This is a genomic window from Pseudomonas sp. TH39(2020) (assembly GCF_016650715.1).
GTDB lineage: Bacteria > Pseudomonadota > Gammaproteobacteria > Pseudomonadales > Pseudomonadaceae > Aquipseudomonas > Aquipseudomonas mandelii_C.
This window is the reverse complement of record NZ_JAEKFF010000005.1, coordinates 456,832-512,117: the sequence shown is the minus strand read 5'-3', so window position 1 is coordinate 512,117 and position 55,286 is coordinate 456,832. Positions and strand designations below refer to the sequence as shown.

Here is a 55,286-nt window from a genome sequence, read left to right as displayed (position 1 = left end):
CGGCGGATCTGCTGAGGACGTTTGCTCATGAAGATTAAGGTCGGTGTGTTGCTGTTGGCGTTATTGAGCGGCTGCGATAACCCGGCGCCGGTTGAGAAAGGCTTCGCGGGGCTGGGTCATCAGGCCGCCGCGTTTACGCCGGTGGTGCCCGGTCGGGAGTTCAGCTTTCCGGCGGATCACGGTCCTCATGACGGTTTTCGCATCGAATGGTGGTACGTCACTGCCAACCTCAAGGACGATCAGGGGCGCGAGTTCGGCGCGCAATGGACGCTCTTTCGTAGCGCCTTGAAAGCGACGCCCGAAGTGGCCGGCTGGGGCAATCAAATTATCTGGCTTGGCCACGCGGCCGTGACGTCAGCGACGGTGCATCACGCCGCTGAACGTTACGCCCGTGGCGGCGTTGGTCAGGCCGGTGTGAGTCTCGCGCCGTTCAACGCGTGGATCGATGATTGGCGTTTCAGCAGTCAGGGTTCCGACCCTATGGCGGATCTTCAACTCAGCGCCCGGGACAAGGATTTTGGCTATCAACTGCGGCTGACCTCCACGCGTCCCCTGGTGCTTCAAGGCGACAAAGGCTTCAGCCAGAAATCTGAACAAGGGCAGGCGTCGTATTACTACAGTCAGCCGTTTTTTCAGGCCCGCGGCACGCTGGAAATCGACGGCAAAACCCATCAAGTCAGTGGTCCTGCCTGGCTCGACCGCGAGTGGAGCAGCCAGCCCCTGACCGCCAACCAGACAGGCTGGGACTGGTTTTCCCTGCACATGGACAGCGGCGAGCAGGTGATGCTGTACCGCATGCGGCAGAAGGACGGCGCGCCTTACCTCACCGGCACCTGGATCGACGCTCAGGGCCAGACGCAGCTACTGCATGCCGCCGACATCAGCCTCACACCGCAAGACACCGCCAACGTCGCCGGACGCTCTATGCCGGTGCGCTGGTCAATCAAAATCCCCGACAAACACCTCGACATCACGATCAGCGCGCTCAATCCCAATGCGTGGATGGCTTTGCGCATTCCCTATTGGGAAGGGCCGGTGCAATTGAGCGGCAGCCATGGTGGGCAGGGTTATCTGGAAATGACCGGGTATTGAGTCGGAACTCTCGGCAGAGCGATGGCCTCCTAATTTTAGGAAGCCCATTCACAGGAGCCCGCCATGAGTGAAGACCTGAAACCGCCTGACCTTGATTCGTGGCAGCGGCTGTTCGAAGACAAGGCCTACTGGCAGCAGTCCCCCGACGCCCATTACGCCGAACTGCTGCGGGTGGCCGACGACTTGCTGGGGCAGGGCGCCATCGACCTCGAACAATGGCAAGCCTTGAAGGCCAAGGCCGATCAATCCCATAAAGATTCGCCTGCCGTGAACGTCGCCCAAGAGGTCGACGATCCCGAGGCTTGAGGAGAACCCACATGAAACCGATCACCCCCACTGAACACCCTGACGAACCGCGGCCACCGGGTGAAGTCGAGCGCGACAACGACGCGCTGCGCCCGACCGATCCGACCCGGCGCAAGGAAAGCGGCAAGGGCACCGACAGCGGCGAATCCACCGCACAAGAAACTGCGAAGACTCCCTGATCAGCGTCTATGCTCATCTGCGCAGAGGGCGCTGGACGGTGGTTCAGCGCTCGTTGCTGCCTCCAATTCACAGGGAATGTACCGCTTATGAAACTTCACGCACTGACCAAAGCCATCACCCTTGCGACCCTGCTGTCTGCCGCCAGCCTTAGCGCCATGGCTGCGGACATCCCGCTGTCCGCCGTTGTGGAGGCGGATCAGGTCACCACCAAAGTTGTCTCGGTCGATGCTGCCAACCATCAGGTTGTACTTGAAGGGCCGGAAGGTCGTCAGGTCCATGTGCAATTGACCGACAAGGCCAAAAACCTCGGTAATTTGAAAGTCGGCGACCAAGTCGATGTCACGGTCACTAGCTCTGTCGCCGCCTACCTCGACACCGATGTCGACAAAGGCCTTCCAGGCACCGTCGAACGCGCTGGCGAAGTTCGCGCAGCTCCTGGCAGCGACAACCCTGGCGGCGAAGCCTACCGTCAGGTGCAGGTCCAACTGAAAATCACCAAAATCGACGTGAAGAAAAACCAGGTCACCTTCGAAAACCCCGCCGGCCAGTCCAAGACTGTTGACGTCGTAAGACCCGAAGTTCAAGCGAAATTGAAAGATCTGAAAGTTGGACAGAGTGTCGTTGTGACCTATACCGACATATTGACAGTGACCAGCAAGCACTGAGGTTGAGTATTAGCTCTATAGGTTGATTGTTCTTGTACAACTTTTCTGTATAAGAACAATCAGTTTTAATGGTCTAACTGGTGAGTTTTGGCGGTCTTTAAATAGTATTTAAGCCGACATTTAATCAATGTTGTTTCGATAAATTTCATGTTCATATACGCGGACATATTCGAAACTTTCTATTAAAATACTTCCCGTTCGCCCAGTGTCAGGGCTCTTTACCGGTGCATGGATTGCCAGGCCATTACACTGGGCGAACACCTTATCGACGTGCGATACACACTTGCAGCAATACGTTGTTCCCCTGAACACCGCCTCCCGTTTGCCACTCCGCTACCTCAAGCACACCTCCAAACTGATCCGCAAACTCGGCAACTCCGATCTCGCCCTGCAACACAACAAAGTCATCAACCTGAAACTGACCGTCGCTTCGATGGACGGCGTCGTCATCGGCCATGGCGAGTATTTTTGCAAACGTGGTTATGTCGAAGGCATGGAGCTGTCATTTGGTGAAACCCGTAGCGGCATTGGCGGCGGGATCTGCCAACTGAGCAACCTGATTCACAGGATGGCGATTCACTCGCCATTGGTCGTGGTTGAATGGTCGAACCACAGCTTCGAGCCCTTTCCTGACGAGGGGCACAGTTGGAAGGGGAGTTGTTGAGCGATCAGGTGAGAGAGATTCGGTATCACGTTTATCAACTTGGGCATCGGTTTGTGCGAGACGGTGGGCGGGTTTTTCGGGAGAACGAGATATGGCGGGAAGTCAGGAGCAAGGGGCAGGAGAGTCAGGTGTTGAAGAGTGAGCGGCTTTATACGAATCGGGTGGTGGTTAAGTATGAGGTTGAGGAGAGTTTGCTGACTTGAAATGCATAAAACGGGCGATCATTAGATCGCCCATTTTTTTGGGGGCGTCGGGTGGAAAAATTTTCATGGTGAAGCTCTTGAATCAACGGAACCGCAAAGCGGCGTTTGCATGCCTTGATCGTGTTCGGTCTGTCAAAACTGCTCGCTGAGATTGCAGCGGCAGTATTGCAACAATATTGACGATTCAGTTCCTGAAATAAAGCTCATCCAGTTGTCGTCTCCGAATCAGCAGGTATTCCTCCCAGACCTCGGGGAAATCCTCATCCTTGGTGAATGGGAACGTCAGATAAATATGCTTGCCTGTCACGCTTATATACTGGCGCGCGCGTTTGAAGGCAGGTTGTTCGTACATCGAGATGCTTTCATCGTAACCGTCGTGGCGGTGAGAGATCGTTACGCGATGCGGAGCGATCATGCCTCGCGCAAAGTCAATCACCCAGCCGTGATCCAGTCCCGTGGTCAAATAGCCGTAAACGCCGTCGCTTGAAAGGCGGATACACGATTTGGCCTGAACGCCGTCGTCGTCATTTACGACGACGATCTTGTCTTTGAAATATTGGATACTTTTTTGATTCGGTCCTTGCAAAACCAGATTCCAGCCTTCGGCCGACATTCTGAATTCGCCTTGGTTTTCAAATTCGGCTATCCAGCCGTTTGAAAGGGTGATTGTGTGTTTGTTCACATGGTGTCCTGATTGTTGAATATCCAAAGCCGCTCAGTGTAAGTCATCCATTTTTTTGGGGTTTTTATGAGGGTGTTCCACGATCTGTTCCCGGTTTGAAAAAGAGTAACTTGTCTAACTCGCGATTCCTGCAACGCTTAACAAACTCCAGCGCGGCGGTTGAGTTGGTTAGGTACAAATTATAAGAGGCTCTATCTGTCTGATAGTGCTCATCGTAGTCCACCATACGATTGCTCACGGGTATCGAAACATAATGTTTTCCTGATACCTCTTCGATGCCGATCGTGAAGCGCTCATCTGTATTGATTTGTGTGTCGTTGAATATCTTTTTCAAAAAGGGCTCCAGTCAATATTCGGCTAATGGGTGTCCCCTATTTTTCTCTATTTTTCTAAATATCAACTACAAGCTTTTCTAGGAACTCCGAGAGCGAGTTAGCTAAAAAAACATGTGATCTGATAGGGTTGTCGTAGTATTCGGATTCATAGAAATAAATATTGCCATATTCATTTTCTTTGATGCAGAAACAAAAATAGTCCCCTCCCGCATCAGCAGCGAAGGGAACAAGGTTTTTCGGCATTAATGAGTTGTCAACGAATGTCTCTTTGTAGGTCGACTCGATAGTGTCGCCCCCATATTTCAAAGGTAGGAATTCGTTTATCTTATATCCGTTACCTTTAAGCTCAAACAAATTTACCTCAGAGTGGCCTCCGTTGTTTATTTTGTAGAACTCCTTGAATTCTTTTGGAAATTTTATATTTAGTTGTTGTTCTGAGTTTTTTATGTCTGAGTCTGTTACTGGTGGCTTTTGGTCCTGTAAATTCATTTGCAAATTCTCCTAGCGTTTATATTCTACGTCGTGATGCGCTTCATATTGGCTTACGGAGCCCTTGTGAGGGTAAAGTACCAAAAGGGGACAGATTTATTTTTGTGATTGCGTGAAAAATAAATCTGTCCCCTTGTTCTAATGCACTGCCAATAACGACGGCAAGAGATACATAGAAACCAAACAATCGATTGTTTAAACTTAAGACTTCAATTTTATAAACCTGTCATTCTCGAAGTAAAAAATAAATGCTTTGTAGGCCATATCCAAATCATACGAGGCGCTCTGCTCATGTAAGTTTTTTTATAATAGATGATAGGTCGTCGCAAAGTAATACATGCCTGTAATTGATTTTCGAAATATCTACTGGATTGTTATTCGCATCATGATCTTCGAAATTGTCCGGATTTTCGATAATCGCTTCGCAATTCAGATCCCATTCTTCTTTGTTTTTTGGTAAATAAAGTGCGTCTTCCCAGTCTAGGTTCTCAGCATTAGAAAAAACATCAGCAAATTTTATTTTTTTCATTTGGTTTGCCATTTATTTTCGACCGCCTCCTCAAAGCTCCATCCCACCTTTTTGTCCTGGATGTAGCACATCAGCAACCACTCCCCGAATCTGTGCTGAACCGTTGGGATGGGTTGCAAAACCCCCTCACGACAGGCGTCATGAAGCCAAGTTAAAAGAGGGTGTGGTTTTGACCTTGCATGGGCGCCTTTCGAGAAAAAAGGGGACTGATTTATTATCTATGAAAATAAATCAGTCCCCTTTTTAAAGGCCAGCAAGGTGTTTAAGTATGAAGAAAGGGCTCGGTTATTCGTAAAGTCCTTTAGATGAGTCCAGAGCGTTTAGCAGTTCCTCTTCAGATATTGAATGCTGACTAAGGTTGTCTATATCTAAATCCCCCCATTCCTGTTCGTCTTCGATTTCCAGGAGCAGCAGTGGAAGTTTCTTTTTATTGAAGAAGGTAATTATGTCGCGAATATCCTTGTCGCGCTCAACATGATCATTTTGATAGAGGTCACACGTGTAAAAAAAACCTTTATCCCCCATGGCGAGCTTTTTTTGTGAACCAATCAGCGACATTTTAAATCGTTGGTGCAGGAATTTGGCCACTTCAAGGTCGCTAGTGGGGGCTGCAGAAGCAATACTTATCTTAGTCATGGCTCAAAAATCCTCGGGTACCAATGGGTTAAGTGGTTTTCCTTTGGTCTCGTTTTGGAAGCTACCACCGTGCAATCAAAAGGGGACGGATTTACTTTTGTGATTGTGTGGGAAATAAGTCTGTCCCCTTTGTTTCTAAGATTACAAGGGGTAGTCGCATCGCCATGGCGGTGTAAAAAGTTCCGGAGAAATGTGATTTTTTTTGAGGAAAATATTTATGTCTTCTTCCGAATTCATTGTTTCAAGTTTGATGGCTGTGATGTCTCGGTCATCAATGCCGTCACTTATTTCTATTGTGTTAATCGGTATTGAAAACTCAATTACTGCGTAGCGTGAGTTCTTTGAGTCGCTTATGAAGTCGTAATATTGAAAGGGGTCATCTGGTGAAAATTCAAACTTATAGATTGCATATATGGCAACCCATTTACGCAGTGAAGGGTCTTCAGATTTTACTTCTTGTGCGATTTTGTCGTAGCCTGTACCTTCGAGCCCGTACCATACGCTTCGCGGAATAATTTTTTGGTCGTTCATTTTTGCCCCGCAAATTGATTTGGCCAATAGATACGAATCACTTTGCTGTCTTTTGGATGTAGTTGCAAATGTGGTAATGCAGCGTGAGGGTCGCTAGGGCTATGGTTTGCCATGTAAACTTTTCTGCTATCTATGTCCGAAACAGGAGTGTCATCCCAGTGATAGTATGACTCTTTTCCTGTGGGTGTTTCAAAATAGTCTTTTGCCGTCACGGAATTAAACTCTTCAGCATTTCTATAACCTTTGCCGACATATTTCCCCCTGAAAAGCTCTTCGGCCTCCGCCCGGCTATTGACCGTTACATCTCGGGCTCCTTGGTCGAGTTGATCTGAAGCACGCTTTACGGAAGGGCTTGACCATGGAACATCGGGTACTGGCGGTTCTTTTGTCTCAACCTTGGCTTTACCTGCGGGGTTTACCGAGGGATCTGCCTTATCTCCTGCCCCAGGGCATCCATTCAACCCTAACGGATCCACCCACCCCGTAGGGTTAGGCACGTACTGGTAGTTATTCAACCCACCCGCAAGCTTGATCGGATCCGGCGTCAAAAACCGTCCAGTGCCTGGATTGTAGTAGCGATGCCGATTGTAGTGTAAGCCCGTTTCCGCATCGAAATACTGACCCTGAAAGCGCAGCGGGTTTTCGATTTCGGCGATCTCGAGGGTGGCGAGGTTGCCGTAGGCGCGGTATTTCGCCGACCACATGATCTCGCCGCTGTAGTCGGTGAGTTCCTGTGGCGTGCCGAGGTGGTCGAGTTGGTAGTAGAACGGGGTGGCTTTCAGTGGGCCTTCGCCATCGAGCATGGCCAGCGGGCGGAAGCTGCCGGGTTCGTAGATGTAACTGCGATAGCGATTGTCGCCGCTTTCTGCGATGAGGCGTTCGCCTTGCCACAGGAATTCGGTGGTGTGGCCATCGACGGTTTTGGCGATGCGACGGCCAAAGGCGTCGTACTGGTAGCTTGCACTGCTACCGCCGGGTAGGCTGACGCCGATCAGGCGATGTTGGCAGTCGTAACGGTACTCGGTAACGAGTTTCTGCCCGGTGCCACGGCGTTCGCGGATCAGGTTGCCGTGGGCGTCGTAGTCATAGTGACGGTCGCCCTGCATGAGCAGGCGGTTGCCTTTGACGTTGGCCAGGTTCGCGGTTGGCTGGTCGCCTTGGCCGAGGAGGTTGCCCGCCGGGTCATGGGCGAAGCTTTCCGGGGTGGTGCCACGGACATTGATCAAGCGATCGAGTGGATCGTAGTGATAGCTGCGATTGCCTTTGCGGCTGTCGTCGATGCCCGCGAGGTTGCCATTGGCATCGTAGGCGTAGCGGCGGTGGAACAGGTTGCGTTCCTGCTGGCTGACGGTGTGGGCTTGCAACCGACCCTGTTCGTCGTACTGGTATTGGCTGAGCAGCAAACCTTGTTGGCGCTGCTGTTCGCGACCGGCGTTGAACTGGTGCGTGGTCAGGCGCGAGCCGTTGAGGTCGATGCTGCTCAGGCGGCCACCGGATTGGTGACGGTAGTCGAGTTTGCTGCCGTCGGGGAGACGGCAGTGGCTCAGTTGGCCGAGGTTGTCGTACTCGTAACGCAAGGTGCCCCAGCCTTGGTGTTCGGTGGTGAGGCGGTCTTGCAGATCGTATTCGTAAGCGAGGGGCCAGTGGCCGTCGTCGACGTTCACGAGGCGGCCGAGGGCGTCGTAGCTGTAGTGGATTTCCTCGCCATCGGCCAGGGTCTTCACCAGCAAGCGGCCAGCGGCATCACGTTGATATTCGGTGACCAACTCACTGCCGTCGTCGCCGAATTCGGTTTTCTTCAGCAACTGGCCATTGAGGTCGTACTCGTAGGCGGTACGACGACCGTCGAAGCCAGTTTCCTGTTGGATCAGGCCGTTGGGATAGTAATCGAGGTGGTAATGCTCGCCACGTTCGTTTTCGATCTCAGTGAGCAGCAAGCGCGAGTTGTCGTAGCGGTAGCGAAGCTGACTGCCGTCCGGGTTGAGGCGACGGCTAACCAGGTGCAGGCCATCGGCGTACTCGTAGCGGGTAACGCGGCCTAATTCATCGCGTTCGGCAGTGACTTTGCCGTAGGCGTTGTAAGTGAAAGCGCGGGTCGCACCGCCGGGCAGGGTGATTTGTGCGAGGCGGTTGGCGGCGTCCCATTGGTAGTGGGTGATGGCGCCGGTTTCTTCCTGACGGGTGATCTGCCGGCCCAAGGCGTCGTAACGGTACTTGCGCTGGCCGCTGTCGGGCAGGCGCTCTTCCAGCAGTTGGCCGAGGTTGTTCCATCCCAATTGATGGCGGCTGCCATCCGGGTGACGGATTTCCAGCAGGCGGCCTTGGTGGTCGTAGCTATAGAGGGTGGCATTACCATCCGGGTCAATCTGTTGGGTGATGTCGCCCTGATTGTTTCGTTGATACTTCCAGGTGGCTTTGCCGCGGCGCACATCGCTGACGAACCCGTTGCTGTATTCATACGAAACGGGTTCATCTTTCGGGGGGATGACGGCGGTCATCAAGCCGTCTTCGTCGTACCGATATTCGGTCACGGCGCCTAATGGATCTTTTTCTGCGATCAACTGACCTTTTTCGTCATAGGCCTTCAGGTGTTCGGCACCGTCGGGATCGATCTTGCTGACAAGTCGCGCTTTATCGTCGTGGGTGTAAACCTCTTCGCTGCCATCGGCGTTGGTAACGGTGACACTGCCTTTATCGTCCCAGACGTAATGCGCTTCCATCTGCGAGAAACTCGCCCAGTGATGAACACAGCGCGACAATTTGCCTTCGTTTTCCCACTCCCAAAAGAAACTCGCACCACCCGCCAGTTGCCGTTCAAGAATCACGTGCTGATCGTTGTAGCGATAGTGTTCGGCTTCACCGGCAGCATTCTTCGCTTCAATCAGGCGGTGCTGCGCGTCATAGCTGTACGTGACCAGCGTCTGGAGGGTGTTCCAGGCGTCTTCCAGATTGTCTGCGGGAATAAACTGTTGATAGTCGACGGCGATGATGTGCTTGCGATCGTATCGCAAGAGCAGGGCGCGACCGGCGCCATTGTCGAGGCGTTTGATCCTGCCGTGGATGTCACGGGTGATGTGCAACCGATTGCCATAGCTGTCGCTGATGGCGATCAGGGTTGCGCCTTTGCTGTTGTAACGGAAGTGGTAGAAGGAAGGTCGGCTCCCGGCTTGAGCCAGGACAAGTTCCGACGGGTCGTCACCGATGAAAATCGCTGCCCGTGACAGGCTGTTGGTGATCGCCGGCCGTTGTTGGCTTGGAAGCGGAAATGGTGTCGCCCGGTTTTCGTGGTCGGTCCAGATGACTTCGTCACCATTGATTTCGACTCGGTGTGCCAGCGCATGGCTCCAGCCATAACCCAGACCGCAATCGATTTCCACTGCGCTGCTTCGGTAAAGACGTGTCCACTCAAATGGCAGTAGCCCGTCGAGCTGGCCATCATTGAGCGTCAATAACTCTTCACCGGTGACCATCGATACGGGGCACTTGTCGGTGCAGGTTTTGGCTGCGGGCTCAGCACTTTTGTCGGCAGGTGTCTTGGCTTGCCTGGAGGCGTCGTCGCCTGTTTTGCCCTTGCCCAGTTTTGTATTTTTCTTCCCGTCAAAACGAACCTGCGCCACCCCTTTCTTCACCTGAGCCGTCACACCACGAGCCGCCACTGCGGTGTATTTCGCGACGTACTCCATGAAGCCTTTGATGATCTTGAACACCGACTCCACAAAACCGGTCACAGCCTTGATGATGATTTCGCCGTACTTTTTCAAACGCGCGGCGAGGTAGATGACACCGGTACCCTCCGCAGCAATGGTCAGCACGATCGATATGACGATGTCGATCGCGATGCCGACGACCGCCGCCGTGGTCATTTTTGCGGCGTCACCGGCCATCTTCATCGGTGGCAGGCCGGCCAGCCAGATCACGGCGCTGCGTACCATCAGGAACAGCGCGGCCTCGTCGCTGGCCAGCAGCATGGCTTTTTTCATGACATCTGGCGCTTCTTTTGCCAGAGCTACCAGTTTTTGGGTGCCAGCACCGAGGTCTTTCGCAAACTTGCTCGGGTCTTGCAGGATGTCGAGCACCAGGCTGATGCCGTCCCAGACGCCTTTGATTGCTTCCCAACCGCCTTCAAGGATGCCGTTGCCGACCGCCATGGCGGTCCCCGAGGCGGACTTGTTCGACCATTGCGGTTTGAAGCCGGCCCATTCCTTACGCAGGAACCCTTCCAGTTGACCGGTCAGGCCGTCATAGGACTTGAACAGGGCATCGATCTGAGCCGGCGTCACTTCGTTGTGGATACGAATTTTGTAGAACTTGCCCGGAATACCGCCCGTCCAGCTGGCTTTGCCTTGGGCGTCGAGTTTGACTTTGCTGACTGCACCGCCTTCTACCGCAACGATTTCGATTTCGATGTCACCCAGCGGAATGTCATACACCGATTCGAATTTGCTCTCGATCAGCAGCGGCCCCTTGAGCGGGCACTGGGCAACGTTCGAGGCGAAGTCGCCATCGGTCATGCTCACTGATTTGCTGGTTTTGCCGACCTTTATCACGCGCTCCATGCCCAGCAGGGAGGGCAGGTCTGTTGCTCGACTGCCTTTATCGGCGGCTTTCGCGTACCAGGTTTTGGTCTGTTCTTGATACAGCTTCAAGCTGTCCTTGAACGTGCTCAGTTGGTTATCAACAAAGGCAACGCGATCCATCAGCCTTGCTCCAGAATCAGGTGGTTTAACAGTGCTTCATTAAGTTTTTTTGGAGCATCCGGGCGGCGCACGAAGCGCGCGATTTTCAGCTTCAGGTTGCTCTCTGGGTAAGCGGCGTAGATGTCTGGACGTTCCTCTTCCAGCCATTGCATCAGGTTGCCGATCAGGGTTGACGGGTTCTGCTTGGCGAGGCCATCCAACAACCCCTTCGGCACCTCCCACCAAGGCCAGTCCTTCGCCGGCGGCACCACTCTCGGCCCAACCTCCAAACTCTTCCCATTAATCAAATACCGATCAAACACCGGCAGCACTTCGCCCGCCGTATCACCCAATCCCTCAAGAATCGGACAAATATGCCGCCCATCCCAAAACCGGAAGAACACCTCGGTCCCGTCCGGCATCCGCACTTGAGTCAGGCTGCGCAGATGCTCAAACACCACATCCGGCGCACTGGTGGACACCGCCAGCCAACCCCAGTCCTGCGCATCTGATTCGGCGATCCACGGCAGGAAGTTTGAGTTGGGTTTTATCTCGGTGAGGTAGGGCATCACAGGTTGCCAGGCTGCGTAGGGTGTACCGCCCCAAATCGGGGTGACTTGGGTGGTGGGCTCTACCTGATAAAGCGTCTTCAGTGGCTCGGCATCGCTAGCCGCACTGACAATCAAATAAAGACGTTCATTAGCCTGCAACGGCCGTTCAGCCAACCAGGCCTGCGGCGTCAAAAGATCAGATCGCACAAGCACCTGCCTTGCATTTCTCGCACTCTTCACAGAACGGCGCGTTGCGTTTGAGGGTATTGATCTGCGCCGGCGTCAGTACCGCGCCAGCCTTGTCGGCATCAGCCTGTTTTAGCGCGCCGGGCATCAGTGGTGCCGCGCCAGTCCCGTTGCCGGGACTCCCCCCGGAGTTCATGTTGATCACCGGCCCGCTCAGGGTCACACCACTGCCGTCGATTTTGATGAAGCTGCCGCCACCCTTGAGGGTCAGTTCACTGCCCGCTTCGAGCACGACTTTCATGCCGCTGCTCAGGTGGATCTCTTGCCCGGCTTCGATGAATTGCCCGGTACCAACCTTGATGTGCTGGTTGACGCCCACGGTGAGGTGGTCGTTGGCGCGGGTTTCGACTTTGCGGTCGGCGTAGACGGTGTGGTGTTCTTCGGCTTTGAATTCGCTGTAGCTGTTTTGCTCGACGGTGTCGTGGCGTTCGTTGCCGACGCGGATTTTCTGGTCGTGCTCGACGTTTTCGTCCCAGTCGCGCTGGGCGTGCAGAAAGATTTGTTCCTGGCCCTTTTTGTCTTCGATGCGCAGTTCGTTGTAACCGCCGCCACCGGGGGAGCTCAGGGTTTTGAAGGTGCTGCGGGTCTTGTTCGCCGGCAGGGCGTACGGGACGACGTTTTCCTTGTGGTACAGGCAGCCGCTGATCAGCGGTTGGTCGGGATCGCCTTCGAGGAACGACACCAGCACTTCCATGCCAATCCGCGGGATGGCGATGCCGCCGTAGTGGGCGCCGGCCCAGGCGGAGGAGACGCGCAGCCAACAGCTGGTCTTGTCGTCGGCCTGGCCTTCGCGGTCCCAGTGGAATTGCACTTTGACGCGGCCGTATTGGTCGCAGTGGATCTCTTCACCCTTTGGGCCGGTGACCACGGCGCTTTGGCTGCCGAGGATGCGCGGCTTTTTCTGGGTCAGCGGCGGGCGATTCGGCACGTCCCACGGGGTGGCCTGGAAGCGGTTGCGGTAGCCCTGGTGGAAATCGTCTTTCAGGTTAGTGGTGCTGCTGGTGACCGACTCTTCCAGCACTTGCGGCTGTTTGCCTTCGTGGAGGATTTCGGTGAGTAGCCACAGGTCGTTCCATTTGGCTTTCGGGTGTTGGGTCAGGGCCAGGAAGTGGCCGCTGACCAGCAACGGCTGATCGCTTTTGCCTTCGGCGAGCTGGAAGTCGCTGCGGTGACGTTCGAGGGCGCGTTTGGCCAGGTGTTTGCCGCGTTCGCGGTCGATGAAGCGGCCGGGGTAGTCGTAGTCTTCGAGGTCGGGCAGGGCGTCGCCGCGGTTTTCGCTTTCCAGCGTCAGCCGTGGTTTTTCGAAGTCGTAGTCGCGGCGGGTGGTGCGGCTGGTGCGGGTTTCCAGGCGCAGGTCGAAGCGCTTAATCACCGGGTCGTTGGCGACCATGCCGGAGTCTTGCTGGTAGGCCACGGGTGCGAGTTTCGGGAACACCGTCTGGTCATCGCCGAACACCAGCTTGTGAGCGGTGGCGCTGTGCTGGAAGTGGTAGTGGATACCTTCTTCCTCGCACAGACGCTGAACGAACTGCAGGTCCGATTCATCGTACTGAACGCAGTAAATGCGCTCGGGATAAATCGCCCCGACTTTGAATTCATAGGCGTTGCTTTGGATGCCGTGCTCTTCGAGGACGCTGCCGATGATTTTCGGCACGGTGAGGTTCTGGAAGATGCGTTGGTTGATGCGGTGCGCCAGGTAAGACAGGTGCGGGCGCAGGGTCACCGCGTAGCGGGTCAGGCGTTTGCCGGAATCACCCTGGGCTGCGCGATAGATCTGGCCATGAATGCCGCTGCCGTCAGGCGAGAGCTGCAAAAAGGCCGGTTTGTGCAGCAGGGTCTCGAGGTCCAGGGACGGCTGTTCACTGACCAGCTCCACCTCAAACACAAAAGGCTGGCTGATGGCTTCCCGACCTTGCAGGGAAAGAACCTGGAAGTCGTTGGAAAGACCTTCGATGGTCAGGGCAAAGTGAGTTTGATTGGCCGGCGCGAACATCCCTTGTTCCTCGTGCAGTGCTGCGGCGTTCGCCAAGACCGAAAAAAGGAATCAGCAGACGCAAAATTCTGGAAGGGCGAAAACAACATCGACCAGCAGAGCTGGCCGATGCTTGAGACGGTCGGCCTGAGTTAGGCGACCGGCTGACGCCAGTCATCGGAACCCGAAGTACCGGATACTTCGTGGGTCCAGGTGATTTTGCGGTAGGTGAATTGCACTTCTTCCAGGTGCGTGAAGTGCGAGTTCGACGGATCCTGGCAGTTGTGCATTTTGTTGTTGATGGCGACGATGATCGCGTCTTCCAGTTTGGTGGTGTAGTAGTGCTCTTGGGTACCTTGAGCCGAAGTGCGGTACCACTGGATAACGATTTCGCTCATGCGCTCGCCGGAGGTCAGAGCGGCTTGCAGCAGTGGCGAAGCCTTGTCGTAGACCTTGGTGATCACGACTGGCTTGTGAACGCGCTGACCGGTCGGTTGGCCGGACTGTGGGTCACGCGGGATGATCACGTCGTGGCTGAAAGCCTGAACCATGACCTGGTCTTCGTGACCTTCCTGGTAGGTGTTGCCAACCGAGTCGGCGGTGAATGCGCCGGCAGTGATCAGACCTTGTTTCTCGCCAGTGACGGACATGTACGCTGGTGTAGCCATGGATGTGCTCCTTGCTAAAAGTTAGGGTGCCCGGGAGGCGGTATCGCCCGGTGGGTGCCTGACTGTTATCAAGGTTCGTGCCAGAAACGGTTAATGCTATATAAATCAGCTTGTTGAGAGGTTTTTTAGGCCGCGTGGGGAATGTTCGGCAGCGATCGCCTGTGAATGTGCGCAAGAAGTTGCGCAGTACTGCGCAACTTCTTGCGCACTTGGCTGGGGCGCCTGACAGGCCGGGCGATCAGCCCCCCGGGATGGGCTTTCGCACCGTTGATTGCGCAACTTCTTGCGCATCAAGGCGCTTGGCCATCATCGGGTGACCAGTCGTCTCATTGGCCGAAAACCGGCAGCAGAAGCGCTAGGGTGACAGGTGCAACGAACACTGCAGCCTGGAGGTCAAACTCAGCGCCGAGATAAATGAACATCTGCGAACTCAAGGAGTACGACATGAAAATCCTGATGGTTCTAACGTCACACGATCAATTGGGTGACACGGGTAAGAAAACCGGCTTTTGGCTGGAAGAATTCGCCGCACCGTATTTCGCCTTCAAGGACGCCGGCGCTCAGTTGACCCTGGCCTCGCCCAAGGGTGGTCAACCACCGCTGGACCCAAAAAGCGACGAGCCCGATGCGCAAACCGCGGCCACCGAGCGCTTTCGCAAAGACTCCGCCGCCCAGTCCGCATTGGCGTCTACCGCTCTGCTGAGCAGCGCGAGAGCTGAAGATTACGACGCGGTTTTCTATCCGGGCGGCCATGGCCCGCTGTGGGATTTGGCCGAAGACAAAATTTCGATCGCTCTGATCGAGGCGTTTTACAAGGCAGGCAAACCGGTCGCGGCCGTCTGCCACGCCCCGGGTGTGTTGCGTCACGTCAAGGGCGCGGACGGCCAGCCGCTGGTCAAAGGCAAGCGCGTGACGGGGTTTACCAACACTGAGGAAGAAGCTGTGCAACTGACGAAGGTTGTGCCGTTTTTGGTGGAGGACATGCTTAAGGAGAAGGGGGGTGTCTATTCCAAGGGGGCTGACTGGGCGAGTTATGTGCTCACTGATGGATTGCTGATCACCGGACAGAATCCGGCTTCCTCTGAAGCAGCGGCACAAGAACTGTTGGCGAAGCTCCACTAAATCTGACGTGTAGCAGCTGGCGCAGCCTGCGTCCGGCTGCGAAGCAGTCGTAAAACCGGCAAACACGGTGTGTCTGAAAGACCGCGGCGGCGGATACAACGACTGCTGCGCAGCCGAACGCAGGCTGCGCCAGCTGCTACAGGTTCGTGCTACGCCTCAGACTGCGAGGCTCGACGCGGCGAAACATTCCTCGATCGAGCGCCGCTGCGTCTCGGCATACAACGCCAACTCATCAATCGTCGATCGCCCCAGCGCCTTCTCGAACACCTGCCGGTTCGACTGCACGCCATAGTGGGTTTGCGCCGCATCCCCCAGGTTCGACTGAAAAATCCCCGCTGCGCTGACTGGCAGGAAATCTTCGTACACCAACGGTTCAACCCGCAAATACCCGCCGCTGAGCAGATCCTCCAGCGACAACGATTTCAGCTCATCGGCCCCCAAACCTTTTTCCGTGACGAAGTAGCGAAAGTACGCCAGTTCCTGTTGGCGCATGCCCTCAACGGTGTCAGGGAATTCTGCAAAGTGCTGCGCCATCAGCGCGTTGTAACGTGCGGCATTGGCCTCATTGGGGAAGTCTTTCAATTCATCCCGGGCAGCGTTGAGCAAACGGTCGTAAAGCGCCCGGCCTTTGGGGGTGAGCGCCGCGCCGCGTTGCTCGATCTCGCCGAAACGGGCGCTGTGGCTGCCGTGAGTCTGGGTTTGATCGGTGAAGGCGACAGGCTCGTCCAGGGCCTTGAAACTGGTCTGGCGCAGCAGGATCGGGCACTGACGGCGGGGTGGTCCTTCGATCACCGCTTTGGGGGTGATGCCGTGGGCAGGCATTTGCGCCTGGACGATGTCGATGTCCAGGGTGCGCGGCGTCAGGTGGTTGATATGCGGGCCGGTGAACGCCACTACGTCGGCGATCAGGCGATGCTGGGCGCTGAGCTTGCGGTACTGCTCGGCGGTCACGGTGGCGGTGTGGTGCCAGCGGAACGTTTCCAGCGCTTGCTCGACGAAGTTATGGGCCTCCTGTTCGGTGAGGCCGCCCTGGGTTTCGGCGCGCTCGATGAGAGTCAGCGCGGTGGGCGTGAAGATCGAACGCTTATCCAGCACCGATTGGGCGAACGCTCGCAGTTCTAGGTCTTCGATCAGCTCCAGGCGCAGCAGGGAGGTGAATACCCGGAAGGGGCTGACCTGCAACGCCGCCTCATGCACCGCGCGAAAAGCCGTGGAGTGCACCGGCACGCCGGCGGGGGTCAGGTCGTAATAACCCACCGGTTGCATGCCCATCACCGTAAACAACCGGGCGAGGGTGGCCAGTTCATCGGCGGTGCCGACTCGGATCGCGCCATGCCGCTCCAGATCCAGGCGCTGGATTTCACCGGTGCTGTTCAACTGTCGGGCGATCTGTGGATCGCTGTCCAGCACGTGACGGTTGGTCTGTTCCACCAGTTCCATCAGCGCACCGTACAACGGCACTTCTTCGCGGTACATGTCGGACATCGCTTTGGAGAAGCGTTGACGGATCAGATCAGGGCTGACGAAGTTCGGGTGACTCATAAAAAACTTCCTGGTGCGGTGACGTAAAGGATGCGGGAAAAGATCGCAGCCTTGTGCGGTGCCGACAAACGAAGAATCTTACGAACTTCATTCTGCAAAGGACTGCTGGTTGTAGCAGCTGCTACAGGGGTGCGGTGTTTGGCTGCTACACCGGAAGTTCAGAGCGTAGCGATGCCAAAAATTCCCGATACAGCCGCGCCGTGTTCGTCGGTTGTTCCACCATCGGCATATGGCCGGTGTGGTCCCAGACTTCCACTCGCAGATCGGCGATGCCTTTGCTCCAGATCGCCACGCTGCTGACATCGATCAAGCGGTCCTTGTGTCCCCACAGCAACAGCGCCTGGCACTTGATGTCGGGCAGTTTCGGCTCCATCGGCGGGCTGGCACGGAAGTCGTTGAAGATTTCTTCCAGCTCATCGCGACTCTGTTCATAGCGTTGTGCGATGGCGTCCAGCACCACCTTGGGTACCCACGGCGGTTCGGCCATGGTCATGGCGTAGAAGCGCTGGAATTCTTCCCGTGAATGAATCAGGAACGGGTTGTGGCCCTTGGCCAAATGCCGCTCCAGGTCGCTGGCTTCGGGGGCGGTGACACCTGCCGGGTCGATCAGGGCCACCGAAACGATGCGGTCGGGGTACGTGGCCGCCAGCCATGCTGCCATGTAACCGCCCATCGAGTTGCCGATCACGTGGACTTTCTCGACGCCGCAGACATCGAGCAACTGGATCATCCGCTTGGCCTGCAAGGGAATGTCGTAGCCGCCGCCCGCCTTGAAGCCGGTTTCGCCATGGCCGGCGATGTCGGGGATGATCACCCGATAGTTGCCGACAAAGTGCCGGGCAAAACGCAGCCAGATATTTTTGTCGGCGCTATAGCCATGGAGCATCAGCACGCTGCTGGACGCTTCGTACGGCCCGCCTTGCCAGGTCGAAACAGTCATTTCGGCGATCGGCACGACAATTTTGTGCAGTCCATACAGCTTCGCCTCTACAGACATGTTCAAGTCATAGAGCCAATAACCGATGGCCGGGTAACTCAACCAGCTCCAGGCCGCGAAAACTGCGAGTGCGACAACCAACAAAAGCATCAGGCATCTTCCTTCTACGTGATCAGGACAGAATGTGATCGGCGGGTTTCAGCGCTCTGGTCATCCGGTGATAGCTGAAACTGAACCCCGGAAACATCGCAATCACATGACCGCTCTTGCTTTGATACCAACTGTGGCAGCCCCCGGACTTCCATACCGTGCGTTCCATCTCCCGGTGAATCATTTCAGTGTAGGTACGTTCTGCTTCGGGGCGTACTTCGATGCTGCGCAAACCCTGTTCTTTTAACGTACGGATGCAATCGAGGATGTAATTCATCTGGGACTCGATGATGAACAGCGCCGAGGTATGGCCGATGCCCGTGTTGGGGCCGGTGACGATAAACAGGTTGGGGAAGTCCGGCAGGCTGGTGCCGAGATAGGCCCGCGGGTACTGGGCCCAGAAATCGCTGAGTTGTGTGCCGTTTTTGCCGGTGACCGGGTAGGAAATCACCCCGTCGGTGGCGTCGTAACCGGTGGACCAGACGATCAGGTCCAGGTCGATGTGTTGGCCATCCTGGGTGACGATGCCGGTTTCATCGATGGCGGCGATGCCTTGCTCGCGGCTGTGCAGGCTTACGTTACTGCGGCCCAGCGCCGGGTACAGGGTGCTTGAGATGATCACCCGTTTGCAGCCGATGACGTAGTCGGGTGTCAGTTTTTGCCGCAATTGGGGGTCGGGCACTTGCCGTTTGAGAAAGCGCAAGGCGTGTTGCTGAACCAGACGGATGGCCGGCCGCGAGTATTTGAAGGCAATCACCCGGGTTTCAAACTGCCAGTAGATCATCCAGCGCAACAGTTTGTAGGCCGGTTTGAGCCCCAGCAACCATTGCTGGAAAGGTCCAAAGGCGCGGTCGGCCCGAGGCAATACCCAGTGGGGCGTGCGCTGGAAAACATGCAAATGCTCGACGTCCGGGGCAATCGTCGGAATTACCTGGGCCGCGCTGGCGCCGCTGCCAACGATGGCCACGCGTTTTTGCCGGTAATCGTAGGTGTGATCCCAGTTGTTGGTGTGAAAAGTCTTGCCCTGAAACCGCTCCTGGCCCTCGAAGTGTGGAACCACGGGGTGGCTCAGCGGCCCGGTGGCGTTGATCAGGAACTGTGCGTAAAACGTGCCTTTACTGGCGGTGTGCACTGCCCAGCGTTTGCCGTCGTCGTCCCATTCGATGCGCTCGACATTGGCCTGCAGTTCCACCTTGTCTCGCAGGCCGAAGTGCTCCACCACGTACTGAGTGTAGTGGTGCAGTTCGGCCTGCTCGGCGAACATTTGCGTCCAGCGGTAGGGCGCGAAGGACAGCGAATAGAGCGGCGAGGGCACGTCGACCGCGGCACCGGGGTAGGTGTTTTGGCACCAGGTGCCGCCGAAAAAGTCCCGTCGTTCCAGCAGGCGGAAATCGCCGATGCCTGCCTTGAGCAAATTGATCGCGGCGCACTGACCGCCAAAACCGCTGCCGATGATCAACACTTGAAAGGTCTGCATGGGCCTCCTTTTTTGTCGTGAATGATCGAACCCTCCTTTCATGTATAGCCAAACATTGGGCGCCCGCGTCAGGGCTATGCCTTGGTATTCAGACCGCCAGCCGGTGATGGCTATTTGCCGCTGCCCTGATAGACTCTCACCACACTTGAAACCCTGTGTTTTCAGGTTCCGTTCAGTGGAGCAGAGGCCTCTATGGAAAAAACGGGAGGAAAGGGACTTTCACTGGCCAGGAGGCTCTATACATCGCGAACCCTGGGTTTGGCTTTGGGGCTGTTGCTCGTGAGCGCGGCGATGTATCCACTCAACCCGGCACCGTGGGTCTGGGTGGCGATGCTGCTCAACGCCTTACTCTGGCCGCACCTGGCTTATCAATGGGCGCGCCGCGCGCCGGTGCCTTATCACGCCGAACACCGCAACCTGCTGGTGGACGCCTTTCTCGGCGGCTTTTGGGTCGCCGCCATGCACTTCAATCCGCTGCCCGGCGCGACGACCCTGGCCATGATGGCGATGAACAATGTGGCCATTGGCGGTTTGCGTTTCCTGTTGGCGGGAACCGTGGCGCAGATTCTCGGGATGGGCGTCGGACTGCTGATTTTCTCCCCTGCCTTCATTCCGCAAACCAGCCAACTGCAGATGTATGCCTGTTTGCCCTTGATGTGTTTGTATCCGCTGGCATTGGGCTGGATCTGCTTCCGCCAGGCCTACACCCTCGGCCGACAAAAGCGTGAATTGTTGGCCCTGAGCCGCACCGACAGCCTCACCGGCCTGCTGAACCACGGCGCCTGGAAGGATCAACTGGAGATCGAGTTCCAGCGTTGCAAACGTCAGCAGCAGGGCGGGGCGATTGCGCTGATCGACATCGACCATTTCAAATCCATCAACGACACCTACGGCCACGTTGCCGGGGACATCGTCCTGCGTCAGTTGAGCAAAATGCTCAAGCAGAACCTGCGCGCGGCGGATGTTGCCGGGCGCTACGGTGGCGACGAGTTCTGCGTGATTCTCCCGGACCTTCCGCTCAGGAGCGCTGCGGTTGCCATGGATGCCCTGCGTGATCGCTTCGCCACCTTGGGCTATGAGCAGAGCCCGGCGCTGACAGTCAGCCTGAGCATCGGCCTGGCCGCCTTCAACCCGGCACACACCGACGCAACCCTGTGGCTCAACGACGCCGACCAGGCGCTCTACGAAGCCAAAGCCACCGGTCGCAACCGCGTCATCTGTTGCGGCGATGGCGAACCGCATCACGAATTACTTGATTCGGTGTGAACCGTGATCGTTCCCACGCTCCTGCGTGGGAATGCAGCCATGGACGCTCCGCGTCCGCTCTTCGCGTTGCAAGTGTCGCATTCGGTCTAGAGCCTTGCGCCGTAGTCAGGTAGGGTGTTTTTCACCCCCGACACGAAACAAGGATCGATTCATGACGTTCAATCTCCCTCGCTCCCTGCTGGCCACCAGCCTTGGCCTGACCCTCGTCCTCGGCGCTTTTGCTCCCGCCGCCTTCGCCGAACCGAACAAACAAGTCCTCGCCGATTCCGAACAGTACAAGGGCGAAGCCCTGAAGTTACTCGAACGTTTGGTGAACATCGACACCGGTTCCGGCTATGAACCGGGCCTGACGAAAGTCAGCGACATCGCCATCGACGAACTGAAAAAACTCGGCGCGACCATCGAGCTTGTGCCCAATACCCCGGACAAAAGCAGCCATGTGATTGCGACGCTGAAAGGCACCGGCAAGGCGAAAATCCTGCTGATGGCGCACATGGACACCGTCTTCAAGGAAGGTTCCGCCGCCGAACGTCCGTTCCACATCAAGGACGGCCGCGCCTATGGGCCGGGCGTGATGGATGACAAGGGCGGCATCGTTGCCGGGATCTATGCGCTGAAAGTCCTGAAAAATCTCGACTTCAAGGACTACGCGCAAATCACTTTCCTGCTCGACGCCAGCGAAGAAACCGGCTCGGACATCGCCACCGACCTGATCAAGAAAACCGCCAAGGCCCACGACGTCACCCTCAACCTCGAACCGGGCCGCCCGGCAGATGGCCTGGTGGTGTGGCGCAAAGGCAGTGCCACCGCCGTGGTCGAGGTCAAGGGCAAGGCAGCTCATGCCGGTGTCGCGCCAGAGCTGGGACGCAACGCCGCCATGGAAGCGGCGCACCAGATTTTGCAGCTCGGCAAACTGGGCGACGCGGAGAAGAAAACCACCATCAACTTCACCGTGCTCAAGGCTGGCGACCGCACCAACGTGATTCCGGATCAAGCCACCGCCAAGGCAGACGTGCGGGCGGCGGTGCCGGAAGAGTTTGACCGGATCGAGAAGGACCTGGCGCGGGTTTCGAAAGACAAGCTGATTAATGACACAGAAGTCACCACCACACTTCAGCGCGGATTGCCGCCGATGCCGCAAACGCCGGAATCGGATCGGTTGATGGCCATGGCTCAGGGGATTTACGGGGAAATTGACCGCAAGTTGACGGAAGAAGGTAGCGGTGGGGCGGCGGATGCCAGCCTGTCAGCGGGTGTGGGTACACCGACGCTGGATGGGTTCGGGATTGTTGGCGGCAATATTCATACGCCGGAGGAATACGCGGAGGTTGAGAGTGTGGCGCCGCGGATTTATTTGTTGTCGCGGATGATTATGGAGTTGGCTAAAGCTCATTGAATTGAGTGCGGTTTTGGGGTGGTGGGTCAGTTGGATCGACCCCTCACCCTAACCCTCCCGAAACGTCGGACCGCCCCAGAGGGGCGAGGGGACTGACCGAGTTGTTTTGGCTATTTACTGCGACCTGAGAGATTGAGTCGAACTTTGATTCGGCTAACAGAAAATCACTTAAAAATCGCATTCACTCGGTCGTTCACGTCGCCGGATTCCTTAAGAAACCCACGGTCAGTCCCCTCTACCCCCTGGGGAGAGGGTTAGGGTGAGGGGTGTTTCTCAAGCCGGACACCGCCGTCAAAACCACCCCACAACTTTCCAAGACGTTTCCCACAGAACTGCTCATTGCAGTGCTGCAAGTTGGCCCTTTATGATCTCGGCTCGCGGTCAATCCCGCGACGATTTTGGCCGGTCGAATCCCTGAAGTCCTTATTTATCAGGAGATGTTTCCATGTTCGACCAAGTCATGCCTCGTTACCTCCCCATCGACACCTACGACGCCGAAACCCCGGTGCTCTTCATCAACACCCACAAAGAACTCAGCGACATCGCCGCGTGCGCTGCGCATCGCTTTACCGTGGTTCGCGATCTGGCGGACACCTTGACCAGCCTGAACCTCAAAGACATTTCCGATTGCGACCTGACGCGCGTTACCCGGGCGGTTCATCTGCTGATGCGTGAAGGCTGCGCGATGCTGAATGTGGTTCAGGCGCGGGCGTTGCAGCGGGAGGTGGAGTTCAAAACCGCGAAGTAGGCAAGATCAAAAGATCGCAGCCTGCGGCAGCTCCTACAGGGCGTACGCCATCTCAATGTAGGAGCTGCCGCAGGCTGCGATCTTTTCGGTGGTATCTGTTATTCCTTCACGCTCATAAACTCTTCCGCCCAACGGATGTATTCCTCAGGCTGCGTATAAGTGTGGGTCAACTCGGTAGCGCTCAGGTCTGACGCCTGAGTAAAGAACTGCCGTTGTTCCCGCAGGCTGTCATACGTGGCCTTGATCGCGGCGAAGTAGGCGCCGTGTCCATCGATGGTGACCCGCACGCCGAGTTCGGCCAGGCGTTTATCGTCGCGCAGCAACGGGTTGCCGTAGGTGACCAGCATCAGCGGTACGTTCAGGTGCTCGGCGATTTGTTCGAGGTGGTCGAAGTCCCGCACGCCCACCATGCAAATCCCGTCGGCACCGGCCTGCTGGTAATGACAGGTACGGCTGATGACTTCCTGCACCGGCAAGATCCCGGCGTTGGTGCGGGCGATGATTGCCATTTCCGAATCGACCCGGGCTTCCAGTGCCGCACGAATCTTGCCGACGCCTTCCGCCACGCCGATCAGGTCGGTGGACTTGCGGCCGAACTGGGCGGGCAGCAACGTGTCTTCGATGGTCAGGGCGGCCACACCGGCACGTTCGAGTTCGACGATGGTGCGCATGACGTTGAGCGCGTTGCCGTAGCCGTGGTCGGCGTCGGCGATGACCGGTAGTTGGGCAACACGGCCAATGCGAGTGGCCTGTTCAGCGAACTCGCTGAGGGTGATCAAGGCAAAGTCGGGGGCGCCCAGTACCTGCAACGACGCGACCGAACCGCCCAGGATTCCCACCTCAAAACCCAGGTCAGCGGCAATGCGGGCCGACATCGGGTCGAAGACCGACGCCGTGTGATAGCAGGTGTTGGAAGCGAACAGCTCGCGAAAGTTACGGCGTAAATCTTGATGAGAAAGCCTGGACATATGAGTTCCACCACTGCAATGGGAATGGAAGGGCTTGAGCAAAAGTGTCAACGCCGAAGGAACAAAAGGCTATCACGCGGGAGGGGGGAGAATGATGACGAATTTGCAGAAGCCAGCGGTTGATTGCTGGGCGATACATCTTGGTGAAAAAAAAGGCTGCAAACCTTGTCAGTCTGCAGCCTTGTTAGTGCACTCAATGAGAGCGGTTTCAGCCTTGAGCCGGCACCCCCCAGATTTTCTTGATTTCGTGGATATTACCCACGTTGTAACGAGGCATGAAGCCGGCGGAGCATGGTTCTACCGACGTTGTCTTGACCGGCGTGTTGATGACATTGGCTCCAGCGCGCAGAAGCGGAGTTTCGTTCCAGTTGTTCATTGGCTTGTTCATATTGATTTTCCTTTTTTAGATTAATGGGGGTAGCCGATTGCTACCCGCCTTGAAGCAGTGACAGCGTCCGTTCAAAGAATGCTGTTTCCTGCTCAGCAATACCGGGGTAAGTCGGTATATAGTTTTCGTCGAAGCACCAGGCTTCTTCGGTTATATCCGATCGCTGAGGGTGAATAAGCAAACTCAGGGATGCGGACATTGTTCTGGGTGGAAGTTGTTTATGTATTTCCTGCAGCGGGAGCATGTGCAAAACTTCGCCGGGTGCGAGTTTAAGTACATGCTCTTCACTGAGTGCGGGTATGGTGCCGGCTTGTATCGGTGTGTTATCAAGTATTTTTCGTGTGATAGTTGTGTACCCGTCGCCGCTATAACCCACAGCATAAATTTCAAAGTCGTGAGTGTGATTTAGGTCATAAATGAACGTTTCACTTTCGTCTTGTGCCGTAACCGGAGACCAGAATCCAAGGCGAACGGTAAACATATCATTGTAGGCCAGTATAAAAGCATAAGCGCTGTAGAGACTGTTACTCGTACTAAACCCGTCTCTCTGGATAGTGGTGTAAAGGTGCTCGCTCAGCAACGTTCGATTGGTTGCCAGTTGACGCAGATCTTCTATGATTCTTGGCTTGTCTCGCTCAAGATCGTAAGTTGTCATGCGCTCAATGAATGTCTCCAGTTTCATGCCGCCTCACTTTGCTGGTCGAGCAAATGGTTCAGCCGACTGTTTTGCAGTTTTCTCAACAGCGGCACGTAATTCAGTGCGGCCTGCGGATTGGTTTGCTGAATCAATTGAAACGCTTTCCACGCAACGGCAGGGTGGTAGTGATATACAAGTTCTTCGGCCACTTTTCCGGCCTCGGGATCCTGTGCAGCTTCAAGTAATTCGAGGCTCACCAGGTAACGGGCGGCGCTATCGTCATGGGGGAACCAGGCGATTTTGCGCAATGAGGTACGATCAAATACACCAATGTCTGCGCCCCTGTCGGGCAGGTTGATGCTGCCGATAAATGCCGTATGCCCGGTGCCCATCGGATTGCTGTCGAACAGGACCTTTGAACCGTCAATGAACAATGGATTGTCGGCGTCGACGATGATCTGCTGCCTGAGTGTCAGGTGGTTATCTTGCACCGCGTAAAGCTGAACGGGGAATGATTGATTGTTGATGGCGAACAAAATACTGTTCCCTGGAACGGTGTAGAGCAACTGTGATGCGGGGGCACTGTCAGGTGCCTTGAGGCTGATGTTGCCACTTTCGTTGCAGTGCAGCAGCAATGTTCTGGTATGGATGTTCGTTAACTTCATGATCTCGGCAGCTTGAGAAACGGCATGGGTGCGTGCGGTGTCTTCGCGCACCCTGCTGACCAGTTTATTAATGTCGGAGGTGATGTCGATGGTTTTGATAATGGTCATAAGCCGGGTTGGCGATAGGTCAGCGTTTAAAAGTGTTTCGATCATGAGGGGCTCTGGTTTGCATTTGTCGAGGTGGGTAAATATTAGTCGGCGTGTATCGTGGGTGATGGTTTGTCGTGTTAATTCAATTTTTAATTGTCGGTGGGAGATGTTTTGTAAAAAATGAATGCGGGTTTCAGTATTGGATGTTTGAGAAAAAAAAGAGATGCCGGGGTGGTTCTTTTTGCGTTTTTCATGACTAAATTGTTTCTTGTGGGCGGTTTGTGTTTTGGAGTATGGAGGGTGTGTTTGTTGGATGCAATTTGGTAGTTGTTAGTTGATGTTGTTAGTTGTTAGTTAATGTTGTTAGTTGTTATTTAATGTTTGTGGGCCAGTACGCATACCGCGACGGGCCGCAAGGCCGGGATGACCGAGGAGATGTTCGGTGAGTTGCAGGCTGTGGTTGGCATGGCCAACGAAACCCATCGCCTGGCCAACGGTTACCGCATGCCCCTGGACGACGCGCTCAAACTGGGGTGAATCAGGCTGCCACTGACTGCTGCTGTTGATTGAGCAGCGGCACGGCGCGTACCGAGTTGCCGGGTTGCAGTTGCAGGCGTTTGGCGGTGAGGCGGTCGACGATCAGGCTGTTGCCCACCTGTCTGGCCTGGGCGGCGGTGATGCGGCAGTTTTCCAGGCGACGGTTATGGATCAGCCACACCGGGGCCTGCTCGTCGGGCGTGCCGATGGCCAGCAGCAGCGGTTGGCTGTCGCGCACGGCACGAATATTCGAGACCGGGGCTTCGATCACCGGGCCGGCGTCAAAGATGTCGATGTAACCCTTATGGGTAAAACCTTCGGCGGTGAGGATTTTCAGCGCCGGTTCGGTATTCGGGTGTGCCTTGCCGATCACGGCCTGAGCCTGTTCGGTGAGCAGGCAGGTGTAGAGCGGTTGGCGTGGCATCAGTTCAGCGATGTACGACTTGCTGCCCAGCCCCGACAAGTGATCGGCGTGGCTGAAATCCATCTTGAAGAAGTGCCGGCCCAGGCTGTCCCAGAACGGTGAACAACCTTGTTCGTCGGCGCTGCCACGCAGTTCGGCGATGAGTTTGTCGCCGAACAGGTGCGGAAACTCGGCCACAAACAACAAACGCCCCAACGACAGCAATCGACCGTTACTGCCGTGGCGTTGATCGGGTCGCAGAAACAGCGAGCAAATCTCCGATTGGCCGGTCATTTCATTGTTCAGGAACAACGTCGGAATCTGTCGTCGGATACCCAGGTCCGGTGAGGAACTGACCGTGAGCCCGACCCGGTAGTTGTACCAGGGCTCGCGCAGGCCCACGGCGCCCACCAGGGCACTGACGCCCACCAGTTGCTGATCGTCGTCTTCGAGTACGAAGAGGTAATCGGCATCGGCGCGTTCAACCTGTTCGGCGAAGGTTCGTTGGGCCCAGCGTATCCGGTGGGTCAGGCGTTCCTCGTTGGCCGGCAGGGTGGTGAAGCCGGGGCCGGCCTGGTGCACCAGATTCAGTAAGGCGGGCAGGTCGGTGACGTGAACCGGGCGGACAATCATGATGCAACTCCTTCTGCACGCCCGCTCGGGCGCTGTCGTTGGGCGCGGGGCCGGGTGATGCTCACAGGGCGATCAACCGGATCGAGCTGCCTTCGGTCACGTTCAGGGCAGCGCACATCTCGGCGCTCAACCCCACAGGTTGCCCGGCTTGATAATCCAGATCGGCGACGATGGCGCGATAGTCCTTCAGCGAATCGTTGCTCACCAGATAACTGCCAAGGGCATCGATGGACGCAACCGGTTTCGCCGTGCCGGTCTGGCTCTGGGCGATGGAGCGGATGCCGGGAGTGCGCGCATACAGCGTCGGACCACCGTCGAACAGGTCAATGTAGCTGTTGGTTTCGAAGCCTTCGCGCTCGAGGATGTCGAAGGCCTCCTGGCCATCGGGGTGGATGCGGCCGATGCAGTCCTGCGCCGCCTGGGGCAGCATCGGCACGTAGATCGGGTATTGCGGCATCAGTTCGGCGAGGAAGGTTCGGCTTTCCAGGCCGCAAAGTCGCTCGGCCTCGGTATAGGGCAGGTCGAAAAAGTGCTTGCCCACCGCATCCCAGAACGGCGAGTGCCCTTCATCGCTGCTGAAGCCGACGATCTCGGTGATGACGGCTTCGGCAAAGCGCTGCGAGTGGGCGGCGATGAACAATAGCCGCGCCCGGGACAGCAGTTCAGAGAACCGTGTGCGCACCAGCGCTGCGTCAATATGAAAACCCCGCAGCAAGGTATGGCCGCTGAGGTCGTGACACAACGACAGCGCCGGCACGCCGTGCTCGATGTTCAACTCCCGCGAGGCACTGGTGAAATGCCGGTTGCGCAGGCTGTAGAACGGCTCGCTGAAACCGGCGGTGGCAAGGATCTCCGAGCAGCCCACCAAACGCTCTCGGGTCAGATCTTCCAGCACGAAGAAGTAGTTCTCCGGACCATGACCCTCAACGTCTTTTTCGAATGAGGCGCAGGAGTCGAGAATCTTCTCGCGCAGGCATTCGGTGTCGTCCGGCAAAGACGTGACGCCTACCAGACTGTCGCGCGCCAGTTGCTGCAACTGGGGCAGGTCGGTTAAGTCGACTGGGCGTAAGACCAGCATGGATGCACTCCTGTATCAAAGGGTTCGGCGGTTGGCACCGAACCTGACTATCACTGTCGGTTTCCACGCGTTAAATCGGCGGTCGCCTGATTTTTTATCAGACGCCGCTCTTTTTCTTGTCAGCCGTTGCTTGGGTCGGGCAGTACCGTGCTGGCGCCCAGTTTGTTGAGTACAAACAGGTAGACCAGGCCCAGGGCAATCCAGATCAGACCGAGTTTCTGTGCATCGACGCCCATGTTGTACATGATGGCTGCGACGATGATGAAACCGATCACCGGGCAGATCAGGTGACGGATCACCTGACCGGATTTCTGCCGGCGCCAGTAGTAGTTGATGACCGTCAGGTGCAGCAACATGAAACCGCTCAGTGCGCCGAAATTCACCAGCGAGGTGAGGGTGTCCACCGAGTTGATGAACAGGTAGCAGATCACCAGCGACAGCACGGCCACCAGGTAAATGCTCACGTACGGCGTGTTGTGTTTGGGATGAACCTTGGCCAGTACCTTTGGCAGCTTGCCGTCCCGGGCCATGCCGAACAGCAGGCGAGACACTGCCGCTTGGGAGGTGATTGCCACCGCAACACCCCAGGCCAGCGCCGTCGCCACGGCGGTCAGGGTGGCCAGCCAGCTGCCGGCCGCGAGTTCAGCGATTTCATAAAAAGCCGTGTCAGCCGATTTGAAACCCATGCCGGCCGCCAGATCTGTCGCAATCCAGGTCTGCACGACGAAGATCACGCCCATGACTATCAGGGTGATCAGCGCGGCCTTGCCGACGCTGCGGCCCGGGTCACCCTTGACCTCTTCGGCGAGGGTGGAAATCGCATCGAAACCGAGGAACGACAGCACCGCAATCGACACCGCTTGCATCAGCAGGGCGAAGTTGAAGGTCTCGGGGTTGTACAACGGCGCCAGAGTCAGCTGACCGTTACCGCCGCCGCTGTGCAGCGCGTTCCAGGCGTAGAACAGGAAGATCGCCAGCACCACCAGTTGCGCCAGCAGAAAGAGGATGTTCATCCGCGCGGTGAAGGTGATGCCCCGCAAGTTGACGAAGGTCGCGCTGACCAGGAAGGCCAGGATGAAACCAACCTTCGGAATGTCCGGGTACAAATGATTCAGGGCCATGGCCGCGTACACATACAGCAGCGGCGGAATCAGCAGGTAATCGAGGAGCATCAGCCAGCCGGCGATAAACCCTACGTGCTGGTTCAGGCCCCGTTGCGCGTAGGAATAAACCGAACCGGCAATCGGAAAGGCCCGAGCCATGCTGCCGTAACTCAGGGCCGTGAAGAGCATCGCCACCATGCCGATGATGTAGGCCAGCGGTACCAGCCCCGGGGCCTCGGCGTTGACGTAGCCATAAACACCGAACGGTGCGATGGGGATCATGAAGATCATCCCGTATACCACCAGATCGGTCAGCGACAGGCTGCGTTTCAACTCTTGCTTGTAGCCGAATTCTTCTATTTCCATGAAGCCTTTCTCCTTGATATGAACGCAGCTACAAGCTGCGAGTTTGAAGCGATTGCTTTACAACAGCGGCGCCAGGTAATCGGTAAAGCGATTGACGTCTTCAGGCGTGCGCAGCAGGTCGTTGCGCACCTCGATCAACACCGATTCCAGGCCGCGTGCATCGCCATGGACCGGCACGGTCATGTCGCTCAGCGGGTTGATTTTGTACGGCTCATTACCGGCAACTTTCAATGGATGCTGGCTCAAGCCATCGATCAATCGCTGGGCATATTCCCTGGCCTCTCTATACAACACGCCAACTTCAAGCGCGCGAGGCTGTCCGTGATAGACCGGCGTGAAGCTGTGAATCCCCACCACCCGTACCGGCCGGCCTTGAGCGACACGTTCGTCGATCAAGTCTTTCAGACGCGAGTGAAACGGCTCGAACAGGTTTTGCCGACGGTACTCGCGGGTGGCTTCGTCCAGGTCCCGGTTGCCCGGCACCTGATAAATCTCGCTCTGCGCCGGAATGCTGTCCGGGGCCTGGCGCGGTCGGTTGAGGTCGACCAGCAGCCGCGAATAATTGGCCGCCAACAGGGTTGCGCCCAATGCTCGGGATAAGCTTTCGGCCAGCGCCAGGGCGCCGATGTCCCAGGCGATGTGCTCGCGGGCCGCCTCGTGACTCAGGCCCAGGTCATTTAACCCGGCCGGAATAAAACGGCTGGCGTGCTCGCAGACCAGAATCAACGGGTGGTCGGAGTCTTCCCGGCTCAGGGTGTACGCGGGCCCGGTGTAAAGACCGAGCTCAGCAGATTCAGTACAGGCGCGCATAGTGCTCACAGCGTTCGGCGGGCGACAGCTGTTCCGTCAGCGTCAGTTCCTCGGTTTTAAGGGCGAAGTAGGTGTCCAGCAACGCGCTCGGCAGGGCTTCGATCAGTGCCTCGCTGTTGCGCAGGCAATCCAGGGCCTGGGCAAGGGAAGCGGGCAGGGCGACGATGCCGCGCGCCTGGCGTTGTTCTTCGTTCAGGGAGTCGGGGACTTCGTCGGTGATTGCGTTCAAGGCCAGGCGCTGCTCAATGCCCAACCGACCGGCAATCAGTAGCGCGGCCATGGCCAGGTGCGGTGAGGACGTGGCGTCCATGGCGCGAAATTCCAGGTTGTATTGCGACGCCACCGATTTGCCGCCCAGGCTTATCGTCGGGCAGATTCGCAGCGCCGCTTCGCGGTTGCGTTGCCCGAGGCACGCGTAGGACGCGCTCCAGTGCTGAGGCTGCAAACGCTCGTAGGACACCGGTGTCGGCGCGGTAAACGCACAGAGTGCCGGCAGGTGATGCAGGATGCCGGCGGCCCAGTGCTGGCCGAGGGTCGACAAGCCATTGGTGGTGCCGGCGTCGTACATCACCGGTTGGCCAGCCAGGTCCAGCAGGCTGACGTGCAGGTGCACGCCGTTGCACACCGCATGCTCCGAGGCCTTGGGCGCGAAGCTCAACTCCAGGCCCATTTGCCGGGCGATCTCGCGAGTGATTTCACGCACGTTCACAGCGCGATCGGCAGCGGCCACCCCAAGGGTTGGGCGACAGGTGATTTCGTATTGATGCTTGCCGTACTCGGGCAGGAACATTTCCGGCTCGACGCCACCGGCACGCAGGGCGCCGAGCAGCCAACCGCCAAACTCGGCACCCTGACGCTGGGCTTGCAGAGAAAACGCCAGGTGTTCAACGTCGCCGGTGTTCAAGTTGAATTCATGCTCGAACGCCGCATTGACCTGCAAGCCCAACTCGGCGCGATAACGCTCTACCTCGTTGCGCAACACCGTACGCGGGCAGGCACCCCACGGGCGGCCATCGGTTTCGCAAATGTCACTGTGGATAAAATCCAGCGCCGGAGCATTGGCATCCGGGCCGTTACTGACCGTCACTCGGCTGAGCAGATCGGGCATCAGCCGCAAATCGCCATAGGCACCCCACGGGTTGGCGTAGGCGATGATGTCTTGCGGGGTCAACGCGCTGTTGGCCGGCACCCAGCCACAACCCGTCCTTTGATAGTGCTCGAGTTCGTCCGTGGGAAAGGAACGTCCGCGTGTCACGCCGATCAGGTCGGTGGTGACGAGGGTGGTCATGGGCAGTGGCAGCAGGCGCTCGCTCATGGCTGCATCTCCTGCAACCGGCCGAGTACGGTCTGGGTGTCGGTGATCCAGCAGTAACCCTTGATTGCATTCAGGCAGGTCTGATGCCGCTCGGCGGTGTAAGTGGCGCAGGCATCTTCCACCAGCGTCACCAGATAACCGCGGTCGGCGGCGTCACGCACGGCCATGTCAACGCATTGGTCGGTGACGATGCCGGCGATGATCAGGTGCCGTGCCCCGAGGTTGCGCAGCACGTAGTCGATGTGGGTGGAGTTGAAGACACCGGACGAGGTCTTGGGCAGCACGATTTCGTTTTCTGCCGGGCTCAGGTCGTCGATGATCCGCGCTTGCGGGCTGCCCTTGGGCAAGTGCATGTCCGAGAGCTTGTGGTCCAGCGAGCGGTCGCGGCCGTCGGCCGTGAGGCTTTCGATGATCGTGTGCAGCACGTTTTGCCTGGCGCTGCGAAAGGCGCTGAGCAACCGGCGTTGATTGGGCACCACCTGCATGTGGGTGCGAGTCAGAAAGTACTCGGCATCGGGCCCGTTGAGGTGCGGGTCGAACTGTGGCTCAAGCCAGGCGCGTTGCATGTCCACCAGCAACAGCGCGGTGTGATCGGTGACGAATGGCAAATCCCGGGGTGAGTGGTGGGGGAGTGTGAACATCCTTATTTATCCTCCAGCAAGTGGGTGTCGAAGTCGCTCCGCAGGGCGTCGATGCCTTCCAGGCGATCGGCCAGATCCGGACTGCGCAGGGTCAGGCAGGCAATCAGCGCCTCGACCTGGGCCAGCGCCGGAACCAGGGTATCGAAGGCCGATACCGATTCCACCGGCGCACTGATAATCAGGTCGGCCATTTCCCGCAACGGTGAAGCATAGATGTCGGTGAACAACACCACGCGTGCATAGCGATTTTTCGCCGCATTGGCCACGCGCAGGGCTTGTGACTGGTAGCGGCGATAGTCGAACACCAGCACCACGTCCTGACGCTGCACGTCGAACAATCGGTCGGGCAGTTGCGCGTTGTCCTCCAGGGCGAAACAGCCCGGACGCAGCAGGCGCAGGTGGTTGAGCAAGTATTGGGCGAGGAAACTGCTGAAGCGCCCACCGAAGCAATGCACCTGATGGCGGGTGTCGAGCAGCCATTCCACAAGAATCCGCACATCTTCGGGTTGGGTCAGCGCGTGGGTGTCCACCAGCGCTCGATGGCTGTACGCCAGATATTGGCTCCAGGTGTCGCCTTTCTGAAGATGAGCACGGGGTTGCAACAGGGTGCTGGGGGAGCGGAGGCGGTGGTCCATGTCGCTGAGCAGGGCATCCTGGAAATCGGCATAACCGCTGAAACCCAGCTTTTTGACCAGTCGCACGATGGTGGGATCGCTGACACCGGCATGTTCGGCCAAACGTGACATCGGGCCCAGACCGTTACGCGGGTACTGGTCCAGCAAGGCACGGATGACTTTGCGTTCCGACGGCGTAAGGTCCAGGCCGGGATCGGTGATCAGGTCTCTGAGAGAAGGCATCCGGGCTCCTGCTGGATGGGTATGTCGGTTTCATTTCATAAATTGCTAAAACAGTATTTATGTAGCGGACTCAACATGTCTAGTGAATTTTTCAATGGTTTTTTAAAGCCCCAAAATAGGGCGAAAACCCCGTGGGCCGCGGGCTACATGGAAGTCGACTGAGCTTGTAGGCCATCGCCCTTAGCGGTGTCGGACATCGATGATTTTTCCAGGTGTGTGTGAGTTAGAACCTGTGTTTGCTGGATCAAACGAAACGCCCTGGATTGCGCTTCTTGCGGCACAATTGGCAATAATTCGCGGTGTGACGCCGTTTTCAATTTCCATCGACAGAGTGATCCTTCGTGCAGGCGACCCGTTTGACTTTGATGTGCCACGCTCGAACCGTCGCACAAAAATTGGCGTGTTTTCCTACGAATGAGCCCATAGAGATGGATTGGCAATCGGCAAGGGGATCACGTCGTGCTCAGTTCAAGGGGACGCCGCGACTGGTGTGTGGACCTGAACTGCGAACCCGGCAAACCGCCGAGCTGTTCGGCAGTGACGTGGAGATTGTCGAGGCACTGAGGGATTGCGATTTCGGGAGCTGGAAAGGCGCGCGGATCGACGATCTGCAAAAATCCTCAGCCCAAGCGCTACAGATCTGGCTCGATAATCCGAATTCGGCGCCCCATGGCGGCGAGTCGGTAGCGCAACTCGGTGAGCGGGTGGCCGTTTGGCTGAAAACGCTGGAGGCAACACCGGGACACATCGTTGCCGTCACCCATCCGTTTGTCATGCGCGCCGCGCTGACGCAGGTGCTGCAAGGCGCAGCGTTCAACCTGATTGACGTTGAACCGCTGTCGGCCATCGAGTTGCGGTTCAACGGCCGCTGGCGCTTACGCTTGCCGGGCACTGCCCCTGAAGGAGCCTATTGATGAAAAAATTTCTGGTCATCGGTATCGGCGCCGGCAACCCCGACTACATCACGATGCAGGCCGTGAAAGCGCTGAATCTCGTCGACGTTTTTTTCCTCATGGACAAGGGCCAGAGCAAAGACAAACTGATCGACCTGCGCCGCGAGATCTGCGAGCGCTACATCACCGATCGCGACTACCGCTTCGTCGAAGCCCACAGCCCGGAGCGCGAACGCGGTGATGTGGACTACAAGGCCAGCGTGGAAGACCTGAACCTGGCCAAGCAGCAGACCTTCGAACGGTTGATCAGCGAGGAAATGACTGACGACCAGTGCGCCGGTTTTCTGGTGTGGGGCGATCCGGCGTTGTACGACAGCACGATCCGGATCTTGCAGGCGATTCTGGCCTCAGGCCGGTGCGTCTTCGAATTTGAAGTGATCCCCGGCATCACCAGTGTTCAGGCGCTGGCGGCGCAACATAAGGTGCCGCTGAACCGCATTGGCCGCTCGATTGAAATCACCACTGGCCGACGGCTGGCGGCGGGGCAGGTGAGCGATGCCGACAGCCTGGTGGTGATGCTCGATGCAGAAGATTCCTACCATCAGGTGGCGGACCAAGAGACTGAGATTTACTGGGGGGCCTATCTGGGGACGCCGGATGAAATCCTGATCAGCGGCAAGCTCAAGGAGGTGGCCGATGAGATCGAACGGGTACGCAAGGCAGCTCGGTTGGCCAATGGGTGGATTATGGATACGTATTTGCTGCGCAAGCCTTGAGTGCATCGGTGTCCGGGCTGGCGCCTTCGCGAGCAGGCTCGCTCCCACATAGACCGCGTCCGTTCAGACAACTCGGTCAACTGTGGGAGCGAGCCTGCTCGCGAAGAGGCCCTAAAGAACACCTCAAAAAACCGCTTTAACCTCACGCCCAAATCGCTCCCGATACACCGACGGCGGCACCCCGACCACGCTGCGAAACGCCACCCGAAAACTCTCCACCGAGCGATAACCGCAGCGCTGGGCAATCTGGTCGGTGTTCTGGCTCGTGCTCTCAAGCAGCTCGCGGGCCCGGGCCAGGCGCTCATGCTGCAACCACGCCTTGGGCGGCATGCCGGTGGCTTCAGTGAAACGGCGCAGAAACGTCCGTTCACTCATGGCCGCTTCACTCGCCAGCTCGCGAACCTCCAGCGGTTCATGCAAACGCTCGCGTGCCCACTGCATGACGCGCGACAAATCGCTACGCGGCGTAGGACTGACCGGTGTCGGAATGAACTGCGCCTGACCGCCGGTACGTTGCGGCGACATCACCAGCCGCCGCGCCACCGAGTTGGCCACTTGCGTACCGAAGTCCCGCGCCACCAAATGCAGGCAGGCATCGATACCGGCAGCGCTGCCGGCCGAGGTGATCAGCTGACCTGAATCGACATAGAGCACGTCCGGGTCCACCAGAATGTTCGGAAAACGCTCGGCCAACTCAGCGGTGTAACGCCAGTGTGTGGTGGCGCCGCGACCGTCGAGCAAACCGGTGGCCGCCAGCACGAACACGCCCGAGCAGATCGATAACAACCGCGCACCCCGTGCATGGGCCTGGCGCAGGGCCGCGATCAATGCCTCAGGCACCGGGGCGTTGCGATCACGCCAGCCGGGAATGATGATGGTCCGGGCGTCCTCGAGCAGCTCCATGCCGCCATCGGCCAATACCTGAATGCCACCCATGGCGCGCATCGGGCCTTGATCCACGGCGGCGATCCGGTGCTCGTACCAAGGGAAGTCGAACTCCGGACGTGCCAGGCCGAAGATCTCCACGGCGATGCCGAACTCGAATGTACAGAGGCCGTCGTAGGCCAGAATCGCGACCAATCCAGGGGTGGGCTGCATTTGGCGGAAAGTTCCCGGTGAGTGTCTTGTGCGCCACTGTAGCCGCAAGCGTCGGGCGGATAAAGTTTTCTCACACCCACCGAGACTTTGGAGTACAGCCCATGACCAGCCTGGTCCGCGAGATTCCCGCCGCCCCATCTGCCATCGCCCTGATGCATTTCAGCGACCGTCTGACCTTCGAAACCGACTGTTCTGACGTCCACGGCAGCCAACAGGCCGGCGAAGTGGATTTTGTCCTGGTAGACGTGCGCGGCCCGCTCGCGTTCGAGCGTGGCCATGTGCCGGGGGCGATCAATATTCCGGGGCGACTGTTGAGCGCTGAAGGTCTGGCGGCCTACCCGAAAACCAGCGTGTTCGTGGTGTATTGCGCCGGGCCCCACTGCAACGGTGCCAACAAGGCTGCCGTGAAACTGGCGGCGCTGGGTTACCCGGTCAAGGAAATGATCGGCGGGGTGACCGGGTGGCTGGATGAAGGGTTTGAGTTGAGTGTGGCGGTGCAACGGCCTGCCAGCACCGTGATCAGTTGCGAATGTTGATGTAGTCGAAAAGATCGCAGCTTCGTTTCACTCGACAGCTCCTACAGGTCTACGCGATCGCCCGTAGGAGCTGTCGAGTGAAACGAGGCTGCGATCTGTTGATCTTGCTCTATACGGATGCCCACCACTCATCCAGCGTCGCCTGCAACCACTCGAACACGGTTGCATAGGCGGCGCTGTCCTGTTGACCCCGGGGCAGCGGTGACTCGTCGGCAAAGTGCGCATTGAGCGTTGCCACCGATTCAGCCGTCCACTCCGGATGAAACTGCAAACCCACCCGCGTCGGCCCGGCGCGATACATCTGCTGCTCGCACTGATCACTGCTGGCCAGCAACTGCGCGTTTGGCGGCAGGTCAATGGCGTCTTCGTGCCATTCCAGCACGTTCAGATGCTGACCATCGACGAACGTCACACGGGTCCAACCGGTTTCGGTTCGATCCATCCGCCGCACATTCCCGCCCAGACTCAACGCCAGCAACTGCGCCCCCAGACAAATCGCAAACACCGGCGCGTCTTGATCCAGACTGCCCGCCAACCACTGGCGTTCGGCTTCCAGCCAGGCGGGTCCGGCATTGGATTCATAAGGCCCGCCCAACAGGATCACGGGGTCTGCGCTCACTGGCGGCAACTGGCCGAGGTCGGCGCGAAATACGTTCAGGGTCAAACCCCGGGACGCAGCCCACGTGGCAATGGCGCCGGGACCTTCGGCGGGGTGGTGCTGGATCAGGTTCAACGTGGGCATAAGGGCTCTCTTGTAGTTTTTGCTTGTAGGTTTTGTCTGAAAAAAGGACTTGTCCTACAGTCTTTGCACCGGCTTGGCGCACGCTTCAAGGGACTTGAATCCGCCGACCACTTTTCTATAAGTATTTGTCGCTTAAACACAATTTGCCCTCCTTGAGCCGCTCTAGACTGCCGGCCACTTCGGTCTTCACCTACCGAAATCTGCCAATAAAAGCCTCCGCACACAGGAGTTATAAATGAAGAAGCTAGTGATGTTCGGTGCCCTGGCACTGTCGATGTTGTCCCTGACGGCTGTGGCCGAAGACGCCAAGCCGATCCGCCTCGGTATCGAAGCCGGTTACCCGCCATTCTCGATGAAAACCCCTGACGGCAAACTCACCGGCTTCGACGTGGACATCGGCGACGCGCTGTGCGAGCAGATGAAAGTGAAGTGCACCTGGGTCGAGCAAGAGTTCGACGGCCTGATCCCGGCGCTGAAGGTCAAGAAAATCGACGCGATCCTGTCGTCCATGACCATCACCGACGATCGCAAAAAGAACGTCGATTTCACCATCAAGTACTACCACACCCCGGCGCGTTTCGTGATGAAGGAAGGCACCGACATCAAGGATCCGCTGACCGAACTCAAAGGCAAGAAAGTCGGTGTGCTGCGCGCCAGTACCCACGACCGCTTCGCCACTGAAGTGCTGGTGCCGGCCGGTATCAATCTGGTTCGCTACGGCTCCCAGCAGGAAGCCAACCTGGACATGGTCGCCGGTCGTCTCGACGCGATGCTGGCCGACTCGGTCAACCTGGACGACGGTTTCCTGAAAACCGACGCCGGTAAAGGTTTCGCTTTCGTGGGCCCGACCTACGAAGACGCCAAGTACTTCGGCGGCGGCGCCGGTATTGCTGTGCGCAAGGGCGATACCGCCCTGGCAGAAAAATTCAACACCGCCATCACCGAAATCCGCGCCAACGGCAAGTACAAGCAAGTGCAAGACAAGTACTTCGACTTTGACGTTTACGGCCAGTAATCACGCCGTTCAAAAAAGTGGCAACCGTTGACGCGGTTGCCATTTTTTTATGTTCTTTCTGTTGAAATGAGATCCCTGTGGGAGCGAGCCTGCTCGCGAAAGCGGTGTGTCAGGCAAAAGATTTTCCACTGGAAAACCGCTTTCGTCGGAACGCCGCCCGGAGCAGGCTCGCTCCCACAGGTGATTTTCGCCGTTCAGATATTCAGGAGTTTCCATGCAACGCATCGACCATTCACTGCCCTGGAGCCACCTGGGCACCGAACGCACCCTCAGCGTGTTTCGTTATGGCGCGGGCACTCGCAAGGTCTACATCCAGGCCAGCCTGCACGCTGATGAACTGCCGGGCATGCGCACGGCGTGGGAACTGAAAAAGCGTCTGGCCGAACTCGAAACCCAGGGCCAGTTGCAGGGCGTGATCGAACTGGTCCCGGTGGCCAATCCCATTGGCCTCGATCAGCACCTGCAAGGCAGCCACATGGGCCGCTTCGAGCTGGGCAGCGGCAAGAACTTCAACCGCTCCTTCGTCGAACTCAGCGCACCGGTGGCCGAGTTGATCGGCGATCGGCTGGGCAGTGATGCGGCTGCCAACATTGCGCTGATCCGCCAGACCATGGGCCAGGTACTCGACGGCCTGCCGGCACCGACCTCGCAGCTTGAAGCCATGCACCGCTTGCTGCTGCGCCACGCCTGTGAGGCCGATATCACCCTCGATCTGCATTGTGATTTCGACGCGGCGATTCATCTGTATGCGTTGCCGCAACACTGGCCGCAGTGGCAATCCCTGGCGGCGCGTTTGAAGGCTGGGGTGGCTTTGCTCTGTGAAGAATCCGGCGGCAGCTCATTCGATGAGTCGTGTTCAACGCCGTGGTTGCGTCTGGCCAGGGCTTTCCCTGAGGCCGCGATCCCGCCGGCCAACCTGGCGACGACGCTGGAGTTGGGCAGCATGGGTGATACGCGAGTCGATCAGGCTCAAGCCAATTGCGAGGCGATTCTCGGGTTCCTCGCCGAGCAGGGTTTCATCAAAGGCACGTGGCCAGCGGCCCCGAGCGAATGCTGTGAAGGCATGCCGTTCGAAGGCACCCAATACCTGTTTGCGCCGCATCATGGGGTCGTCAGTTTCTTGCGCGATTCGGGTGAATGGGTGGAGAAGGGTGATGCGCTGTTTGAAGTGGTCGATCCGCTGAGTGATCGGGTCACGACCGTTTGCGCCGGGACCAGTGGCGTGTTGTTTGCCATCGATCGCGGGCGCTACACCCAGCCGGGCACCTGGCAGGCGAAGGTCGCCGGGCGTGAGCCGATTCGGGTTGGGAAACTGGTTAACGACTAAGGATTGTCGCCGTTTCCCAGGGCCTCTTCGCGAGCAGGCTCGCTCCCACAGGGGGAATGCATTTCAAATGTGGGAGCGAGCCTGCTCGCGATGGCGGCATCAGCAACAGCCATAATCCCCCGGCAAGCTTCACAGTGTTAGGCTCTGCCCCGAATCCTGCGCTCTGTGAAGGAAGGTTTATGTTGAAGTTTCTCGCTCTGCTGACACTCCTGGCGTCCGCTGCCGTCCACGCTCAAACCCCGCTGCAAACCGATCTGCCGCTCAAGTACCTGGAGCAGGCCAACCCCGAATCGCGCCATCAGCCCCTGGTGATTTTCCTCCACGGTTTTGGCAGTAACGAGGAGGACCTGTTCGACATCAAGGATGAACTGCCCGAGTCATACAACTACCTGTCGGTACGCGCACCGATGGTGATGGAGGAGGGCAGTTACAAGTGGTTTCGCGAGAAGGGCAACGCTGCATACAACGGTGAGACCGATGATCTGAAGACCAGCGGCCAGGTCTTGCTGGATTTCGTCGCACAGGCGGCGAAGAAATATCACACCGAACCGAACAAGGTGTTCCTGGTGGGTTTCAGCCAGGGCGCGATCATGTCCTACGAGGTGGCGTTGCGTCATCCCGCGGCGGTCGGCGGGATCGCGGCATTGAGCGGGCGGATTCTGCCGGTGCTCCAGTCCGAACTGAAACCGGATGAAAAACGCCAGAAGCTGGCGATTTTCATCGGTCATGGCACTGCGGATAAACGCCTTCCGTACATTGACGGCACGGACGCCGACAGCCTGTTGCAGAGCCTGTCACTCAAGCCTGAATTTCATGCCTACCCTGGCGTCGGTCACAGCGTAAGTGCTGCCGAAATGCAGGACTTGAGCGCCTGGTTGCAGCGTCTCAATCCCTGATGCTTATTTGCCGGTGACGATCTGTTTGACCAGCGTCTCGTGGCCAGCGTTGTCGCTGAGGCGGGAAATCACTTGAACGATCGCCATGCGCGTGTTGGACGCGGCCATCAGCGTGGTGTCGAGGGTTTTGCCGCCGCCCTGGGTGGCGGTGCTGTCGATCTGCCGCAGCCCCAGGCCAGTGCCTTTCTGGGTCAGGCTTTTTTCACTGAGTTTGGTGAAGTCCGGCAGCGCCGTGGCTTGTTCGGTGGCGAAGTCAGACGCCACGGAGTCGAGGAACTGACCGTCGTTGTCTTTGACGTTGAGGCCGCCGGGGATGGTGTTTTCAGCGGCGATCACTACGGTTTTAGTGGCCTTGTTGGTGTACATGGTGCCCGTTGCCCCGGCGGTGCCGGTGGCCGCGTCGCCGGCAGGCAACGGGTTGGCGACGAAACCTTTGGGCAGGGTGAACGTGAACTTGCCGCCGAGCATCGAGACTTTCTGTGCGGGCGCGGTATCGCTGGCAGTGGCCTTGGCGGCCTGCGCGTTCAGCGCTCCCAGACTGGCAGCCGCCGTCAACAACAGGACAACGGCTTTTTTACTCAACAATGACATTCAGAAACTCCAGGGATGATCGGTCTCGCGGTGGGGGCGATCATCCCATGGAGGTTGCGGCGCATTCCAGCGCAGTCTAACGGACGGTCACGTTCTTATGGCCAGCGCAATTACCTATGGCTACTTATGGACCAGCTCCAACTAACCGCAGCTGGGCGTCATCGGCCTGGAACGACCACTCACCGCACGCATCGACGACGCCACCAGCGAGGTCAACCTGCTCAACGAAAACGGCATCACCACCGTCTTCAACTCCTACGGCACCGGCCTGCACTTATGGGGTAACCGCACCCGCGGCCTGGCCCAGCGTCACCCACATGCGCAACTTCGAAAACGTGCGCCGCACTGATCTCCGATTCTTGCCGGTGCTCGCTGGTATTGGGTCGACTCCTGTCGGTCGCCACCGGCAGAAATCGGCCGAGGCTGTGTAAAAACGTTTTTGAGCGCGACAGGTACTCAAAACTGGACTGGAACTCGCGCTTCTACGCGAAATCCACATCTGCTGACGTGCCGATAAATTTCAGATTTAACGTAGACGCGCACACTTCAATTTTGGCGAAGCGTTTTTACACACTCTGGGCCAAAAGCAGCCGGCGAGTACCAACAAGAGCCGGAGATCGGTGGGGCGTTCGGTTGCGTCTACTAAGCCAGGGGCTATTCAATGCTACGCTTCCTGTGATTCGTACTTGAACCCTCATCTAGGGCCAAAAAATGACAGCACTGAGGTTCTTTTTCGTGAAGTACAGATATCGCCTCAAGTCGTCGCTCGATAGCGAGTCCTGGTCCGAAGGCACAAGGCCGATTCGGGCGGATAGCCAAGAAGATGCCAATTACAGTGCTAGTCAAATGCTCCCGCAGGAGATGCCAGATCATGTGGTTGAAATTTTAGACCTCAGAAACGAACCATAGGCCGCATACATGTCAACCGAACACCATCACGCAACATCTGTGTCGCTTCCTCCGGAGTCGGCGATTGCTAAAGCCTACGCATCGATGAATCTCGCCGACGCTTACTCGATCGAGCTTCCCTCCGGAGCGTCAACCAATCCCGAATTGTTGGCGAGGTTCATCTTCGCTCACCAAGCGCCTTGGGTCAGCAGCCTCTTGACGGTTCGAGACGCGCTCGTAGCCGGTTTCGGCCTCAAGACAGCTAAGCATCTCGCATCACTGGATGCGGAGAGCGGAGCGGGCCGACTCGGCATCTTTAAGATCTACAGCACAAGTCCAACTGAAGTTGTTCTTGGAGAAGACGACAAACACCTGGACTTCAGGCTCTCTGTTCTGTGTTCCGGTCAGTCGTCGCCGGGAGCTAAACGTCACTTGATTCTGTCGACCGTTGTTCATTGCCACAATCGCTTAGGTCGTCTCTATATTTTTCTCATTGCCCCGTTTCATCGCTTAGTCGTTCAGTCCAATCTTCGTAGTGCGGCACGGATCGGCTGGCCGTCGGCGACGGAGGCGTAAGCCAAAGTCCAAATCATCATGCGCGGCCAACTGAGGTCTAACCCTTCCCTCAACCCGGACCGCAACCGAAGACTGCCGCTGCGCGGCATAGGTTGCGGCCTGTTAGCTCGGCGTTGAACGACAGCTTCCGGGAAGCATGACCGACGGCAAAGGGTCGTTCTCTGCCGGTTATGTCCACGAAGCGTGCCGGTCAAATCCGATGCAATGACTGGTCAAGTCGAATGCAAACGGGTGGGCAAGTATGAGCAATCACCCAGCCAAAAAACGGGCGAAGAAATTCTCGACTTTTGATGCGCATAAACACGTATCAAGGTTCGCGTTTAAAGACACCCGCTGTTACGTCCTAACGGCTACAACGCCTTGCGTCGTTACCTACGCGTGCGCCAGAATCCGCTGGCTTGTGCGGCTGTGGGGCGGGCTATATCGTTTGCTGGTCACTGCAAAACAGTGATCGGGTTTGGTAGCCCGCTACGAAGTTGCATGGCAACACCTTATGCAGTCTCTTTTCGGGACTGTGCTTTTATGGTGGTCATGCGTGGGGCTCCATTGTGAGCGCCGGGTTTTCCCAACTTCGACCGGTCTACCAACCCACGCATGGCCGCCACCCTTCGTTTGGTAGCGAGGGTGATGGCTCCTCAATATTGCAAGTTGGAGCTTCATTTATGTTCAAAGTTACGCCTAACCCCCCGAATACCGGTCCGGTACCCTACGACGCCTTTATTGATCTTGACCCCAAGAAAATGAAAGAGGCGGCCGACCGCGCACTCAATTTCTACCTGAACCCCGGGGCGACGAAAACGCAGATACCGCCCCACAGGCCCAGTACCATTTTCACCATCGACGCAGCGGTGGATGACGAAACGTTGCTCGTCGAGGCCTGCGAATCGTTGGCATCAGCCAGCGCCATGGTCAATGATCTCGTCGACTTGACGGACGGCCCACGACGCCAAACGATGCTGGTACTGCAACGGGTCATCATGTTGGGTGAGTTAGCGGTCAATCGCGTACTGGACAACCACAAGCCTGGGTAGTCGCCAGGCCGGTAGCGAGGGCGCTTGCGCCCTCGCTGTTTAGCAGCATTCAAAGGTCGCGACCGCGACAAGCTTCCTTATTGTTTTTTGGTAATGCCACCGACGTAGAACCGCAGATGATGGCGCGCGGCGCTCTCAGCGCTCAGGCCACGCAGCTCTGTTGACCGCTGCTCTCCATTCGGTAAAAACATCGTCAACGTATCGCCCGACACCAGGTAGGGGCGGCGTACTGCGTACCTTCATGCTCGATTGTGACTTCGTCTTCCATCTACAACACCTTGTCCTTTCTATGGAGTGATTACTGCCCGATAACGATCCTCGATCGAGCCGCGAAACCCTCTCCTTAAACCCGATTAAAATCCAGAGCCTGTCCCAAGCGACATCATCAGGGCTCTCAAAGAGCTACCCCACCGGGAGCACCCACGGTGGCCGACGCATTCAGCTTCACCCTCAAATTCCCCTTCTACAGTGCCAGCGGCGAGCTGATCTCGACGTTGCCCAACAAATGCCTCAAACGCAAAGACATCAGCGCCGCACAGGCCGTGGCCAAAAAAGACGAAGGTGCGATGGAAGACATGCTCGTTGTCACGTTGGAAGGTCCTCTCAGACCCCACGTCGCACCGGATAGCTCTTGATCACATCCAGAAACTCAATGCGACGTTTGCTGACCAGCAACTGCGGGAGCAGCTGTTCATACGCCTGTCGATACGGCTTGCTCAGGTGACGCGTGATGAAGTCGTCCTTGCTGCAGTTCCAGGTTTCGTAGAGTACCAGGGTGTTCGGATCGTCCTGGAGTTGGTGGACCCAGGTGTTGACGAAGTCCGGTTCGGCCGACATCTGGTGCACCACGTCCAGCAGCCGTTCTTTCATTTCGGCGAAACGTTCCGGTTTGGCCGGCAGGTAAACGATAAACGCGACTTGATCACTCATTTCATCACCTTCGAATGCTGTGAATGGGTTACTGCGCCTGGTTCTGCGGGAACAGGTTGCGACGGGTTTCTTCGTCGAATTCCGCCTTCAGCACCAGTTTCTCTTTAAGACCGTGGGCACGTTGGGCGGCCGGACGGGCGCTGATTTCATCGAACAGGCGCTTGACGTTCGGGTACGCCGCCAGGCCATTTTCGCCGAGGATGTACGGCGCGTAATTGGCCCAACCCCAGAGCGCCATGTCGGCGATGCTGTAGGTGTCGCCAGCCAGGTACTGATGGTCGGCCAGACGCAGATCAAGCACGCGGTAGTGGCGTTCAACTTCCTTGAGGTAGCGGTTTTTCGCATACGCCAGGTCTTCCGGCGCGTGGTGCAGGAAATGCACCGCCTGGCCGGAAAATGGCGACAGCCCAGTGGCGATGAACATCAGCCATGACAGCAGCTCGGCTTGCCCGGTCACGGAGGTCGGCAGGAAGCGCTGATGTTTTTGCGCCAGGTGCAGCAGGATCGCCTGGGAGTCGAATACGGTTGCGTCGCCATCGACCAGGGCTGGCACTTTGGCGTTCGGGTTGATCGCCAAAAAGGCCGGCAGGTGTTGCTCGCCTTTGAAGGTATCGACGCCGATCAATTCGTAGGGCGTTTGCAGTTCTTCAAGCAGCAGGGCGACTTTCATCGGGTTGGGCGAAGGGTGGAAAAAGAATTTCATGGTGTAGGCCTCAGTCAATGGTTGGTTTCGAACTGAGGCTGATGTTGGAGTAAACCCGTTCGAATGACGTGCGAGCTTTTTGCTTTACTCGTTCGAAACTATCGAACGTGTTATTGGCACTTTGGCGGATGATCGCGACGTGGCGATGACTGCCCCGGCGATAATCAGCAGCGCGGGGACGATCAGAATCGGGCTGGCATGGCTGCGCCCCACGGTGATCAGCAACAACGTGGAAATCAGCGGCGCCAGGTAGGACAGCGCCCCCAGCGTCGCCAGACTGCCGTGTTTGGTGGCGTGGTCCCAGGCAAAAAACGCCAGTCCTACCGGTCCAAGCCCGAGGACGACAATCGCGGTCCATTGGCTGATGTCGGGCTGTACCGTGGTTTCGAATGCCAGGTGACAGACCAGTCCGGCCACAGCGACCAGGCCACAGATGCCACCAATGATGCTGCTCGGTACTTCGCTGAACCGGCGGTTGATTACCGAATAAACCGACCATATCAACGCACAGCCAAACGCCGCGAGATAACCGGCGATGGGCATCGCGGCATCAGCATTCGGGGCGCGCTGCTGCATGATGAAGGCCGTGCCGGCCAGGCCCAGCAGTGCGCCGAGCAATTGCCGCTTGTGCAGCTTTTCTCCGGCCGAGAACGCCGACAGCAACACCAGCAACAGCGGCCAAAGGTAGTTGATCAGACTGGCTTCAGCCGCCGGGGCGGCTTTGAGTGCGAAAAAGTACAGCGCGTGATAAACGAAAATTCCGACGAACCCGGTCGCCCATACAGCCCAGGGCTGGCGCCAACTGGTGAACCCTGCGATCCCGCGTCGGCCCAGAATCACCAGGCTCGCCGCGAACGCCGCGCCGAAACCCAGCGTCAGCAGTTCAAACGGTGGAATGCCTTCGGTGAGGGTGGTCAGCAAAGCCAGGGAGGACCAGAGCACGATCGCAATCACGCCGACGGCCGTCGCGCTGTGGCTGTTTCGAAGCGGAGTCATGTCTGTTCCTTCAGCGCGATGAACGGGCGACCATGCTGGCCCGATGACATCAAGCAGCTTAGCGTTTGATCGCCGTACGTCCAGCGTCCGGTATCGGGCTCGCCGGCTTGGCCAACAAGCGCTTGGTCACCCCGAGCATACCCACTGACACCGCGACGCCCAGGGCGAACGCGGTCAGGCCCATGCCTGGCAAGACCAGCGCCAACACCAGGCAAAACGCGGCGAACGAATACATGCCGGTAGCGGTGGCGCGCAACAATGCAGCGGTGAACGCCGGCCCGCGGGTTTGCTGGGAGAACACCGCCATCACGCTGCCCAGTACCGGGAACACCGCGAGCAGGCCGCTCCAGCGTTCGCCGACGGTGCTGGCCAACAACGTGACCGCGAGGGTGAGCAGGGCGCCGGCAATCATGCGCAACAGCAATTTGTCGGACTTCGGCTTTGGGCCTGAAACGATTGGCTGTACCGAGGGAAACAGATACGGCGCCGCCAGCAGCGCGGTCGCGGCGGCGATCACCGAGAACACCAGGGACGGCGGAATCAACGACAACACAACGGCCGCCGTGACCCAGACCAACAGCGAAATCACCAGCGCCCACGGCCACTTCGCCCGTTGTGCAACCTGAGCGTAGGTCACGCAAAAGGCAATCATCGCGAACATCGCCGACAGCGCTGCCGTCGCCGATTGAGCGGCGAACACCTGGCCTTGTTCGATGGCGAGAAAAAACAGAATCGGCCCGACTACCACCGGCAACCCCGACAACCAACCGGCTACGCTAGGACCCCAGCGTTTACCGGCCAGGGAAATCAGCAAGAGAAACCCTGGGATGACCAGCAGTTTGAGTATCAGCACGCACGCACCTCCGACCTGAGTGAGGCGGCAACGTTAGCATTGCGTGGAAGTGATTGCTCTATGGATTCTCTGGTTTTGTATACAACCCTGCGACAACACGGTCCTTGTAGGAGCTGCCGCAGGCTGCGATCTTTTGATCTTGATCTTCGGCGATCCTGAAAATGCTAAAGAGCAAAAGATCACAGCCTTCGGCAGCTCCAGGAGGTTTGCGTGTACACCAGAATGAGTGAAACGTCTAAGCTGCCCCCTCCCATTTGTTTCTGGATGTTTGCGTGAAATTCAGTTTGCCCAAAACCGCCACGGCGCCGTTCTGTCCGCCGGAAGTGGCCGGCAGCGTTGCCGTCGATCCCCGCGCCTCGTTCTTCAACCGGATGCTGCGCTTTGCCGGTCCTGGCTTGCTGGTTTCCATCGGCTACATGGACCCGGGCAACTGGGCGACCGCCATCGAGGCTGGCTCGCGGTTTGGTTACAGCTTGTTGTTCGTGGTGTTGCTGGCGAGTCTGGCGGGGATGGTGGTGCAGTGTTTGTGCTCGCGCCTGGGCATTGCCACCGGGCGTGATCTGGCGCAGTTGTGCCGGGAGCGCTACAGCACGCGCACCGCACGGACCCAGTGGGTGTTGGCGGAAATCTCGATCATCGCCACTGACCTGGCCGAAGTGCTCGGCTGCGCCCTGGCGTTCCATTTGCTGCTGGGCTGTTCGCTGACCTTCGGCATCGCGCTCACGGCGTTCGACACGTTGCTGGTGCTGGCCCTGCAAAACCGTGGCTTCCGCCGACTTGAAGCCATCATGCTGGTGCTGGTGGGCACCATCGGCGTGTGTTTCTTCGTTGAATTGCTGTTGATCAAACCCTACTGGCCCGACGTGGCCCGGGGGTTCACGCCGTCACTGGCCGCCATCGGCGAAGCCGCGCCGCTGTACCTGGCCATCGGGATTCTCGGGGCTACGGTGATGCCGCATAACTTGTACCTGCACACCTCCATCGTGCAGACCCGCAGGATCGGCAAGGACCTGGCCAGCAAGCAGGACGCGGTGAAACTGGCGCGCATCGACACCATTGGCTCCCTGGCCCTAGCCTTGCTGGTCAACGCGGCCATCCTGATCCTCGCCGCGGCGGCGTTCCACAAGACCGGGCATACCGATGTGGTCGACATCCAGGACGCTTATCACCTGCTCGACCCATTGGTGGGCGGGGCGCTGGCCAGTGTGTTGTTTGGCGTCGCGTTGCTGGCGTCGGGGCAGAGCTCGACCTTCACCGGGACTATCGCCGGGCAGGTGATCATGGAGGGCTTCCTCAACCTGCGGATTCCTTGCTGGCAACGACGATTGATCACCCGCGGGCTGGCGCTGATCCCGGCGTTCATTGGTGTCTGGCTGATGGGCGACCATGCGATCGGCAAGCTGCTGGTGTTGAGCCAGGTGGTGTTGAGCCTGCAATTGCCGTTTGCGTTGTATCCACTGATTCGCATGACCAACGATCACAGGCTCATGGGGCCGTTTGTGAATCGGTGGCCGACAAGGGCGCTGGCGTGGGGGTTGTTTGTGGTGATCAGCGGTGCGAATAGCTGGTTGATATTGCAGTTTCTGGCTTGACCGTGATCGTTCCCACGCTCCGCGTGGGAATGCCTCAATGGACGCTCCGCGTCCGCTTCGGGAGGGCCGCGGAGCGTCCCGGGCTGCATTCCCACGCGGAGCGTGGGAACGATCAGTTGTGCTTAAACGCCTCGACCACAAAATCAATAAACACCCGAGTCTTGGCCGGCATCAACGTCCGGCTCGGGTAATACAACGAGATCGGTCCCGCGTCGGCGTGCCAGTCGGGCAGCAGGCGCACCAGTTCGCCCCGCTGGATATTCGCCAGCACATCCGGCAACACCAGCAGTGTCACGCCCAGGCCAAGTAATGCCGCTTCGCGCATGGCGGCCGGATCATTGAACACAATGTTTTCGTTGAGATTGGCCGCTGCTTCGTTGCCCGCGCCATCGTGCATCAGCCATTGGCGAATCCGCCCGGTGCGGGTGCCGCGCATCACAATGCCGGTGTGTCTGGACAAGTCTGCCGGGCTGTCGGGCAGGCTGCGCCCTGAGAGGTAAGCCGGTGAAGCGACCGCCACGATATGCGCCGCCGCCAGCGTCCGCGACACCACCCCGGGCATCAACTCGAACCCGCCGCCTATGGCCGCGTCATACCCTTCGGCAATCAAATCCACAGGGCGGTTTTCGAAGTGCCATTCCGGGCGAATCAATGGGTAGCGCGCCAGGAACGCCGGTAGCAGCGGCAAGACATGACCGATGCCAAACGTCGGCGCCAGACTGACCTTGAGCACGCCCGCCGGCTCGCCTTGGTCGCTGCTTACTGCGCTGATTGCTGTTTGTAACGCTTCCAGATTGCCGCCGATGCTCGTCAGAAAGCGTTCCCCTGCTTCGGTCAAGGACAGCTTGCGGGTTGAGCGCTGGAACAGCCGCACGCCGATGTTGCGTTCGAGCATCGCCACGTTGCGGCTGACTGCGGCAGGGGTCAGCGCGAGCACCCGTGCGGCGGCGGAAAAACTGCCGGTCTCGGCACTGCGGACGAAGGATTCGAGGTTGGCGAGGGTTTCCATAGCAGGCACCTGCTAGTCATGCTTGAAAATCATTCAAAACATTACCCGCTAATCAAGCGCTAATGGCAAGCGCAGTATTCACTCCAACGACAACCCTCGGAGTGAACAACCATGAGCACCATCGGAATCATCGGCGCCGGCGCAATCGGCGCAGCCTTTGCCAGAGCACTGTCGCGTCAAGGCATTGAAGTGGTTATTGCCAACAGCCGTGGCCCGCAAAGCCTGGCCTCGCTGGTGGCAGAACTCGGGCCAACGGCGCGTGCCGGAACCCGCGAGGAGGCCGCCGCACAAGCCATCGTTCTGGTCGCCGTCAACTGGTCGAAGTTGCCGACTGCGCTCGCCGGCCTGCCGGATTTTGGCGGGCGGATTGTCATCGACGCCAACAACTCAATCGAGGCGCCGTCGTTCAAGGCGGTGGATTTGCAGGGGCGAACGTCCAGTGAGGTGTTTGCCGAGTGGGTGCCCGGTGCGCGGGTGGTGAAGGCGTTCAACCACCTTCAGGCGCGTTTTCTGGACAGCGATCCGGCGGCGGAGGGCGGGCGGCGGGTGCTGTTTCTGTCCGGTGATGATGCCGATGCGAAAGCTCAAGTGGCGGAGCTGATCGAACAGCTGGGCTTCTTCGGGATTGATCTTGGGGAATTGAGCGTCGGGGCGCGGCTGGTGCAGTTTCCGGGCGGTCCGCTGCCGGTGCTGAATCTGGTGAAATTTGCCTGACTCTTCATTCACCGCATTCGGCGTAGCAGCTGGCGAAGCCTGCGTTCGGCTGCGCAGCAGTCGTCAAACCTGAGCACGCGGTCTGCCTGAAACACCCTATCGTCTGATTTCACGACTGCTTCGCAGCCGAACGCAGGCTTCGCCAGCTGCTACACAGTGAGCGTTGTGACAGAAATGGGTTTCAGAGATGTGGATAGCCCGGTGCGACGTGAGTCGCACCGGGTGTTTTGCCAGACGGCGAACGGATATTCGTGGGTCCCCGCGCCGTCTGTTGAACGCTTTACGCCCGTTCGATCGCCAGTGCCACGCCCTGACCACCACCGATGCACAGGGTGGCGAGGCCTTTCTTGGCGTCACGCTTGATCATTTCGTGCAGCAAGGTCACCAACACTCGGCAACCCGACGCACCGATCGGGTGACCCAGGGCGATAGCGCCGCCGTTGACGTTGACCTTGTTCAGGTCCCATTCCAGATCCTTGGCTACCGCCAAAGATTGTGCGGCGAAGGCTTCGTTGGCTTCGATCAGGTCCAGTTGGTCGATGGACCAGCCGGCCTTGTCCAGGCAACGACGAGTCGCGCTGACCGGGCCGATGCCCATGATCGCCGGGTCTACACCCGCGTTGGCGTAAGCCGCGATTTTCGCCAGCACGGGCAGGCCGAGGGCCTTGGCCTTTTCGGCGCTCATCAGGATTACGGCAGCGGCGCCGTCGTTCAGGGACGAGGCGTTACCGGCGGTCACCGAACCGTCCTTTTTGAAGGCGGGTTTCAGTTTGCCCAGTGCTTCAGCGGTGGTGCCTGCTCGAGGTTGTTCGTCAACCTGGAAGGCGACCGGATCGCCCTTGCGCTGAGGAATCAGGATCGGCGTGATCTCATCGGCAAAACGCCCGGCTTCGATAGCGGCCGTGGCTTTCTGCTGCGAGGCGGCGGCGAAGGCGTCTTGTTGCTCGCGAGTCAGGCTGTACTTGTCGGCCAGGTTCTCGGCGGTGATGCCCATGTGGTAATCGTTGAACGCATCCCACAGGCCGTCGCTGATCATGGTGTCGACGATTTGCGCGTGACCCATGCGCAGGCCGGTGCGAGCGCCCGGCATGACGTAATTGGACAGGCTCATGTTTTCCTGGCCGCCGGCAATGATCACGTCGGCATCGCCGCAGCGAATCGCCTGAGTGGCCAGGTGCAGCGCCTTGAGGCCCGAGCCGCAGACCTTGTTCAGGGTCATCGCCGGCACGGTGAACGGCAGGCCGGCCTTGATCGCGGACTGGCGCGCAGGGTTCTGCCCGGCGCCGGCGGTCAACACCTGGCCCATGATCACTTCATCGACTTCAGCAACGTCCAGGCCGGTTTGCGCCAGCAACTGACGGATCACCGCAGCACCGAGGTCAACCGCGGACACGTTGGCCAGGGCACCCTGGAAACTGCCGATGGCGGTGCGGGTGGCGGCGACAATGACGACTTCTTGCATGGAATGATTCCTCACTGGGCAGCGAACTGCATTTCCGGAACGTGATCCGGCACGATCAGTTTACCGGCGGTCTTGGCGACAATCTCCTCGACGCTGACGCCCGGTGCGCGTTCCTTGAGAATGAATGCGCCGTCCTTGATTTCCAGGTAGGCGAGGTCGGTCAGCACACGCTTGATGCAACCGGCGCCGGTCAGCGGCAGGCTGCACTTGGACAGGAGTTTGGACTCACCGTCCTTGGACGCGTGGGTCATGATGACAATGATGTTGTCTGCGCCGGCCACAAGGTCCATGGCGCCGCCCATGCCCTTGACCAGTTTGCCGGGAATCATCCACGAGGCGATGTTGCCTTCCACGTCCACTTCAAACGCACCAAGTACGGTCAGATCGACATGACCACCGCGGATCATCGCGAAGGACTCGGCCGAGGAAAAGATCGACGCGCCGATACGCGCGGTCACCGTTTGTTTGCCGGCGTTGATCATGTCGGCATCGATGGTTTCTTCAGTAGGAAAGGGACCCATGCCCAGCAGGCCGTTTTCCGACTGCAGCATGACTTCCATGCCTTCAGGGATGTAGTTGGCGACCAGGGTCGGAATGCCGATGCCCAGGTTCACGTAGAAGCCGTCCTGCATTTCGCGGGCGACGCGTTGAGCCATTTGTTCGCGGGAAAGTGCCATTGTTGTTATTCCTTCATTCGGTCCGGGGGCAGGGGATCACTTACGCACGGTGCGCTGTTCGATGCGCTTCTCGAACGTGCCGCAAATGACCCGGTCGACGTAGATGCCAGGAGTGTGGATCTGCGCCGGGTCCAGCTCGCCGGGTTCGACGATTTCTTCGACTTCGACCACGGTGATCTTGCCGGCAGTGGCGGCCAGCGGGTTGAAGTTCTGGGCGGTGTGGCGATAGATGACGTTGCCGAAATGGTCGGCTTTCCAGCCTTTGACGATGGCGAAGTCACCGGTGATGGACTCTTCCATCAGGTACTTGCGGCCATGGAATTCGCGAACTTCCTTGCCTTCGGCCACAGGAGTGCCGACGCCGGTCGCGGTGAAGAACGCGGGAATGCCGGCACCGCCTGCACGCATTTTTTCGGCGAGGGTGCCTTGGGGGGTCAGGACCACTTCGATGGCGCCGCTGAGCAGTTGCTCCTCGAACATTTTGTTCTCGCCGACATAGGACGCCACCACTTTGCGGATCTGCCGGTCTTCCAGCAGCACGCCGAGGCCGAAACCGTCGACGCCGCAGTTGTTGGAAACCACGGTGAGGTCACGTGTGCCTTTGCGCTTGATCTCGGCGATGAGGTTTTCCGGGATCCCGCACAGACCGAAGCCGCCGGCGATCACGGTCATGCCGTCTTCAAGACCTGCAAGGGCTTCCTCGTAGGAACTCACGCGCTTGTCGAAACCTGCCATATGCACCTCTTTTATTCTTTGTGGGCGGCTGGCTAGCCGTATGGGATAGGAGTGTCTCGCTGAAGGATTCATTTGTTAAGTTGATTTTTAAGGTTGATTGATAGATAAAACTCACCAATCAATCCTGTGGGAGCGAGCCTGCTCGCGAATGGAGCGCCTGCGCTCATTACTGGAGCAATTCGAACATGACAGTCAAGCAGATCCGCGCATTCCTGGCCGTGGCCCAGAGTTTGAGTTTTGCCGTGGCCTGCGAGCGGTTGCACCTGTCGCAATCGGCCTTGAGCCTGACCATCAAGGCGCTGGAGGAGGGGCTGGGCGGGCGCCTGTTCACCCGCAACACGCGCAATGTCGCGCTGACCGCGGAGGGAGAGTCACTGGTGCCACTGGCCCGTCGCCTGATCGCTGACTGGGACAATGCCGAGGATGAGCTGCGGCAACGCTTCACCCTCCAGCGCGGGCGCGTGACGCTGGCGGCAATGCCCTCATTTGCCGGCAACCTGCTGCCGCCGATCCTGAAAACCTTCCGCGCGCGCTATCCCAAGGTCAACGTCACGGTGAATGACGTGATCAACGAGCAGGTGCTGGAGATGGTGCGTGACCGGCAGGTCGAGCTGGGGGTGGCGTTTGAACCGACTCAAAGTTCATCGCTGGCCTTCACGCCGTTGTACATGGATCGGTTTGTGGCCGTGGTGCCGAAGGATTCTCCTTTTGCCGAACGGGGTGACATCGACTGGCAGACCTTGCTCAAGGAACCGTTCATTACCTTGCAGCGTCCGTCGACGGTGCGGGTGATGCTCGAAGAGCACTTGCAGGCGCGTGGGATGAAATTGCCGGTGGAGTTTGAGAGCCATCAATTGGCGACAGTCGGGCGGATGGTGGCCAGCGGTTTGGGGGTGAGTGCGGTGCCGGCGTTGTGTGTCGGGCAGATGCTGGAACTGGGCGCACGGTGCATTACCTTGCGCGATCCGGTGGTGGAGCGGGCGATCGGGGTGTTGACCAAGCCAGGGATTGAGCTGTCGGCGGCGGCGCAGGCGTTGTTCGATATTCTTAAAGCTGAAGATTTGGGGCGACAGTTGAATCCACCCCTCACCCTAACCCTCCCGAAACGTCGGACCGCCCCGGAGGGGCGAGGGGACTGACCGAGTTGCATCGGCTAGGTACTGCGACCTGCGACTGCGAGTCGAATTCAGGATCTGAAAACCATGGAGATCTGCTCCCTTTCCCCTCTCCCCCCTGGGGAGAGGGCTGGGGTGAGGGGTGGATCTTCAGTCGAACACGGAGCTCAAGGCATCACCGCCCCAGCCCCTCCGCCAACAACGGTAAAAGCCGTTCACAAGACCCCGCAATCTTCAAATCAAGGAGCTCATCCGCCCGAGTCTTCCCCAAATTAATCGCAATCAACGGTTTCCCCTGATCCGCCACCGCCCGGCACAACCGAAACGCCGAATACGCCATCAACGAAGACCCGACCACCAACAATCCCGCAGCCTTTTCGACCGCTGCCATCGCTTTGGCCGCTGTCACCTGCGCCACATTCTCGCCAAAAAACACCACATCCGGCTTCATCCGTTCACCTGCGCAATGCGGGCAATGCGGCACCTGAAACCGCGCCTCAAACGCCGCATCCAGCAGCGTGTCACCGTCCGGGGCTTGCACCGCATCCACGCCGGCCAGATACGGATTCTGCGCTTC

Annotated in this window: 57 protein-coding genes and 3 pseudogenes (2 of these 60 only partly in view); 24 read left to right on the top strand and 36 right to left on the bottom strand. The window is 58.1% G+C overall.

Going from position 1 to position 55,286, the window contains the following annotated elements:
* The 6 genes and pseudogenes from JFU47_RS07440 to JFU47_RS07415 form a co-directional block, all read left to right on the top strand.
* Positions 1-38: pseudogene (locus tag JFU47_RS07440) on the top strand (FtsX-like permease family protein); it begins 2,433 nt to the left of the window's first position.
* Entirely contained in the window at positions 28-1,092 is a 1,065-nt protein-coding gene (locus tag JFU47_RS07435; protein ID WP_201182156.1) for a lipocalin-like domain-containing protein, read from the top strand. The pseudogene JFU47_RS07440 and the gene JFU47_RS07435 overlap by 11 nt, the downstream one beginning before the upstream one ends.
* 63 nt (positions 1,093-1,155) lie before the next feature.
* Positions 1,156-1,398 (top strand): hypothetical protein, encoded by a 243-nt coding sequence (locus JFU47_RS07430; RefSeq protein WP_201182154.1) that lies wholly within the window; start codon positions 1,156-1,158, stop codon positions 1,396-1,398.
* Between the two features lie 11 nt (positions 1,399-1,409).
* Positions 1,410-1,577, top strand: coding sequence for a hypothetical protein (locus JFU47_RS07425; RefSeq protein WP_201182152.1), 168 nt, complete (start codon positions 1,410-1,412; stop codon positions 1,575-1,577).
* A gap of 87 nt (positions 1,578-1,664) precedes the next feature.
* Positions 1,665-2,243: a hypothetical protein gene (locus tag JFU47_RS07420; RefSeq protein WP_201182150.1), complete on the top strand. Its 579-nt coding sequence runs from the start codon at positions 1,665-1,667 to the stop codon at positions 2,241-2,243.
* Between the two features lie 319 nt (positions 2,244-2,562).
* Positions 2,563-3,110: pseudogene (locus JFU47_RS07415) on the top strand (VanW family protein); the annotation flags it as partial.
* 184 nt (positions 3,111-3,294) lie between these two features.
* On the opposite strand, the gene JFU47_RS07410 reads toward JFU47_RS07415, so the two are convergent.
* The 10 genes from JFU47_RS07410 to JFU47_RS07365 all read right to left on the bottom strand — a co-directional run bounded on the left by JFU47_RS07410 (position 3,295) and on the right by JFU47_RS07365 (position 14,425).
* The gene (locus JFU47_RS07410) at positions 3,295-3,792 is read right to left on the bottom strand and encodes a hypothetical protein (protein ID WP_201182148.1); all 498 of its coding nucleotides are present in this window, start codon (positions 3,790-3,792) and stop codon (positions 3,295-3,297) included.
* A 64-nt stretch (positions 3,793-3,856) separates the two neighbouring features.
* A complete protein-coding gene (locus JFU47_RS07405; protein WP_207202875.1) occupies positions 3,857-4,126 on the bottom strand; it encodes a hypothetical protein in 270 nt (89 codons plus the stop codon).
* Between the two features lie 55 nt (positions 4,127-4,181).
* Positions 4,182-4,616: an SMI1/KNR4 family protein gene (locus tag JFU47_RS07400; RefSeq protein WP_201182146.1), complete on the bottom strand. Its 435-nt coding sequence runs from the start codon at positions 4,614-4,616 to the stop codon at positions 4,182-4,184.
* Positions 4,617-4,905: 289 nt separating this feature from the next.
* On the bottom strand, positions 4,906-5,157 hold the full coding sequence (locus tag JFU47_RS07395; RefSeq protein ID WP_242485092.1) for a DUF7716 domain-containing protein: 252 nt from the start codon (positions 5,155-5,157) through the stop codon (positions 4,906-4,908).
* 273 nt (positions 5,158-5,430) lie between these two features.
* Entirely contained in the window at positions 5,431-5,781 is a 351-nt protein-coding gene (locus JFU47_RS07390) for a hypothetical protein (RefSeq protein WP_201182144.1), read from the bottom strand.
* A gap of 141 nt (positions 5,782-5,922) precedes the next feature.
* Complete coding sequence (locus JFU47_RS07385) at positions 5,923-6,312, bottom strand: hypothetical protein (protein WP_201182142.1); 390 nt, start codon at positions 6,310-6,312, stop codon at positions 5,923-5,925.
* Complete coding sequence (locus JFU47_RS07380) at positions 6,309-11,009, bottom strand: RHS repeat-associated core domain-containing protein (protein ID WP_242485091.1); 4,701 nt, start codon at positions 11,007-11,009, stop codon at positions 6,309-6,311. Before JFU47_RS07380 ends, JFU47_RS07385 begins: the two co-directional genes overlap by 4 nt.
* Complete coding sequence (locus JFU47_RS07375) at positions 11,009-11,746, bottom strand: DUF4123 domain-containing protein (protein ID WP_201182140.1); 738 nt, start codon at positions 11,744-11,746, stop codon at positions 11,009-11,011. The genes JFU47_RS07380 and JFU47_RS07375 overlap by 1 nt, the downstream gene beginning before the upstream one ends.
* Complete coding sequence (gene tssI, locus JFU47_RS07370; RefSeq protein WP_201182138.1) at positions 11,736-13,778, bottom strand: type VI secretion system Vgr family protein; 2,043 nt, start codon at positions 13,776-13,778, stop codon at positions 11,736-11,738. The genes JFU47_RS07375 and tssI overlap by 11 nt, the downstream gene beginning before the upstream one ends.
* 131 nt (positions 13,779-13,909) lie before the next feature.
* Positions 13,910-14,425: an Hcp family type VI secretion system effector gene (locus JFU47_RS07365; RefSeq protein ID WP_054051032.1), complete on the bottom strand. Its 516-nt coding sequence runs from the start codon at positions 14,423-14,425 to the stop codon at positions 13,910-13,912.
* A gap of 444 nt (positions 14,426-14,869) precedes the next feature.
* Between JFU47_RS07365 and JFU47_RS07360 the strand changes: the two genes are divergently transcribed.
* A complete protein-coding gene (locus tag JFU47_RS07360; protein ID WP_201182136.1) occupies positions 14,870-15,547 on the top strand; it encodes a type 1 glutamine amidotransferase domain-containing protein in 678 nt (225 codons plus the stop codon).
* 156 nt (positions 15,548-15,703) lie between these two features.
* Here JFU47_RS07360 and hglS read toward each other — a convergent pair whose 3' ends face one another.
* The 3 genes from hglS to JFU47_RS07345 form a co-directional block, all read right to left on the bottom strand.
* Complete coding sequence (gene hglS, locus JFU47_RS07355; RefSeq protein WP_201182135.1) at positions 15,704-17,089, bottom strand: 2-oxoadipate dioxygenase/decarboxylase HglS; 1,386 nt, start codon at positions 17,087-17,089, stop codon at positions 15,704-15,706.
* 145 nt (positions 17,090-17,234) lie between these two features.
* Positions 17,235-18,176, bottom strand: coding sequence for an alpha/beta fold hydrolase (locus JFU47_RS07350; protein ID WP_140682074.1), 942 nt, complete (start codon positions 18,174-18,176; stop codon positions 17,235-17,237).
* A gap of 22 nt (positions 18,177-18,198) precedes the next feature.
* Positions 18,199-19,653 (bottom strand): flavin-containing monooxygenase, encoded by a 1,455-nt coding sequence (locus tag JFU47_RS07345; RefSeq protein WP_201182134.1) that lies wholly within the window; start codon positions 19,651-19,653, stop codon positions 18,199-18,201.
* A 192-nt stretch (positions 19,654-19,845) separates the two neighbouring features.
* On the opposite strand from JFU47_RS07345, the gene JFU47_RS07340 reads away from it, so the two are divergent.
* The 3 genes from JFU47_RS07340 (at position 19,846) to JFU47_RS07330 (ending at position 23,063) form a co-directional block, all read left to right on the top strand.
* The gene (locus tag JFU47_RS07340) at positions 19,846-20,919 is read left to right on the top strand and encodes a diguanylate cyclase (RefSeq protein ID WP_201182132.1); all 1,074 of its coding nucleotides are present in this window, start codon (positions 19,846-19,848) and stop codon (positions 20,917-20,919) included.
* Between the two features lie 151 nt (positions 20,920-21,070).
* A complete protein-coding gene (locus JFU47_RS07335) occupies positions 21,071-22,315 on the top strand; it encodes a M20/M25/M40 family metallo-hydrolase (RefSeq protein WP_201182130.1) in 1,245 nt (414 codons plus the stop codon).
* 445 nt (positions 22,316-22,760) lie between these two features.
* Positions 22,761-23,063 (top strand): hypothetical protein, encoded by a 303-nt coding sequence (locus JFU47_RS07330; protein WP_134104110.1) that lies wholly within the window; start codon positions 22,761-22,763, stop codon positions 23,061-23,063.
* Between the two features lie 98 nt (positions 23,064-23,161).
* Here JFU47_RS07330 and JFU47_RS07325 read toward each other — a convergent pair whose 3' ends face one another.
* The 4 genes from JFU47_RS07325 to JFU47_RS07310 all read right to left on the bottom strand — a co-directional run bounded on the left by JFU47_RS07325 (position 23,162) and on the right by JFU47_RS07310 (position 25,874).
* Positions 23,162-24,031, bottom strand: a complete 870-nt coding sequence (locus JFU47_RS07325; protein WP_140682082.1) for an isocitrate lyase/PEP mutase family protein — start codon at positions 24,029-24,031, stop codon at positions 23,162-23,164.
* A 208-nt stretch (positions 24,032-24,239) separates the two neighbouring features.
* Positions 24,240-24,419 carry a hypothetical protein gene (locus JFU47_RS07320; RefSeq protein ID WP_123367286.1) on the bottom strand — a complete coding sequence of 60 codons (180 nt, stop codon included), beginning with the start codon at positions 24,417-24,419 and terminating at the stop codon, positions 24,240-24,242.
* Between the two features lie 40 nt (positions 24,420-24,459).
* Positions 24,460-25,101 (bottom strand): transposase, encoded by a 642-nt coding sequence (locus JFU47_RS07315; RefSeq protein WP_201182129.1) that lies wholly within the window; start codon positions 25,099-25,101, stop codon positions 24,460-24,462.
* Entirely contained in the window at positions 25,098-25,874 is a 777-nt protein-coding gene (locus JFU47_RS07310) for a hypothetical protein (protein ID WP_201182127.1), read from the bottom strand. Before JFU47_RS07310 ends, JFU47_RS07315 begins: the two co-directional genes overlap by 4 nt.
* 327 nt (positions 25,875-26,201) lie before the next feature.
* Here JFU47_RS07310 and JFU47_RS07305 point away from each other — a divergent pair.
* Positions 26,202-26,348, top strand: a pseudogene (locus JFU47_RS07305) (carboxymuconolactone decarboxylase family protein); the annotation flags it as partial.
* A gap of 1 nt (position 26,349) precedes the next feature.
* Here JFU47_RS07305 and astA read toward each other — a convergent pair.
* From astA to JFU47_RS07270, 7 genes are all read right to left on the bottom strand, one after another.
* Positions 26,350-27,384 (bottom strand): arginine N-succinyltransferase, encoded by a 1,035-nt coding sequence (gene astA / locus JFU47_RS07300; RefSeq protein WP_201182126.1) that lies wholly within the window; start codon positions 27,382-27,384, stop codon positions 26,350-26,352.
* 61 nt (positions 27,385-27,445) lie between these two features.
* Positions 27,446-28,462 (bottom strand): arginine N-succinyltransferase, encoded by a 1,017-nt coding sequence (locus tag JFU47_RS07295; protein WP_201182125.1) that lies wholly within the window; start codon positions 28,460-28,462, stop codon positions 27,446-27,448.
* Between the two features lie 119 nt (positions 28,463-28,581).
* Positions 28,582-29,931: an APC family permease gene (locus JFU47_RS07290; protein ID WP_140682092.1), complete on the bottom strand. Its 1,350-nt coding sequence runs from the start codon at positions 29,929-29,931 to the stop codon at positions 28,582-28,584.
* A 57-nt stretch (positions 29,932-29,988) separates the two neighbouring features.
* On the bottom strand, positions 29,989-30,741 hold the full coding sequence (locus JFU47_RS07285) for an N-formylglutamate amidohydrolase (protein WP_201182123.1): 753 nt from the start codon (positions 30,739-30,741) through the stop codon (positions 29,989-29,991).
* Positions 30,725-32,056 carry a glutamine synthetase family protein gene (locus JFU47_RS07280; protein WP_201182122.1) on the bottom strand — a complete coding sequence of 444 codons (1,332 nt, stop codon included), beginning with the start codon at positions 32,054-32,056 and terminating at the stop codon, positions 30,725-30,727. The genes JFU47_RS07285 and JFU47_RS07280 overlap by 17 nt, the downstream gene beginning before the upstream one ends.
* Complete coding sequence (locus JFU47_RS07275; RefSeq protein WP_201182120.1) at positions 32,053-32,697, bottom strand: isochorismatase family cysteine hydrolase; 645 nt, start codon at positions 32,695-32,697, stop codon at positions 32,053-32,055. The genes JFU47_RS07280 and JFU47_RS07275 overlap by 4 nt, the downstream gene beginning before the upstream one ends.
* Before the next feature lie 2 nt (positions 32,698-32,699).
* A complete protein-coding gene (locus JFU47_RS07270) occupies positions 32,700-33,554 on the bottom strand; it encodes a MurR/RpiR family transcriptional regulator (RefSeq protein ID WP_201182118.1) in 855 nt (284 codons plus the stop codon).
* Between the two features lie 199 nt (positions 33,555-33,753).
* On the opposite strand from JFU47_RS07270, the gene JFU47_RS07265 reads away from it, so the two are divergent.
* From JFU47_RS07265 to cobF, 3 genes are read left to right on the top strand one after another with little or no spacing between them, the layout of a single operon-like run.
* Positions 33,754-33,972 (top strand): hypothetical protein, encoded by a 219-nt coding sequence (locus JFU47_RS07265; protein ID WP_170206227.1) that lies wholly within the window; start codon positions 33,754-33,756, stop codon positions 33,970-33,972.
* Complete coding sequence (locus JFU47_RS07260; RefSeq protein WP_201182117.1) at positions 33,896-34,468, top strand: histidine phosphatase family protein; 573 nt, start codon at positions 33,896-33,898, stop codon at positions 34,466-34,468. Before JFU47_RS07265 ends, JFU47_RS07260 begins: the two co-directional genes overlap by 77 nt.
* Positions 34,468-35,223, top strand: a complete 756-nt coding sequence (cobF, locus tag JFU47_RS07255; RefSeq protein ID WP_201182116.1) for a precorrin-6A synthase (deacetylating) — start codon at positions 34,468-34,470, stop codon at positions 35,221-35,223. Before JFU47_RS07260 ends, cobF begins: the two co-directional genes overlap by 1 nt.
* Before the next feature lie 123 nt (positions 35,224-35,346).
* Here cobF and ftrA read toward each other — a convergent pair whose 3' ends face one another.
* Entirely contained in the window at positions 35,347-36,321 is a 975-nt protein-coding gene (ftrA, locus tag JFU47_RS07250) for a transcriptional regulator FtrA (protein ID WP_201182114.1), read from the bottom strand.
* A 101-nt stretch (positions 36,322-36,422) separates the two neighbouring features.
* On the opposite strand from ftrA, the gene JFU47_RS07245 reads away from it, so the two are divergent.
* Positions 36,423-36,857: a rhodanese-like domain-containing protein gene (locus JFU47_RS07245; RefSeq protein ID WP_201182113.1), complete on the top strand. Its 435-nt coding sequence runs from the start codon at positions 36,423-36,425 to the stop codon at positions 36,855-36,857.
* A 109-nt stretch (positions 36,858-36,966) separates the two neighbouring features.
* Here the strand turns inward: JFU47_RS07245 and JFU47_RS07240 are convergent, their stop codons facing one another.
* Positions 36,967-37,599, bottom strand: coding sequence for a type 1 glutamine amidotransferase (locus tag JFU47_RS07240; RefSeq protein WP_201182112.1), 633 nt, complete (start codon positions 37,597-37,599; stop codon positions 36,967-36,969).
* A gap of 235 nt (positions 37,600-37,834) precedes the next feature.
* Here JFU47_RS07240 and JFU47_RS07235 point away from each other — a divergent pair, with 235 nt between their 5' ends.
* From JFU47_RS07235 to JFU47_RS07225, 3 genes are all read left to right on the top strand, one after another.
* Positions 37,835-38,614, top strand: a complete 780-nt coding sequence (locus JFU47_RS07235) for an ABC transporter substrate-binding protein (protein WP_056746669.1) — start codon at positions 37,835-37,837, stop codon at positions 38,612-38,614.
* A 214-nt stretch (positions 38,615-38,828) separates the two neighbouring features.
* Positions 38,829-39,941 carry a succinylglutamate desuccinylase/aspartoacylase family protein gene (locus JFU47_RS07230; RefSeq protein ID WP_201182110.1) on the top strand — a complete coding sequence of 371 codons (1,113 nt, stop codon included), beginning with the start codon at positions 38,829-38,831 and terminating at the stop codon, positions 39,939-39,941.
* A 179-nt stretch (positions 39,942-40,120) separates the two neighbouring features.
* Positions 40,121-40,837, top strand: a complete 717-nt coding sequence (locus tag JFU47_RS07225) for an alpha/beta hydrolase (RefSeq protein WP_201182108.1) — start codon at positions 40,121-40,123, stop codon at positions 40,835-40,837.
* 3 nt (positions 40,838-40,840) lie between these two features.
* Here JFU47_RS07225 and JFU47_RS07220 read toward each other — a convergent pair whose 3' ends face one another.
* The gene (locus JFU47_RS07220; RefSeq protein ID WP_201182106.1) at positions 40,841-41,428 is read right to left on the bottom strand and encodes a hypothetical protein; all 588 of its coding nucleotides are present in this window, start codon (positions 41,426-41,428) and stop codon (positions 40,841-40,843) included.
* Between the two features lie 918 nt (positions 41,429-42,346).
* Between JFU47_RS07220 and JFU47_RS07215 the strand changes: the two genes are divergently transcribed.
* From JFU47_RS07215 to JFU47_RS07205, 3 genes are all read left to right on the top strand, one after another.
* Positions 42,347-42,892 (top strand): DUF2867 domain-containing protein, encoded by a 546-nt coding sequence (locus JFU47_RS07215; RefSeq protein ID WP_201182104.1) that lies wholly within the window; start codon positions 42,347-42,349, stop codon positions 42,890-42,892.
* Positions 42,893-43,554: 662 nt separating this feature from the next.
* Positions 43,555-43,923 (top strand): DUF6124 family protein, encoded by a 369-nt coding sequence (locus JFU47_RS07210; protein ID WP_201182102.1) that lies wholly within the window; start codon positions 43,555-43,557, stop codon positions 43,921-43,923.
* 425 nt (positions 43,924-44,348) lie between these two features.
* Complete coding sequence (locus JFU47_RS07205) at positions 44,349-44,558, top strand: hypothetical protein (RefSeq protein ID WP_207202874.1); 210 nt, start codon at positions 44,349-44,351, stop codon at positions 44,556-44,558.
* On the opposite strand, the gene JFU47_RS07200 is transcribed toward JFU47_RS07205, so the two are convergent.
* The 4 genes from JFU47_RS07200 to JFU47_RS07185 form a co-directional block, all read right to left on the bottom strand.
* Complete coding sequence (locus tag JFU47_RS07200; RefSeq protein ID WP_201182100.1) at positions 44,527-44,853, bottom strand: putative quinol monooxygenase; 327 nt, start codon at positions 44,851-44,853, stop codon at positions 44,527-44,529. The two genes, JFU47_RS07205 and JFU47_RS07200, sit on opposite strands and share 32 nt — an antisense overlap.
* Positions 44,854-44,881: 28 nt before the next feature.
* Positions 44,882-45,556: a glutathione S-transferase family protein gene (locus JFU47_RS07195; RefSeq protein ID WP_201182098.1), complete on the bottom strand. Its 675-nt coding sequence runs from the start codon at positions 45,554-45,556 to the stop codon at positions 44,882-44,884.
* Between the two features lie 84 nt (positions 45,557-45,640).
* Positions 45,641-46,552, bottom strand: a complete 912-nt coding sequence (gene yddG / locus JFU47_RS07190) for an aromatic amino acid exporter YddG (RefSeq protein WP_201182097.1) — start codon at positions 46,550-46,552, stop codon at positions 45,641-45,643.
* A 58-nt stretch (positions 46,553-46,610) separates the two neighbouring features.
* Positions 46,611-47,405, bottom strand: coding sequence for a hypothetical protein (locus tag JFU47_RS07185; RefSeq protein WP_201182095.1), 795 nt, complete (start codon positions 47,403-47,405; stop codon positions 46,611-46,613).
* 272 nt (positions 47,406-47,677) lie between these two features.
* Here JFU47_RS07185 and JFU47_RS07180 point away from each other — a divergent pair, with 272 nt between their 5' ends.
* A complete protein-coding gene (locus JFU47_RS07180) occupies positions 47,678-48,997 on the top strand; it encodes an Nramp family divalent metal transporter (protein WP_201182094.1) in 1,320 nt (439 codons plus the stop codon).
* Between the two features lie 112 nt (positions 48,998-49,109).
* Here JFU47_RS07180 and JFU47_RS07175 read toward each other — a convergent pair whose 3' ends face one another.
* The gene (locus tag JFU47_RS07175; protein WP_201182091.1) at positions 49,110-50,006 is read right to left on the bottom strand and encodes a LysR family transcriptional regulator; all 897 of its coding nucleotides are present in this window, start codon (positions 50,004-50,006) and stop codon (positions 49,110-49,112) included.
* A 111-nt stretch (positions 50,007-50,117) separates the two neighbouring features.
* Between JFU47_RS07175 and JFU47_RS07170 the strand changes: the two genes are divergently transcribed.
* A complete protein-coding gene (locus tag JFU47_RS07170; protein ID WP_201182089.1) occupies positions 50,118-50,720 on the top strand; it encodes an NADPH-dependent F420 reductase in 603 nt (200 codons plus the stop codon).
* Positions 50,721-51,000: 280 nt separating this feature from the next.
* Here the strand turns inward: JFU47_RS07170 and JFU47_RS07165 are convergent, their stop codons facing one another.
* From JFU47_RS07165 to JFU47_RS07155, 3 genes are read right to left on the bottom strand one after another with little or no spacing between them, the layout of a single operon-like run.
* Positions 51,001-52,182 (bottom strand): acetyl-CoA C-acetyltransferase, encoded by a 1,182-nt coding sequence (locus JFU47_RS07165; RefSeq protein ID WP_008153885.1) that lies wholly within the window; start codon positions 52,180-52,182, stop codon positions 51,001-51,003.
* Between the two features lie 11 nt (positions 52,183-52,193).
* Positions 52,194-52,859: a CoA transferase subunit B gene (locus JFU47_RS07160; protein WP_090182831.1), complete on the bottom strand. Its 666-nt coding sequence runs from the start codon at positions 52,857-52,859 to the stop codon at positions 52,194-52,196.
* A 36-nt stretch (positions 52,860-52,895) separates the two neighbouring features.
* A complete protein-coding gene (locus JFU47_RS07155; protein WP_123367262.1) occupies positions 52,896-53,594 on the bottom strand; it encodes a CoA transferase subunit A in 699 nt (232 codons plus the stop codon).
* 185 nt (positions 53,595-53,779) lie between these two features.
* On the opposite strand from JFU47_RS07155, the gene JFU47_RS07150 reads away from it, so the two are divergent.
* Complete coding sequence (locus tag JFU47_RS07150) at positions 53,780-54,733, top strand: LysR family transcriptional regulator (protein ID WP_201182087.1); 954 nt, start codon at positions 53,780-53,782, stop codon at positions 54,731-54,733.
* Positions 54,734-54,884: 151 nt separating this feature from the next.
* Here JFU47_RS07150 and JFU47_RS07145 read toward each other — a convergent pair whose 3' ends face one another.
* On the bottom strand, positions 54,885-55,286 hold the final stretch of the coding sequence (locus JFU47_RS07145; RefSeq protein ID WP_201182085.1) for an NAD-dependent protein deacetylase. It continues 441 nt past the right edge of the window; 402 of the gene's 843 nt are visible here — the last part of the coding sequence; its start codon lies off the right edge, out of view — the gene reads right to left on this strand; its stop codon occupies positions 54,885-54,887.

What these genes read in the sequence shown, in the direction of transcription:
- JFU47_RS07240 (WP_201182112.1), bottom strand. Translation starts at nt 37,599, where the DNA reads ATGCCCACGTTGAACCTGATCCAGCACCACCCCGCCGAAGGTCCCGGC.
- JFU47_RS07270 (WP_201182118.1), bottom strand. Translation starts at nt 33,554, where the DNA reads ATGCCTTCTCTCAGAGACCTGATCACCGATCCCGGCCTGGACCTTACG.
- JFU47_RS07425 (WP_201182152.1), top strand. Translation starts at nt 1,410, where the DNA reads ATGAAACCGATCACCCCCACTGAACACCCTGACGAACCGCGGCCACCG.
- JFU47_RS07155 (WP_123367262.1), bottom strand. Translation starts at nt 53,594, where the DNA reads ATGGCAGGTTTCGACAAGCGCGTGAGTTCCTACGAGGAAGCCCTTGCA.
- cobF (WP_201182116.1), top strand. Translation starts at nt 34,468, where the DNA reads ATGAAAAAATTTCTGGTCATCGGTATCGGCGCCGGCAACCCCGACTAC.
- JFU47_RS07275 (WP_201182120.1), bottom strand. Translation starts at nt 32,697, where the DNA reads ATGTTCACACTCCCCCACCACTCACCCCGGGATTTGCCATTCGTCACC.
- JFU47_RS07380 (WP_242485091.1), bottom strand. Translation starts at nt 11,009, where the DNA reads ATGGATCGCGTTGCCTTTGTTGATAACCAACTGAGCACGTTCAAGGAC.
- JFU47_RS07385 (WP_201182142.1), bottom strand. Translation starts at nt 6,312, where the DNA reads ATGAACGACCAAAAAATTATTCCGCGAAGCGTATGGTACGGGCTCGAA.
- JFU47_RS07265 (WP_170206227.1), top strand. Translation starts at nt 33,754, where the DNA reads ATGATTTTTCCAGGTGTGTGTGAGTTAGAACCTGTGTTTGCTGGATCA.
- JFU47_RS07235 (WP_056746669.1), top strand. Translation starts at nt 37,835, where the DNA reads ATGAAGAAGCTAGTGATGTTCGGTGCCCTGGCACTGTCGATGTTGTCC.
- JFU47_RS07210 (WP_201182102.1), top strand. Translation starts at nt 43,555, where the DNA reads ATGTTCAAAGTTACGCCTAACCCCCCGAATACCGGTCCGGTACCCTAC.
- JFU47_RS07400 (WP_201182146.1), bottom strand. Translation starts at nt 4,616, where the DNA reads ATGAATTTACAGGACCAAAAGCCACCAGTAACAGACTCAGACATAAAA.
- yddG (WP_201182097.1), bottom strand. Translation starts at nt 46,552, where the DNA reads ATGACTCCGCTTCGAAACAGCCACAGCGCGACGGCCGTCGGCGTGATT.
- ftrA (WP_201182114.1), bottom strand. Translation starts at nt 36,321, where the DNA reads ATGCAGCCCACCCCTGGATTGGTCGCGATTCTGGCCTACGACGGCCTC.
- JFU47_RS07160 (WP_090182831.1), bottom strand. Translation starts at nt 52,859, where the DNA reads ATGGCACTTTCCCGCGAACAAATGGCTCAACGCGTCGCCCGCGAAATG.
- JFU47_RS07345 (WP_201182134.1), bottom strand. Translation starts at nt 19,653, where the DNA reads ATGCAGACCTTTCAAGTGTTGATCATCGGCAGCGGTTTTGGCGGTCAG.
- JFU47_RS07435 (WP_201182156.1), top strand. Translation starts at nt 28, where the DNA reads ATGAAGATTAAGGTCGGTGTGTTGCTGTTGGCGTTATTGAGCGGCTGC.
- JFU47_RS07220 (WP_201182106.1), bottom strand. Translation starts at nt 41,428, where the DNA reads ATGTCATTGTTGAGTAAAAAAGCCGTTGTCCTGTTGTTGACGGCGGCT.
- JFU47_RS07340 (WP_201182132.1), top strand. Translation starts at nt 19,846, where the DNA reads ATGGAAAAAACGGGAGGAAAGGGACTTTCACTGGCCAGGAGGCTCTAT.
- JFU47_RS07395 (WP_242485092.1), bottom strand. Translation starts at nt 5,157, where the DNA reads ATGGCAAACCAAATGAAAAAAATAAAATTTGCTGATGTTTTTTCTAAT.
- JFU47_RS07280 (WP_201182122.1), bottom strand. Translation starts at nt 32,056, where the DNA reads ATGAGCGAGCGCCTGCTGCCACTGCCCATGACCACCCTCGTCACCACC.
- JFU47_RS07165 (WP_008153885.1), bottom strand. Translation starts at nt 52,182, where the DNA reads ATGCAAGAAGTCGTCATTGTCGCCGCCACCCGCACCGCCATCGGCAGT.
- astA (WP_201182126.1), bottom strand. Translation starts at nt 27,384, where the DNA reads ATGATTGTCCGCCCGGTTCACGTCACCGACCTGCCCGCCTTACTGAAT.
- JFU47_RS07325 (WP_140682082.1), bottom strand. Translation starts at nt 24,031, where the DNA reads ATGTCCAGGCTTTCTCATCAAGATTTACGCCGTAACTTTCGCGAGCTG.
- JFU47_RS07225 (WP_201182108.1), top strand. Translation starts at nt 40,121, where the DNA reads ATGTTGAAGTTTCTCGCTCTGCTGACACTCCTGGCGTCCGCTGCCGTC.
- JFU47_RS07390 (WP_201182144.1), bottom strand. Translation starts at nt 5,781, where the DNA reads ATGACTAAGATAAGTATTGCTTCTGCAGCCCCCACTAGCGACCTTGAA.
- tssI (WP_201182138.1), bottom strand. Translation starts at nt 13,778, where the DNA reads ATGTTCGCGCCGGCCAATCAAACTCACTTTGCCCTGACCATCGAAGGT.
- JFU47_RS07295 (WP_201182125.1), bottom strand. Translation starts at nt 28,462, where the DNA reads ATGCTGGTCTTACGCCCAGTCGACTTAACCGACCTGCCCCAGTTGCAG.
- JFU47_RS07200 (WP_201182100.1), bottom strand. Translation starts at nt 44,853, where the DNA reads ATGAGTGATCAAGTCGCGTTTATCGTTTACCTGCCGGCCAAACCGGAA.
- JFU47_RS07330 (WP_134104110.1), top strand. Translation starts at nt 22,761, where the DNA reads ATGTTCGACCAAGTCATGCCTCGTTACCTCCCCATCGACACCTACGAC.
- JFU47_RS07310 (WP_201182127.1), bottom strand. Translation starts at nt 25,874, where the DNA reads ATGATCGAAACACTTTTAAACGCTGACCTATCGCCAACCCGGCTTATG.
- JFU47_RS07215 (WP_201182104.1), top strand. Translation starts at nt 42,347, where the DNA reads ATGTCAACCGAACACCATCACGCAACATCTGTGTCGCTTCCTCCGGAG.
- JFU47_RS07315 (WP_201182129.1), bottom strand. Translation starts at nt 25,101, where the DNA reads ATGAAACTGGAGACATTCATTGAGCGCATGACAACTTACGATCTTGAG.
- JFU47_RS07320 (WP_123367286.1), bottom strand. Translation starts at nt 24,419, where the DNA reads ATGAACAAGCCAATGAACAACTGGAACGAAACTCCGCTTCTGCGCGCT.
- hglS (WP_201182135.1), bottom strand. Translation starts at nt 17,089, where the DNA reads ATGAGTCACCCGAACTTCGTCAGCCCTGATCTGATCCGTCAACGCTTC.
- JFU47_RS07335 (WP_201182130.1), top strand. Translation starts at nt 21,071, where the DNA reads ATGACGTTCAATCTCCCTCGCTCCCTGCTGGCCACCAGCCTTGGCCTG.
- JFU47_RS07420 (WP_201182150.1), top strand. Translation starts at nt 1,665, where the DNA reads ATGAAACTTCACGCACTGACCAAAGCCATCACCCTTGCGACCCTGCTG.
- JFU47_RS07175 (WP_201182091.1), bottom strand. Translation starts at nt 50,006, where the DNA reads ATGGAAACCCTCGCCAACCTCGAATCCTTCGTCCGCAGTGCCGAGACC.
- JFU47_RS07170 (WP_201182089.1), top strand. Translation starts at nt 50,118, where the DNA reads ATGAGCACCATCGGAATCATCGGCGCCGGCGCAATCGGCGCAGCCTTT.
- JFU47_RS07245 (WP_201182113.1), top strand. Translation starts at nt 36,423, where the DNA reads ATGACCAGCCTGGTCCGCGAGATTCCCGCCGCCCCATCTGCCATCGCC.
- JFU47_RS07430 (WP_201182154.1), top strand. Translation starts at nt 1,156, where the DNA reads ATGAGTGAAGACCTGAAACCGCCTGACCTTGATTCGTGGCAGCGGCTG.
- JFU47_RS07150 (WP_201182087.1), top strand. Translation starts at nt 53,780, where the DNA reads ATGACAGTCAAGCAGATCCGCGCATTCCTGGCCGTGGCCCAGAGTTTG.
- JFU47_RS07350 (WP_140682074.1), bottom strand. Translation starts at nt 18,176, where the DNA reads ATGCTTTTGTTGGTTGTCGCACTCGCAGTTTTCGCGGCCTGGAGCTGG.
- JFU47_RS07290 (WP_140682092.1), bottom strand. Translation starts at nt 29,931, where the DNA reads ATGGAAATAGAAGAATTCGGCTACAAGCAAGAGTTGAAACGCAGCCTG.
- JFU47_RS07365 (WP_054051032.1), bottom strand. Translation starts at nt 14,425, where the DNA reads ATGGCTACACCAGCGTACATGTCCGTCACTGGCGAGAAACAAGGTCTG.
- JFU47_RS07230 (WP_201182110.1), top strand. Translation starts at nt 38,829, where the DNA reads ATGCAACGCATCGACCATTCACTGCCCTGGAGCCACCTGGGCACCGAA.
- JFU47_RS07360 (WP_201182136.1), top strand. Translation starts at nt 14,870, where the DNA reads ATGAAAATCCTGATGGTTCTAACGTCACACGATCAATTGGGTGACACG.
- JFU47_RS07285 (WP_201182123.1), bottom strand. Translation starts at nt 30,741, where the DNA reads ATGCGCGCCTGTACTGAATCTGCTGAGCTCGGTCTTTACACCGGGCCC.
- JFU47_RS07195 (WP_201182098.1), bottom strand. Translation starts at nt 45,556, where the DNA reads ATGAAATTCTTTTTCCACCCTTCGCCCAACCCGATGAAAGTCGCCCTG.